Source organism: Methylobacterium adhaesivum, from assembly GCF_022179065.1.
Classification (GTDB): Bacteria; Pseudomonadota; Alphaproteobacteria; order Rhizobiales; family Beijerinckiaceae; genus Methylobacterium; species Methylobacterium adhaesivum.
The window spans coordinates 1-55,091 of the sequence record NZ_BPQD01000002.1 but is presented as its reverse complement, the minus strand read 5'-3'; the positions used below and the strand labels follow the sequence as shown (position 1 = coordinate 55,091).

General features: G+C 68.6%; 53 protein-coding genes (1 of these 53 running past the window's edge). 27 read left to right on the top strand and 26 right to left on the bottom strand.

Translation table 11 applies throughout. The features are described from left to right. The 3 genes from ubiG to MFF01_RS02770 form a co-directional block, all read left to right on the top strand. Window positions 1-299, top strand: partial view of a bifunctional 2-polyprenyl-6-hydroxyphenol methylase/3-demethylubiquinol 3-O-methyltransferase UbiG gene (gene ubiG / locus MFF01_RS02780; RefSeq protein WP_238221784.1) — the 3' portion only. It extends 445 nt beyond the left edge of the window; only the last 299 of its 744 coding nucleotides appear in the window; its start codon lies beyond the left edge, outside the window; the stop codon is at window positions 297-299. 47 nt (window positions 300-346) lie between these two features. Continuing rightward, window positions 347-919 carry a YbhB/YbcL family Raf kinase inhibitor-like protein gene (locus MFF01_RS02775; RefSeq protein WP_238221781.1) on the top strand — a complete coding sequence of 191 codons (573 nt, stop codon included), beginning with the start codon at window positions 347-349 and terminating at the stop codon, window positions 917-919. A 98-nt stretch (window positions 920-1,017) separates the two neighbouring features. Next, entirely contained in the window at window positions 1,018-1,992 is a 975-nt protein-coding gene (locus tag MFF01_RS02770; protein ID WP_238221779.1) for an NADPH:quinone oxidoreductase family protein, read from the top strand. A gap of 146 nt (window positions 1,993-2,138) precedes the next feature. Here the strand turns inward: MFF01_RS02770 and MFF01_RS02765 are convergent, their stop codons facing one another. The 4 genes from MFF01_RS02765 to msrQ form a co-directional block, all read right to left on the bottom strand. Next, window positions 2,139-3,152: an adenosine kinase gene (locus MFF01_RS02765; protein WP_238221777.1), complete on the bottom strand. Its 1,014-nt coding sequence runs from the start codon at window positions 3,150-3,152 to the stop codon at window positions 2,139-2,141. 303 nt (window positions 3,153-3,455) lie between these two features. After that, entirely contained in the window at window positions 3,456-4,226 is a 771-nt protein-coding gene (locus MFF01_RS02760; RefSeq protein ID WP_238221775.1) for a hypothetical protein, read from the bottom strand. A gap of 231 nt (window positions 4,227-4,457) precedes the next feature. Then, window positions 4,458-4,775: a hypothetical protein gene (locus MFF01_RS02755; protein WP_238221772.1), complete on the bottom strand. Its 318-nt coding sequence runs from the start codon at window positions 4,773-4,775 to the stop codon at window positions 4,458-4,460. Between the two features lie 64 nt (window positions 4,776-4,839). Next, window positions 4,840-5,730 carry a protein-methionine-sulfoxide reductase heme-binding subunit MsrQ gene (gene msrQ, locus MFF01_RS02750; RefSeq protein WP_238221770.1) on the bottom strand — a complete coding sequence of 297 codons (891 nt, stop codon included), beginning with the start codon at window positions 5,728-5,730 and terminating at the stop codon, window positions 4,840-4,842. 192 nt (window positions 5,731-5,922) lie between these two features. Between msrQ and ligA the strand changes: the two genes are divergently transcribed. Beyond that, entirely contained in the window at window positions 5,923-8,379 is a 2,457-nt protein-coding gene (gene ligA / locus MFF01_RS02745) for an NAD-dependent DNA ligase LigA (protein ID WP_238221768.1), read from the top strand. A gap of 36 nt (window positions 8,380-8,415) precedes the next feature. Continuing rightward, window positions 8,416-9,279: a 3'-5' exonuclease gene (locus MFF01_RS02740; RefSeq protein WP_238221766.1), complete on the top strand. Its 864-nt coding sequence runs from the start codon at window positions 8,416-8,418 to the stop codon at window positions 9,277-9,279. Window positions 9,280-9,365: 86 nt separating this feature from the next. On the opposite strand, the gene MFF01_RS02735 is transcribed toward MFF01_RS02740, so the two are convergent. Continuing rightward, window positions 9,366-9,887, bottom strand: coding sequence for a glycosyltransferase family protein (locus MFF01_RS02735; RefSeq protein ID WP_238221763.1), 522 nt, complete (start codon window positions 9,885-9,887; stop codon window positions 9,366-9,368). 165 nt (window positions 9,888-10,052) lie between these two features. Here MFF01_RS02735 and MFF01_RS02730 point away from each other — a divergent pair, with 165 nt between their 5' ends. From MFF01_RS02730 to MFF01_RS02720, 3 genes are all read left to right on the top strand, one after another. After that, window positions 10,053-11,183, top strand: a complete 1,131-nt coding sequence (locus tag MFF01_RS02730) for a PA0069 family radical SAM protein (RefSeq protein WP_238221761.1) — start codon at window positions 10,053-10,055, stop codon at window positions 11,181-11,183. A gap of 362 nt (window positions 11,184-11,545) precedes the next feature. Further along, window positions 11,546-12,298 carry a bacteriorhodopsin gene (locus tag MFF01_RS02725; RefSeq protein WP_238221759.1) on the top strand — a complete coding sequence of 251 codons (753 nt, stop codon included), beginning with the start codon at window positions 11,546-11,548 and terminating at the stop codon, window positions 12,296-12,298. A 4-nt stretch (window positions 12,299-12,302) separates the two neighbouring features. Next, on the top strand, window positions 12,303-13,232 hold the full coding sequence (locus MFF01_RS02720; RefSeq protein ID WP_238221755.1) for a Brp/Blh family beta-carotene 15,15'-dioxygenase: 930 nt from the start codon (window positions 12,303-12,305) through the stop codon (window positions 13,230-13,232). Between the two features lie 275 nt (window positions 13,233-13,507). On the opposite strand, the gene rnhB is transcribed toward MFF01_RS02720, so the two are convergent. From rnhB to MFF01_RS02705, 3 genes are read right to left on the bottom strand one after another with little or no spacing between them, the layout of a single operon-like run. Then, window positions 13,508-14,143: a ribonuclease HII gene (gene rnhB, locus MFF01_RS02715; RefSeq protein WP_238221748.1), complete on the bottom strand. Its 636-nt coding sequence runs from the start codon at window positions 14,141-14,143 to the stop codon at window positions 13,508-13,510. Between the two features lie 54 nt (window positions 14,144-14,197). Continuing rightward, window positions 14,198-15,295: a glycosyltransferase family 4 protein gene (locus MFF01_RS02710; RefSeq protein WP_238221745.1), complete on the bottom strand. Its 1,098-nt coding sequence runs from the start codon at window positions 15,293-15,295 to the stop codon at window positions 14,198-14,200. A 10-nt stretch (window positions 15,296-15,305) separates the two neighbouring features. Further along, window positions 15,306-16,130 carry a UDP-2,3-diacylglucosamine diphosphatase gene (locus tag MFF01_RS02705; protein ID WP_238221736.1) on the bottom strand — a complete coding sequence of 275 codons (825 nt, stop codon included), beginning with the start codon at window positions 16,128-16,130 and terminating at the stop codon, window positions 15,306-15,308. A 713-nt stretch (window positions 16,131-16,843) separates the two neighbouring features. Between MFF01_RS02705 and MFF01_RS02700 the strand changes: the two genes are divergently transcribed. The 9 genes from MFF01_RS02700 (at window position 16,844) to MFF01_RS02660 (ending at window position 27,799) form a co-directional block, all read left to right on the top strand. Next, entirely contained in the window at window positions 16,844-18,052 is a 1,209-nt protein-coding gene (locus MFF01_RS02700; protein WP_238221729.1) for an aminotransferase class V-fold PLP-dependent enzyme, read from the top strand. Between the two features lie 90 nt (window positions 18,053-18,142). Next, on the top strand, window positions 18,143-19,081 hold the full coding sequence (locus tag MFF01_RS02695; RefSeq protein WP_238221727.1) for a D-2-hydroxyacid dehydrogenase: 939 nt from the start codon (window positions 18,143-18,145) through the stop codon (window positions 19,079-19,081). A gap of 96 nt (window positions 19,082-19,177) precedes the next feature. Beyond that, a complete protein-coding gene (locus tag MFF01_RS02690) occupies window positions 19,178-20,038 on the top strand; it encodes an NADP-dependent methylenetetrahydromethanopterin/methylenetetrahydrofolate dehydrogenase (RefSeq protein ID WP_238221725.1) in 861 nt (286 codons plus the stop codon). 3 nt (window positions 20,039-20,041) lie between these two features. Further along, on the top strand, window positions 20,042-20,668 hold the full coding sequence (gene fchA / locus MFF01_RS02685; RefSeq protein WP_238221724.1) for a methenyltetrahydrofolate cyclohydrolase: 627 nt from the start codon (window positions 20,042-20,044) through the stop codon (window positions 20,666-20,668). Window positions 20,669-20,914: 246 nt separating this feature from the next. Next, window positions 20,915-22,108, top strand: a complete 1,194-nt coding sequence (locus MFF01_RS02680) for a malate--CoA ligase subunit beta (protein WP_238221722.1) — start codon at window positions 20,915-20,917, stop codon at window positions 22,106-22,108. A gap of 18 nt (window positions 22,109-22,126) precedes the next feature. Next, the gene (gene sucD / locus MFF01_RS02675) at window positions 22,127-23,020 is read left to right on the top strand and encodes a succinate--CoA ligase subunit alpha (protein WP_238221720.1); all 894 of its coding nucleotides are present in this window, start codon (window positions 22,127-22,129) and stop codon (window positions 23,018-23,020) included. A gap of 306 nt (window positions 23,021-23,326) precedes the next feature. Beyond that, on the top strand, window positions 23,327-26,086 hold the full coding sequence (locus MFF01_RS02670; protein ID WP_238221718.1) for a phosphoenolpyruvate carboxylase: 2,760 nt from the start codon (window positions 23,327-23,329) through the stop codon (window positions 26,084-26,086). A 134-nt stretch (window positions 26,087-26,220) separates the two neighbouring features. Then, window positions 26,221-27,195, top strand: coding sequence for an HpcH/HpaI aldolase/citrate lyase family protein (locus tag MFF01_RS02665; RefSeq protein ID WP_238221716.1), 975 nt, complete (start codon window positions 26,221-26,223; stop codon window positions 27,193-27,195). A gap of 169 nt (window positions 27,196-27,364) precedes the next feature. Next, complete coding sequence (locus MFF01_RS02660) at window positions 27,365-27,799, top strand: GlcG/HbpS family heme-binding protein (RefSeq protein WP_238221714.1); 435 nt, start codon at window positions 27,365-27,367, stop codon at window positions 27,797-27,799. Window positions 27,800-27,906: 107 nt separating this feature from the next. On the opposite strand, the gene MFF01_RS02655 is transcribed toward MFF01_RS02660, so the two are convergent. Continuing rightward, entirely contained in the window at window positions 27,907-28,791 is an 885-nt protein-coding gene (locus tag MFF01_RS02655) for an outer membrane protein (protein ID WP_238221712.1), read from the bottom strand. Window positions 28,792-28,983: 192 nt separating this feature from the next. Here MFF01_RS02655 and MFF01_RS02650 point away from each other — a divergent pair, with 192 nt between their 5' ends. Next, entirely contained in the window at window positions 28,984-29,163 is a 180-nt protein-coding gene (locus MFF01_RS02650; RefSeq protein ID WP_238221711.1) for a hypothetical protein, read from the top strand. A gap of 6 nt (window positions 29,164-29,169) precedes the next feature. Here MFF01_RS02650 and MFF01_RS02645 read toward each other — a convergent pair whose 3' ends face one another. The 5 genes from MFF01_RS02645 to MFF01_RS02625 form a co-directional block, all read right to left on the bottom strand. Beyond that, complete coding sequence (locus MFF01_RS02645) at window positions 29,170-29,910, bottom strand: competence/damage-inducible protein A (protein ID WP_238221709.1); 741 nt, start codon at window positions 29,908-29,910, stop codon at window positions 29,170-29,172. A gap of 228 nt (window positions 29,911-30,138) precedes the next feature. Further along, the gene (locus MFF01_RS02640; RefSeq protein ID WP_238221707.1) at window positions 30,139-30,315 is read right to left on the bottom strand and encodes a DUF3606 domain-containing protein; all 177 of its coding nucleotides are present in this window, start codon (window positions 30,313-30,315) and stop codon (window positions 30,139-30,141) included. A gap of 133 nt (window positions 30,316-30,448) precedes the next feature. Beyond that, window positions 30,449-31,879: an MATE family efflux transporter gene (locus MFF01_RS02635; RefSeq protein ID WP_238221705.1), complete on the bottom strand. Its 1,431-nt coding sequence runs from the start codon at window positions 31,877-31,879 to the stop codon at window positions 30,449-30,451. After that, on the bottom strand, window positions 31,872-33,761 hold the full coding sequence (locus MFF01_RS02630) for a monovalent cation:proton antiporter-2 (CPA2) family protein (protein ID WP_238221703.1): 1,890 nt from the start codon (window positions 33,759-33,761) through the stop codon (window positions 31,872-31,874). Before MFF01_RS02630 ends, MFF01_RS02635 begins: the two co-directional genes overlap by 8 nt. Window positions 33,762-34,034: 273 nt before the next feature. Beyond that, on the bottom strand, window positions 34,035-34,331 hold the full coding sequence (locus MFF01_RS02625; protein ID WP_238221700.1) for a DUF1127 domain-containing protein: 297 nt from the start codon (window positions 34,329-34,331) through the stop codon (window positions 34,035-34,037). A 123-nt stretch (window positions 34,332-34,454) separates the two neighbouring features. On the opposite strand from MFF01_RS02625, the gene MFF01_RS02620 reads away from it, so the two are divergent. The 3 genes from MFF01_RS02620 to thrB all read left to right on the top strand — a co-directional run bounded on the left by MFF01_RS02620 (window position 34,455) and on the right by thrB (window position 38,011). After that, a complete protein-coding gene (locus MFF01_RS02620) occupies window positions 34,455-35,858 on the top strand; it encodes an aminotransferase-like domain-containing protein (RefSeq protein ID WP_238221698.1) in 1,404 nt (467 codons plus the stop codon). A gap of 101 nt (window positions 35,859-35,959) precedes the next feature. Next, complete coding sequence (gene ispH / locus MFF01_RS02615) at window positions 35,960-36,961, top strand: 4-hydroxy-3-methylbut-2-enyl diphosphate reductase (RefSeq protein ID WP_238221696.1); 1,002 nt, start codon at window positions 35,960-35,962, stop codon at window positions 36,959-36,961. 84 nt (window positions 36,962-37,045) lie between these two features. Continuing rightward, window positions 37,046-38,011, top strand: a complete 966-nt coding sequence (thrB, locus tag MFF01_RS02610; protein WP_238221694.1) for a homoserine kinase — start codon at window positions 37,046-37,048, stop codon at window positions 38,009-38,011. 58 nt (window positions 38,012-38,069) lie between these two features. Here the strand turns inward: thrB and MFF01_RS02605 are convergent, their stop codons facing one another. Next, window positions 38,070-38,507: a DUF4440 domain-containing protein gene (locus MFF01_RS02605; protein WP_238221692.1), complete on the bottom strand. Its 438-nt coding sequence runs from the start codon at window positions 38,505-38,507 to the stop codon at window positions 38,070-38,072. A 151-nt stretch (window positions 38,508-38,658) separates the two neighbouring features. Then, window positions 38,659-39,141, bottom strand: a complete 483-nt coding sequence (locus MFF01_RS02600) for a peroxiredoxin (RefSeq protein WP_238221690.1) — start codon at window positions 39,139-39,141, stop codon at window positions 38,659-38,661. Between the two features lie 156 nt (window positions 39,142-39,297). On the opposite strand from MFF01_RS02600, the gene MFF01_RS02595 reads away from it, so the two are divergent. Continuing rightward, window positions 39,298-39,906 carry a YqgE/AlgH family protein gene (locus MFF01_RS02595; protein WP_238221688.1) on the top strand — a complete coding sequence of 203 codons (609 nt, stop codon included), beginning with the start codon at window positions 39,298-39,300 and terminating at the stop codon, window positions 39,904-39,906. Between the two features lie 61 nt (window positions 39,907-39,967). Here the strand turns inward: MFF01_RS02595 and MFF01_RS02590 are convergent, their stop codons facing one another. Continuing rightward, complete coding sequence (locus tag MFF01_RS02590; RefSeq protein WP_238221686.1) at window positions 39,968-40,942, bottom strand: hypothetical protein; 975 nt, start codon at window positions 40,940-40,942, stop codon at window positions 39,968-39,970. 402 nt (window positions 40,943-41,344) lie between these two features. Here MFF01_RS02590 and dnaK point away from each other — a divergent pair, with 402 nt between their 5' ends. From dnaK to MFF01_RS02575, 3 genes are all read left to right on the top strand, one after another. Continuing rightward, window positions 41,345-43,258, top strand: a complete 1,914-nt coding sequence (gene dnaK / locus MFF01_RS02585) for a molecular chaperone DnaK (RefSeq protein WP_238221683.1) — start codon at window positions 41,345-41,347, stop codon at window positions 43,256-43,258. A 100-nt stretch (window positions 43,259-43,358) separates the two neighbouring features. Further along, on the top strand, window positions 43,359-44,525 hold the full coding sequence (gene dnaJ, locus MFF01_RS02580; RefSeq protein ID WP_238221675.1) for a molecular chaperone DnaJ: 1,167 nt from the start codon (window positions 43,359-43,361) through the stop codon (window positions 44,523-44,525). A gap of 170 nt (window positions 44,526-44,695) precedes the next feature. Further along, complete coding sequence (locus tag MFF01_RS02575) at window positions 44,696-45,352, top strand: class I SAM-dependent methyltransferase (protein WP_373319606.1); 657 nt, start codon at window positions 44,696-44,698, stop codon at window positions 45,350-45,352. Between the two features lie 115 nt (window positions 45,353-45,467). Here the strand turns inward: MFF01_RS02575 and deoA are convergent, their stop codons facing one another. The 4 genes from deoA to MFF01_RS02555 are packed head-to-tail and all read right to left on the bottom strand — an operon-like array spanning window position 45,468 to window position 48,815. Then, on the bottom strand, window positions 45,468-46,778 hold the full coding sequence (gene deoA, locus MFF01_RS02570; RefSeq protein ID WP_238221672.1) for a thymidine phosphorylase: 1,311 nt from the start codon (window positions 46,776-46,778) through the stop codon (window positions 45,468-45,470). Further along, a complete protein-coding gene (gene deoC, locus MFF01_RS02565; protein WP_238221670.1) occupies window positions 46,775-47,503 on the bottom strand; it encodes a deoxyribose-phosphate aldolase in 729 nt (242 codons plus the stop codon). Before deoC ends, deoA begins: the two co-directional genes overlap by 4 nt. Next, on the bottom strand, window positions 47,500-48,354 hold the full coding sequence (locus tag MFF01_RS02560) for a purine-nucleoside phosphorylase (RefSeq protein WP_238221668.1): 855 nt from the start codon (window positions 48,352-48,354) through the stop codon (window positions 47,500-47,502). Before MFF01_RS02560 ends, deoC begins: the two co-directional genes overlap by 4 nt. A 50-nt stretch (window positions 48,355-48,404) precedes the next feature. Beyond that, window positions 48,405-48,815 (bottom strand): cytidine deaminase, encoded by a 411-nt coding sequence (locus MFF01_RS02555; RefSeq protein WP_238221666.1) that lies wholly within the window; start codon window positions 48,813-48,815, stop codon window positions 48,405-48,407. Between the two features lie 107 nt (window positions 48,816-48,922). Between MFF01_RS02555 and MFF01_RS02550 the strand changes: the two genes are divergently transcribed. Continuing rightward, on the top strand, window positions 48,923-49,144 hold the full coding sequence (locus MFF01_RS02550) for a DUF2093 domain-containing protein (protein ID WP_238221665.1): 222 nt from the start codon (window positions 48,923-48,925) through the stop codon (window positions 49,142-49,144). Window positions 49,145-49,231: 87 nt separating this feature from the next. On the opposite strand, the gene moaD is transcribed toward MFF01_RS02550, so the two are convergent. The 4 genes from moaD to MFF01_RS02530 all read right to left on the bottom strand — a co-directional run bounded on the left by moaD (window position 49,232) and on the right by MFF01_RS02530 (window position 53,037). Continuing rightward, window positions 49,232-49,483, bottom strand: coding sequence for a molybdopterin converting factor subunit 1 (gene moaD, locus MFF01_RS02545; protein ID WP_238221663.1), 252 nt, complete (start codon window positions 49,481-49,483; stop codon window positions 49,232-49,234). A 44-nt stretch (window positions 49,484-49,527) separates the two neighbouring features. Next, window positions 49,528-50,127: a CDP-diacylglycerol--glycerol-3-phosphate 3-phosphatidyltransferase gene (gene pgsA / locus MFF01_RS02540; protein ID WP_238222122.1), complete on the bottom strand. Its 600-nt coding sequence runs from the start codon at window positions 50,125-50,127 to the stop codon at window positions 49,528-49,530. 69 nt (window positions 50,128-50,196) lie between these two features. Continuing rightward, a complete protein-coding gene (uvrC, locus tag MFF01_RS02535) occupies window positions 50,197-52,260 on the bottom strand; it encodes an excinuclease ABC subunit UvrC (protein ID WP_238221660.1) in 2,064 nt (687 codons plus the stop codon). Between the two features lie 42 nt (window positions 52,261-52,302). Continuing rightward, window positions 52,303-53,037, bottom strand: a complete 735-nt coding sequence (locus MFF01_RS02530; protein WP_238221658.1) for a protein phosphatase CheZ — start codon at window positions 53,035-53,037, stop codon at window positions 52,303-52,305. A 241-nt stretch (window positions 53,038-53,278) separates the two neighbouring features. Between MFF01_RS02530 and MFF01_RS02525 the strand changes: the two genes are divergently transcribed. Continuing rightward, window positions 53,279-54,091: a L,D-transpeptidase family protein gene (locus MFF01_RS02525; protein WP_238221656.1), complete on the top strand. Its 813-nt coding sequence runs from the start codon at window positions 53,279-53,281 to the stop codon at window positions 54,089-54,091. A gap of 79 nt (window positions 54,092-54,170) precedes the next feature. Here the strand turns inward: MFF01_RS02525 and MFF01_RS02520 are convergent, their stop codons facing one another. After that, entirely contained in the window at window positions 54,171-54,920 is a 750-nt protein-coding gene (locus tag MFF01_RS02520) for a DUF2076 domain-containing protein (RefSeq protein WP_238221654.1), read from the bottom strand. Window positions 54,921-55,091 lie beyond the last annotated feature (171 nt).

Below are 55,091 nucleotides of genomic sequence, written 5' to 3'. Positions count from 1 at the left end.
TCGCCACGGCCTGCATGGCGGTGAAGCCGGGCGGTCTCCTGTTCGCCGCGACCCTCAACCGGACGCTGCGCTCCTATGCCCTCGCCATCGTGGGGGCCGAGTACGTCCTCGGCTGGCTGCCCAAGGGGACTCACGACTGGGAGAAGTTCGTCAAACCCCGCGAACTCATCGGCGACGTCGAGGCCGGCGGCCTGTCCGTCACCGATACCACCGGCGTGGTGTTCAATCCCCTCGACGGATCGTGGCGCGCCAGCCGCGACACGGCGGTGAACTACATGATCGCGGCGCGGAAGGGCTGAACCGCCGGCGCCCCACGCCGTTGACCGGGCAACCCCGGAGACACCCGATGCTCGAGAAGATCCCCCATGCCGTCGGCGAGGCCCTGTCGGGCCTGAAGGCCGGCCTGCCCGCCACGGCCTATCACGCCGCGTTCGCCGACGTGCCCGCGACCGTGCGATTGACGAGCACGGCCTTCGCGGACGGCGCCCCGATTCCCGCCCGCTTCACCGAGGATGGCGAGCGCACCTCGCCGCCGCTGGCCTGGGACGCTCTGCCCGCCGGCACCGCGCGGGTCGTGCTGCTCGTCGAGGATGCGGGCAGCCCGACGCCGCGCCCCCTCGTCCACCTCATCGCCTGGAATCTGATGCCGGAGGCGAAAGGCCTCTCCGAGGGGGCGCTGCCGAGCCCCGGCGGCGCGCACCAATCGCAGGATCTCGGCAAGAACAGCTTCCTGCAGGACAAGTGGCTCCCGCCCGATCCGCCCACGGGGCATGGGCCGCACGAGTACCTCTTCCAGATCTACGCCCTCGACGCGCCCCTCGACCTCGATGCCTCTCCGGGACGGAGTGCTGTGATCGAGGCCATGCGCGGTCACGTGCTGGCCAAGGGCAGCCTCATGGGGACCTACGCCCGGACGTAATGTCCGCCTGGACCTGATGTCCGCTGTTGCACCCGGGAGCCTGTCCGGTGCATGGGCGCGGGCGGGATGGATGCGACAGATCGGGAGAAGGCGTTTCGATGAAGGCCCTGCTGTGCACCCGCCTCGGCGGACCCGAGGACCTGTCGGTGGAGGAGATCGCCGAGCCCGTCGCGGGGCCGGGTGAGGCCTTGGTGCGCGTCACCCTGGCGGCGCTCAACTTCTTCGACACCCTCATCATCGCCGGTCGCTACCAGGTGAAGCCGGAGCTGCCGTTCTCGCCCGGCGGCGAGGCCAGCGGCGTCATCGAGGCGCTCGGTCCGGGTGTCGACGGCTTCGCGGTCGGCGACCGGGTCATCGTCCACCAGAAGTTCGGCACGGCCCGCGCACGGATCGCCGTGGAGACACATCACCTCACCCGGATTCCCGATGGGGTGTCGGATGAGCAGGCCGCCGGTCTCACCATCACGTACGGCACCTCGCTCCATGCCCTGCGCGACCGCGCGAAGCTGCAGCCCGGCGAGACCCTGGCGGTGCTCGGCGCCTCCGGCGGCGTTGGCCTCGCGGCGGTGGAGCTCGGGGCGATCCTCGGCGCGCGGGTCATCGCCTGCGCCTCGTCGCCGGACAAGCTCGCCGTGGCCCAGGCTCACGGGGCGACGCACGGGGTGGATTACGCCGCCGACAACCTGCGCGAGGCTCTGCGCATGCTAACGGAGGGGCAGGGGGTCGACGTGATCTACGATCCCATCGGCGGCGACTATGCCGAGCCGGCCCTCAGGTCGCTCGGCTGGAAGGGCCGCTACCTCGTGATCGGCTTCGCCGCCGGCGACATTCCGCGCATCCCCCTCAACCTCGCGCTGCTCAAGGGCATCGACATCCAGGGCGTCCACTGGGGCGTGTTCGTGGACCGCGAGCCGGAGGCCCACGCGGAGAACCAGCGCCAACTCCTCGCCTGGGTGGCGGAAGGGCGCCTCACCGCCAAGGTCCACGGGGTCTATCCGCTCACCGACTACGCCGAGGCACTCGGCCTCCTCAAACGCCGCGAGGCCGTGGGGAAAGTGCTCCTGCGGCTCTGATCCGGCATCTCCGCCGAGGGAATACCGAAGGGATCATCCCTTCGGCGGGTGTCGGGCGGAGCCCGAAGGTGTTCCAGGGCGCTGCCCTGAACCCGCGAAGGGCTCGGCCCTTCGGATCCCCAATTCTTCGGGGGAGCCCTCTCCGATCAGAGCAGCCCCTGCGCCTTGGCCAGAGTCACGAGGTCGTGCTGGGGCCGGGCGCCGATGTGCTGGATCACTTCCGCAGCCGCCAGGGCCCCGAGGCGGGCGCTCGTGGCGTGGTCGAGGCCACGGGCGTGGCCCGCGAGGAAGCCCGCGGCGAACAGGTCGCCCGCGCCGGTGGTGTCCACCACCTCGTGCACGGGAGACGCTTCCACAGCGCGGATCTCGCCGCCCTTCACCACCATGGCGCCGTCCGCCGAGCGGGTGACGAGGCCGAGGAGATGCTTGCCGCGGGCGTCGCGCTCGTCGCGCAGGGCCTTGAGGGCGACTTCCGCGTCGTCGGTCTGATAGAGGCTCTGCAACTCGCCGATGTTGGCGAACAGGATGTCGACGCTGCCGTCGCGGATCAGCCCCAGGAACTCGTCGCGGTACCGGCCGACGCAGAAGGCGTCGGACAGGGTGAGCGCCACGGCATTGCCGGCGGCGTGGGCGATCTGCACGGCCTTGCGGAATGCGTCCTTGGCGGCCGGCGGGTCCCACAGGTAGCCTTCGAGGTAGGTGACACGGGCGCTGCGCACGGTGGCCTCGTCGACATCGGCCGGGGACAGGCTCTGGCAGGCGCCGAGATAGGTGTTCATCGTACGCTCGCCGTCCGGCGTCACGAGGATGAAGCAGCGCGCCGTGGCCGGGCCGTCCGTCGCGGCCGGCACGGGGAAGCGCACGCCCGTGGCCTTGAGGTCGTGGGCGTAGAGGCCGCCGAGCTCGTCGTCCCGCACCTTGCCGATGAAGGCGGTCTTCGCGCCGAGCAAGGCGGCGCCCACCGCCGTGTTGGCGCCCGAGCCGCCCGACACCACGGTGGCCGGACCCATGGCGTCGTAGAGGGTCTCCGCCCGGGCCTCGTCGATGAGCTGCATCGCGCCCTTCGGCACGCCTTGCGCCGCGAGGAAATCCTCGTCCGCGCGGGCGATGAGATCCACGATGGCGTTGCCGAGGACGAGGAGGTCGAGGGAATCGGGCATCTAACCGTCCGGTCTGCGGGGGAGGGGATGGCCGGGCTGTGGCATCGCCCCCGCGCGGGGTCAAGCGACGCCCGCGCCGCCGCTTGGGCATCGCGAACAGGTCTGCGATGGAGAGGGTGAGGCCGGGCGGCGATAGGTCGAGGAAGCCGCCGGAGGCGAGGCGCGTCTCGATCAGGGCTTCGGCGCGCCCGTCTTCGGTCCTTTGCCGGTGAAATTTGTAGATTTAAATCTATAAATATCTTAGCTAAAATCCTGATAAAATGGGATCTGAGGGGCGAACATTACCTCAGATCCGTGTCGTTATCATGCAAGAGATGAAACGGTGGCTCCCTGATTTGATAGATAAGCTTGCCTTTCGGAGCGAATCTGTTCCATTCGAGCATAAAGGTTCTGAATTTCTTGGCGTGTCCGATCTGTCTCTGCGGTATCGCGAATTGGCAATGATCGTTGAACGCTGGGAGGCGGAAGTGCATTAAATGAAGCCTGCGAAAGCGCGGTGGAAGATTTCACGATGCTCCCGCCCAAGGTCTGGGCAATTCTCTCTGCACTGGTTTGAGCTAGGTTGGGGCCGTACGTTCCATTAATGCTCCCTAGCGAATTGCCTAAAATCCTCGCGTAACGATCATCAACGAATGTAGGAACGCCTTGGTTGTCAAACTCTGCGACGACCCTTCCGCCTACGACAACTGTCGCATAAGATTTAGTTGCGGGAGTATCAAGGACAGGCGACGGAGAATATGCGTATTGCGCTTCGAGGTAGAGCTTCCTTGATGAAATAATCTGATCAAAATTTTCCATAAAAATCTTATAATCATTCTCAGAAAGCTCAGAAATATTGATTTTTTTTAAGTCCTTGGCTGTCCCGATGACTGAAGAATTTAGAACTGATTTGCCGGTCGGGGTGTTTAAGGTGACAGTCGAATTTTTATTTTCTGTTTCCGGCAGCGATGCACTAGCATTTTCAGCATCTATTATCTCAGATTCAAAGGAGGGTTTGTTTGTTTCATTATGAGTACTATCTGGTCTAATGTAATAGCTCGAAAAAATTTGCGTACTAGTTTCAATGGATGTCATTTTTTAGTCCTTAATGAATTGCGCGTTATATGTTCAATGAACTAGCGTTGCTATGATGTGCAGGTATGATAAAAAATTTCTTAATTGCCACAACCTTCGGTTGCAGTAAGTTGCTGAGGAATTCATAAGCGAAGGAGTGATTTGATCGATTGACCAAATGCCGAACCCAACGCAGCGGCGGTCAACTACCGGGTGTGGGCCCAGTGCCCCGCACGCGTCCCGAGGCCCGCGCTACTGCAGCGCTTTCACCTCGCACTGCGCATAATCCGACGCCGCCTTCACGTAGGCGTTCAGGGCCTTCACGTAGGCTTCCGCCAGGGGGCGATAGACGGCGATCTGGGCGTTGTAGGCCTTGATGGCGTCGTTGTAGCTGTAGGCTTCCCAACCGGGGCAGCCGCCCTTCGCGTCGAGGCAGGGGGGCTTGGCCGGGAAGGCGGGCTTGTCCGGGCGGGCTTTCGCCGGCGGCGGCTCGGCGCGAGGGCATTCGGCCTGGGCCGTTCCAAGGGCAAGGAGACAGGCGAGGCCCGCCACCGGAATCGTCTTCGTCATCGTGTGCTCCCAGGCCATTGCGGCGCCTTCTGTGCGGGAGCACGGACGCCGTCGCAAGCGGGCGTCAGCGGGCCACCGCCGCGGCGCCGGGCGAGCTTCGCACCGGCTTGCCCCCGCCGAAACGGTCCCAGGCGAGGCGGGCGGCGTTCAGGGCCGGCAGGGTCAGGCCGAGGGCGAGCACCCACCAGGCCGGGCGGATCAGGCTCGGAAAGGCGAGGTTGGCCTGCAGCACCCGCTCGGCCGGGATACCGGAGGCGAGGCCGTACCACGCCGCCTCGAGCCCGGCCGTCGCGAGGGCGACGCCCACGGCCAGCGCCGTCAGGGTCAGCGGGTTGCTCGGCCAGCGCCGGGCCTGGAGGAAGCGCCAGCCCATCAGCAGCAGGAAGGCGCCGGTCCAGAACACCGGGTCGGACACGTCGATCTTGGCCTGGAGGAAGTAGTGGACGAGGCCGAGCACCGTGATGGTGTAGACCGCCTTGTGCAGGCGCGGCCACGCCTTGCCGAGCCGCCGGATCATCCCGTCCGTCGAGGTCGCGCCCAGGACCGCGAGGCCGATCAGCGCCGCGAAGCCGATGGTGAGGTAGATCCGGGTCGCGATCTCGGTGACCACCTTCGTCAGCACGAAGTTCTGATCGACGACGTAGAGGCCGAGGTGGATCAGCGCGTAGGCGAGCACCGTCAGGCCGAGCATCCGCCGAACCAAGATGAGCTTCGGAAAATTCGCGATGCGCCGCAGGGGCGTGACGGCGAGCGACAGCAGGAGGAAGCGCACGGCCCATTCGCCGGTGCCGTGGAGCAGGGCCGTGATCGGCTTGGCGCCGAGGGCATCCGCCGCGTAGGCGCCAGCGAGCCACAGGCCGGGCGCGAGGGCGAACAGGAAGGTCGCGAGCTTGAGGCCGGAGAGGCGGCCGGCACGGTCGCGCCAGGGCGCGGAGAAGGCGGGGAGGGCGGGCATGGCATGTCCAGACGCGGCGAGCGGGTGCCGCCATTCTCCCTATCTACGTGGCGCGTGAAGGCGAAGTTACAGTGGGCGACGTGCCGTCGCACACGCCCGGCGCATCGGTCCGGTTCGCCCGACGACGATGCGGCGGCCGGCTGCGTGCTGTATGCCGGGCGCGAAGCCGGTCCCCGTCACGAAGCACCCCACATGCCCGCATCGAAGCCGTCCCCCGCCTCCGTCGACACCCTGACGGCCGACGGGGCTCGAGACGAACACGCCGCCCTGTCCGAACGGATCGCCGAGGCGGATCGGCTCTATCACCAGGAGGACGCGCCCGAGATCTCGGATGCCGAGTACGACGCCCTGCGTCGCCGCCTGGAAGATATCGAGGCCCGGTTCCCCGATCTCGCCGGGACCGGCGCGGCGAGCGCGTCGGTGGGGGCGAAACCGTCGGAAAAATTCGCCAAGGTCCGGCACGCCGTGCCGATGCTGTCCCTCGGCAACGCCTTTGCCGATGAAGAGGTGGAGGAGTTCGTCGCCCGCGTGCGCCGCTTCCTCAACTGGCCGGACGAGGAGGCGCTGGCCTTCACCGCCGAGCCGAAGATCGACGGCCTGTCCCTGTCCCTGCGCTACGAGGGGGGCCGCCTCGTCACCGCCGCGACGCGCGGCGACGGCGAGACCGGCGAGGATGTCACCCGCAACGCCCGCGCGGTCGGTGACATTCCCGAAACCCTCACCGGCGACGACGTGCCGGAAATCTGCGAGGTGCGCGGCGAGGTCTATCTCTCGCACGCGGATTTCGCGGCCATCAACGCGCGCCAGGAGGCCGCCGGCAAGGCGTTGTTCGCCAATCCGCGCAACGCGGCGGCGGGCTCCCTGCGCCAGCTCGATCCGGCGATCACCCGGTCGCGGCCGCTCAAGTTCTTCGCCTACGCCTGGGGCGAGCTGTCCGCCGCGCCGGACTCCACCCAGCACGGGATGATGGACGCGTTCCGGCGCTGGGGCCTGCCGGTCAATCCCCTCACGGTCCGCTGCGCTTCGGCGACGGAGATGATCGCGCATTACCGGCGCATCGAGGCCGACCGGGCCAATCTCGGCTACGACATCGACGGCGTGGTCTACAAGGTCGACGACCTCGCCCTTCAGCGCCGCCTCGGCTTCGTCTCGCGCTCGCCGCGCTGGGCGCTCGCCCACAAGTTCGCGGCCCAGAAGGCCCTCACGGTGGTCGAGGACATCGCCATCAATGTCGGCCGCACGGGTTCCCTCAACCCCCTGGCCAAGCTCCGGCCGGTGACGGTGGGCGGCGTCGTGGTCTCGAACGCGACGCTGCACAACGAGGGCTACGTCCAGGGGGTCGGCGGCGACGGCGAGCCGATCCGGGACGGGCGCGACATCCGCATCGGCGACACCGTGGTGGTGCAGCGCGCCGGCGACGTGATCCCGAAGGTGATGGACGTGGTGCTCGACAAGCGCCCGGCCGACGCGAAGCCCTTCGTGTTTCCGGACCGTTGCCCCGCCTGCGGCAGCCGGGCGATCCGGGAGATCAACCCGCGCACGGGCAAGCCCGACGCCGTGCGCCGCTGTACCGGCGGCCTCATCTGCCCGGCGCAGGGGGTGGAGCGCCTGAAGCACTTCGTCTCCCGCAACGGCTTCGACCTCGAGGGGTTCGGGCAAACCTACATCGAGGTGCTGTTCGAGGCGGGCGTGATCAAGCAGCCGGCCGATCTGTTTCGCCTCGATTTCGCGGAATTGAAGGCCGCCATCGTCGCCCGCCGCGAAGCCCTGTCGGCCGAGCGGCGGGCGGAGGGCGCGCCTGCGCCGAAGAAGCCGACGAAGAAGAAGGGCGAGGAGGAGGACAAGGCGATCCACAACCTCCTCGCCGCCGTCGAGGACCGCCGCCGCCTGCCGCTCAACCGCGTCCTGTTCGCTCTGGGCATCCCCGACATCGGCGAATCGACCGCCAAGGCCCTGGCGAAACGGTTTCCCGACATGGACGCCCTGATGGCGGGGGTCGCAGCGGCGGCCGACGCCCAAGCCGGGCCGGACTGGATCGAACTCTCCACCGTGTCCCGCATCGGCCCGACCACCCGAGACCGCCTCCTCGAAGTCGGTTATCCGCGCGACGCATCGGACCCGGAGGAGGGCGAGGCCGAGGCATCCCAGCCCCCCGGCCGCATCCGCCTCACGGCGCCTCAGCGCGCGAGTCTCCTTGCCCATTACGGCGACGAGGCGCGGATCGTCGCCGGGATCGAACGGGCGGCGTCGCAACGCCCCGGCGACGCCTACCGCCACTTTGCCGACGATGGCGAGATCGGCCCCGTGGCCACGGATTCACTCATCGCCTTCTTCGCGGAGCCGCACAACGATGCCGCCGTGCGCGCCCTCCTGGCGGCGGTGACGACGGAGCCGATGGCGACCCCCACCGCCGCGACGGCGTTCGCCGGCAAGACCGTGGTGTTCACAGGATCCCTGGAGCGGATGACCCGCAGCGAGGCGAAGGCCACGGCCGAGCGCCTCGGCGCCAAGGTCTCGGGCTCCGTCTCGGCCAAGACGGACCTCGTGGTGGCGGGGCCCGGCGCCGGCTCGAAGCTCAAGGACGCCGAGAAGCACGGCGTCGAGGTGGTGAGCGAGGAGGCCTGGCTGGCCCTCGTCGCCAGTGCTTGAGGCCGCGGCCCGCCCGGATTAGATGTGACCGGCCCCATGCAAAAGATCGTCGCCCTCGACTTCGAGACGGCCAACGAGCGGCGCGACAGCGCCTGCGCCGTCGGCCTCGCCTGGATCGAGGGCGGGGCGGTGGTGCGGCGCGAATCGCGGCTGATCCGGCCGCCGGAGCTCAGGTTCTCGCCGGGCAACATCCGCGTCCACGGCATCCTCCCGGCGGATGTGCGGACGCAGCCGCTGTTTCCCGAGGTGATGGCCGCGTTCCTGCCCGATCTCGCGGACGGCCTCGTCCTCGCCCACAATGCCGGGTTCGACATGGGGGTGCTGCGCGCATCGCTGCAGGCCCACGGCCTGCGTCCGCCGGCCTTCTCGTACCTCTGCACCCTGCAGATCGCCCGCCGGGTGTTTCCGGCGGAGGAGGGCTGCGGCCTCGGCAAGGTCGCGGCCCGCCTCGGCATCCGCTTCGCGCACCACGATGCCGGGGAGGACGCCTATGCCTGCGCCGAGATCGCCCTCGCGGCCATGCGCCAGACCGGCGCGCCCGATCTGTTCGGTTTGTCCCGCGCCCTTCGTTTGCCGATCACGACGGTGCCCGAGGGGCCGGACCGCGCGCCACCGCCGCGCGCCTCGTCCGGATCGCCGCCAGACCGGGTCCGCACCGCCCGGCTCCTGACCTTCGCGGTCAAAGGCCGACGCGGCGACCGATACAGCGTCACCCTCGAAGACCGGGCGACGGGCCCGCACCTGCGCTGCACCTGCATGGCCGGGCGCTACGGCACCCGGTGCCGCCACGTTGCGGCGCTTCTGGACGGCGACATCACCGACCTCCTATCGGGCAACCACGACGACGTCGAGCGCCTGCGCCTGCGGATGGTCGCGGCGGAACCCGGCGCGGGCGCCTGACGCGGACTTCCGACAGGTCTTCCTGGGCTCTGCCCTGGACCCGCGAAGGGCTGACCCTTCGAACCCCGGAGATGGGCTTGCGATCCTCAGGATCGTTCGAGGCGGGCCGTCAGCGTGCGGGCTTTCACCCGGTGGACGAAACGCGGACCAGCAAGCAGGCGCTCGCGGCGCACGAGGTCGCCGGCGCGCGGCGCCCCGACGCCGATGACACCCTCACCCCGCGCCACGAGGCGGGCGGGCAGGCCCGCATGGGGCCGGCGCAGGCGCGCGAGCGTCATGTCCGGCCGCGCCGTGCCGATGAAGCGGTCGAGGATGCGGATCCAGCCTTCGGCCGGCACGTCCCCGGCTTCGAGGCACAGCACCCAGTCGCGCCGCGCCGCCTTCGCGCCCGCCGACCACGCCGACCCCCCGTGCTGACGCAGGACGAGCTTGGCCCCCGTCGCTTCGGCGACGGTATCGATGGCGGCGGTATGGCTCGACGCGACGATGACCGCATCGCCCACGAGTCCGGCGGCGACACCTGCCACGAGGGCGCCCAGCGTATCGGCGAGCTGGTCGATGGAATCGGGATCGGCCGGCCGCGCCACATGGATGAGAGCGGAAATCATGCCCGCGCATAGCGTATTTTCGCCACAACTGAAGCCGTCGCGCAGGTCGTAATCCCACCTCTGTCGCGCCGTCGAAGATCGAAACGCCCCGATGCCCGGATTATGTGCAGGGACGTGGTCATATGTTCGTGATATGTTCTCGTAGATGCGGGAGCGGAGAACGAGATGTCGCGCGGCGTATCCGGGGCCGGACGGGCGGAGTCGGAGGACGAAGGTGCGTCGCGCCGTCTCCCGTCCACCACCCGGCCGGCCGAAACTCGCCGCGGCCGGGGCGCCACCGCCAATCCAGACGGACGGTTCGAGGCGACGCGGCGGGAGCTCTTCGACGACGGTTGGGCGGCGGATGCCCCGGCTCACTTGCGCACGGTGGTGACGGCGGAGCGCGCCCGCACCCTCATCACCCGCAACACCTCGCCCGACATCTCGTTCGACCGCTCGATCAACCCCTATCGCGGCTGCGAGCATGGCTGCGTCTACTGCTTCGCCCGACCGAACCACGCCTATGTCGGTCTCTCGCCCGGCCTCGATTTCGAGACGAAGCTGTTCCACAAGCCGGATGCGGTCCGCCTCCTGACGGCCGAACTGTCGGCGCCCGCTTACCGGCCGGCGACCATCGCCCTCGGGACCGCCACGGACCCGTACCAGCCCATCGAGCGTGAGCACCGCCTGACGCGGGGCATCTTGGAAGTGCTGGCGCGGTTCCGGCACCCCGTGGGGATCGTCACCAAGTCGAACCTCGTGGTGCGCGACCTCGACCTCCTCGCGGATCTGGCCCGTGACGACCTCGTGAAGGTCGCCGTGTCGGTCACCACCCTCGACCCCGACCTTGCCCGCCGCCTGGAGCCGCGCGCGCCGCATCCGAAAAAGCGCCTGGAGGCCATCGAACGCCTGAGCGCGGCGGGTATCCCCGTCATGGTCATCGCCGCCCCGGTAATCCCGTCGCTCAACGACCACGAGATCGAGGCGATCTTGGGCGAAGCGCGGGAACGGGGCGCCCGGGAGGCAAGCCATGTGCTCCTTCGCCTGCCCCACGAACTCGATGCCCTCGTGGACGACTGGTTCGCAGAGCATTATCCGGGGCGGCGCGCCCACGTGATGTCCCTGGTGCGTCAGGCCCGGGGCGGCCGGGCTTACGACGCGGAGTACGGCCACCGCATGGTCGGCACTGGCGCTTACGCCGGGCTCATCGTGCAGCGCATGCGCCTCGCCCGCCGCCGCCTCGGCTATCCGGAAGACCGCTTACGGCTTCGGACGGACCTTTTCGCTCGACCGACGGACCAGCTTTGCTTGTTCTAGGGCTTAAGTCGGATAAACTTGAGCCTGCAAATGGCCGTTGAGGCTGGAAACCGGACCCTGGCCCTTTGGCCACGGGCAGGCGTTTCGATTTCAATCCGACTTCACCATCGAAGCAAACCTTAGCGTCCGTGCTGGAGTGTTATTCGGAACACTTCCGCAAGCTCATAAAGCATGCGTTGACCATAGTGCTCGATGAAGCCTCGAACCAAACCGGCTCGAAGCGTCGGCGCAATACCGCCGCATGGCGTTGAACCTCACGTGACTGTGAGCGGTGTGCCAGGCAACAATCCGCATTGAAACCGCTTGGGCAGGGGCAGCACGTACGTGCCGCCAATTTCATCCCTGCTCCAACGAGAATTCTGATGACGCCTCAGTTCTGGCTATGGCTCGGCTTCGCCGGCATGGCGGCAGGTGCCGCCGCGATCCTGTTTCTCGCGAAGGGGCGGACGCGCGCCGAGGAAGCCGATGGCATCATCCACGGGATCGTGCCGATCATCGCAGCCTGCTCCTACTTCGCCATGGCGACCGGGCAGGGCAGCATCATCCTCCCGGCCGGTCCGGACGCCGCCGATGTCGCGCGTCAGTTCTACTTCGCCCGCTACATCGATTGGATCTTCACCACGCCCCTGCTTCTCCTCGGCCTCGCCCGCACCGCGATGCATTCGGGAATGCGCCGACCGGCCATCGTCTGGGGCCTGATCGGGTCCGACCTCATCATGATCGTGACGGCGTTGGCCTTCGGACTGTCGACGGTCGCCTGGATCAAGTGGACCTGGTTCGCCATCTCCTGCGGCGCCTTCCTGGCCGTGTTCTACGGAATCTTCGTCCAGCTGCGTGAGGAGAACGCCGCGGAGCGCGCCGACGTCCAGTCCGCTTTCCGGCGTAACGCCGTGTTCCTGACCGTCGTCTGGTGCATCTATCCTGCAGTGCTCCTCGTTGGTCAGGACGGCCTCGGCCTTCTGTCGCCGACCGTGGCCCTGGCCGTCGTCGCGCTCTCGGACCTGACTGCAAAGGTTGTGTACGGTGTGATGGCCACCATTGAGACGACACGGGCCGTCGACCGGGACTTGGTTGAGAGCGGGACCACGGCCAAACCGCTGCGCCGCGCGGCCTGATCCCATGGTCGCTCGCGCCGTCCTCCCTGCTCTTGTGAGCCCTGCGCGAGCGAGCTGCCGCAGTCGCGCTCCGGAGGGGCTCCGCCTCCTCACGGGCGCCGCCCTGACGATCGCCCTCGCGGCCTCCGCGGCCCTGCCGCGCGAGGCCTCTTGGCTCGTAGCCCTCGCCCTGGTGATCGGGCTTGGTGTCCCGCACGGCGCCCTCGACGGGGCCGTCGCCGCCGCCCTGCTGCGCCCGCGCTATGGACGGGTCTGGTTCGGTGTCTTCGCGCTGCCGTATCTTGGCCTTGCGGCCCTGGTGCTGCTCGCCTGGCAGCTTGCCCCGATGGCGGCCTTGGCGGGCTTCCTCGCCCTGTCGGTCCTGCATTTCGGCGAAGAGGATGCCGGCCCGGGCCGGCCGTTCGAGGCCCTGGTGCGCGGCGGGCTGCCGATCGCCCTGCCGGCGCTGCTGCGACCGGACGAGACCGCTGGCCTGTTCGCGGCCGTCACGCGTGTGCCGATGCCACACCTCGTTGGCTGGTGGGTGGCCGCCGCTTGGCTTTGGCTCATTCTCGCCGTCGTCTGGCTTCTGGTTCATCGCCGCCGAGGTGCCGTGCCGGTCGAGATGGCCGCCTTGGCCGTCGCGTTCGCGCTCCTGCCACCGCTGACGGCCTTCACCCTGTACTTCATCGGCCTGCACGCTCCGCGGCACATGCGCGCCTTGGTGCGTGACCCGATTCGGGCTCCCGGCGTCGACACGATGGACAAGGCCGTCCGCGCTGCGCTGCCGGTGTTCGGACTGACGCTCCTGCTCGGCGCAGCTCTCTGGCCACTCTACGCCGCTGGCGCGAACACCTCCGCCGCCACACTGCTATGCCTCACCCTGCAGATGCTGTCGGCCTTGACCGTGCCGCACGTGCTACTCGACCGGATTGTGAGTAGATTTCAAAAATAGTTCTGGGTATTTTTCTTTGTACATTTTTCCGATTATAAGCTTTGCTTTACTCCTGAAAACGTCCTGTATATATTTATGGTCCGCTTCTCTGCATTTCTCTCGAAGCAGTCTTCGACCCTTGCTGTATCTACTGTCTGCAAGCGGACTTCCCTGACATCTGCCGAAGGGTCGCACGCGATGTCTTACCTCGCCGGTCTGGTCGCGGTGGAGCTCTCGGCGCGTTCCCTGATCCTTGGATCAAAGGAAGCATCCCATCGCCCGTGATGTGACGCTCGCTACTTCGGCGAACCGGTATCCATATCGGCAAAACCAGCGCTTGGTTCGTAGGCGCGGGTGAAGCTCATGCGATGATGCGCCGAGCGGCCGCGTACACTCAGTCCCGCCAGATGCACCTTGGTGCCGTAGCCGACGTTGCTGTCCCAGCCATAGGCCGGGTGGCGCCGGGCGAGGGACCGCATCGCACGGTCCCGCACGGTCTTGGCGACGATGGAGGCGGCGGCGATCTGCGGCACCAGACGGTCGCCGCCGACCACCGCCGTGGACTGCGGAAGGCCCGGAATCGCGTCGCGGCCGTCGACGAGCACGGGGGCATCGAGGCCGAGGCGGTGGACGGCGCGGGCCATGGCGTCGAGGGTGGCGGCGCGCACGTTGATCCGGTCGACCAGCGCCCGCGATCCGGCAGCGAGCGTCACCCGCGCATGGAGGCGGATGAGGGGCGTCAAGCGCTCGCGCTCGGCCCGCTTGAGCTTCTTCGAATCGTCGAGGGCGGCCAGGATTTCGCGGGGAAACACCAGTGGATCGAACCACACCGCCGCCACCACGACGGGACCGCACAGGGCACCGCGCCCGACCTCGTCGCAGCCGATGACGGCCGGATAGGTGTTCGCGAAATCGGGATCGAACGGGGGCATGGCGGGACGCGGTGTCGGAACGGGGCCGGACCCTGCCAGCCCGCCTCGCCGGAGTCACCCACCGTTGCTACGGAATCCGGGGTTCGAAGGGCGAGCCCGTCGCGGGTCCAGGGCGGAGCCCAGGGACACCGTTCGGCTTGGCCGGTCATGGGCGAGCGCGATGTTGCCGAAGAACTGCCGCGCGCTCTCAGCCCAGGTGTAGCGCAGGGCTTCCCGTCGGCACCGCTCGCGCGGGATCGCCAGGGCCGCGAGGGCTGCCCGGCGCAGGTCGGTGTCGAGCACCCCCGCATCGGTGCCGCCGATGACGTCGAGGGGGCCGGTGACCGGATAGGCCGCCACCGGCACGCCGCAGGCAAGGGCCTCCAGCAGCACGATGCCGAACGTGTCCGTGAGGCTCGGGAACACGAACACGTCGGAGGCGGCATAGACCGCCGCCAGGGCCGCGCCCGTGCGGGTGCCGAGAAAATGCGCGTCCGGGGCGAGGGCGGCGAGGCGCGCCCGGTCCGGTCCATCGCCCACCATTACCTTCGAGCCGGGCAGGTCGAGCTTCAGGAAGGCCGCGATGTTCTTCTCAACGGCGAGGCGCCCGACGAACAGGAAGATCGGTCGCGGCAATCCGGCGAGGGGGTCCGCCCCGGCGGCGTCTGGCCGGAACAGATCCGTGTCCACCCCCCGCGTCCAGCGCATGAGGTTGGTGAAGCCGCGCCCCGTGAGGTCGCGTTCGAGGGACGGTGTGCTGACCATGGTGCCGTTCGCGGCCCCGTGGAACCGGCGGAGCCAGGCATAGCTCCAGGACTCCGGCACGGGCGCGCGGGCAGCGAGGTATTCGGGAAACCGGGTGTGATAGCTCGTGGTAAAGGGTCGGCCTTGCGCGAGGCAGTGGCGCCGCGTTGCGTAGCCGACGGTGCCCTCCGTGGCGATGTGGACGTGGGTCGGCCGCAGATCGCCCCAGCGCCGGGCGACGGCGCCGCGCGTCGCGCAGGACAGGCGGATCTCGGGGTAGCCCGGCAGGGGCACCGAGGCGAAATCCCGGTGGGTCAGGAACACCGTCTCGATGCCGAGCGCCGTGCCCGCCGCCGCCATGTGCTCGAGGGAGCGCACGACGCCATTGACCTGGGGAGCCCAGGCATCCGTGGCGATGAGGAGCCTCACGCCACGGCCCTCACGCAACTGCCCTGGCGCCGTCGGGCTGCTGCCCGGCCTGCGCGTCCTCGCGGGCGGCCCGTGCCCGCACGATGCTGGGATAGTGCAGCACCTCCATGGTGCCGTCGTAATGCTCGACGATGGCCGTGCAGGATTCCACCCAGTCGCCGGTGTTCAGATAGGTCAGGCCCCCGATGGTACGGTTGGCCGCGTGATGGATGTGGCCGCAGATCACCCCGTCGGCCCCGACGCGCTTGGCCTCGGCGCTGAGCAATTCCTCGAACTTGCCGATGAAGTTCACGGCGTTCTTCACCCGGAGCTTGGCCCAGGCCGAGAGAGACCAGTAGGCGAGGCCGAGGCGCCGGCGCAGGGTGTTCAAGTGGGTGTTGACGAAGAGCGCCGCCGTGTAGGCGCCGTCGCCGAGATAGGCGAGCCAGCGGGCGTGGCGCACCACCATGTCGAACTGGTCGCCGTGGATCACGAGGTAGCGCTTGCCGTCCGCCGCCACGTGCAGGCGCTGGTCGGCGACCTCGATGCCCCCGAAGGCGAGGCCGATGTAGTCCCGCAGGAACTCGTCGTGGTTGCCCGGCACGTAGACGAGGTTCGAGCCCTTGCGCACCTTGCGCAGGAGTTTCTGGACCACGTCGTTGTGGCTCTGGGGCCAGTACCAGCCGGATTTGAGCTGCCAGCCGTCGACGATGTCGCCCACGAGGTAGATCTCGTCGGCATCGTAGTCGCGCAGAAATTCGAGGAGCAGGGCGGCCTGGCACCCCTTGGTGCCGAGGTGCATGTCCGACAGGAACAGGGTGCGGACCCGGATGGTCGTCTCCGAATCGTCGCCCATGGTGGTCTCCGCGCCGCTCTGCATCGGGGCGACCCAAACCGGATTCCCGTATCACTTTGATGACGCAGGCCGGCTGCGCTCCGCCGCCGCCCATGATGCGGCACCGCATCGCAAGCGTTGAGGAACTATAAAATTATTTGACGTTTCGCGAAGTTTTTCGGGTTTTCCTTCCCCCGCGAAGGAAGGCATAGTCCCGTCCAAGGTGCCCCGCCGGAATGCGTGAGACGATCGCGCGTCCGGAGCCCTGCGAGGTGAACAAGGGCAGCGACATACGGCAGGATGACGCCTGCACGGCCCGGGGCAGCGCGGTTTCCCGAACGCGCCTCGGCAGGAGAGTGGCTTGAGACCTTCGGACCCGTTTCACGGCCGTCCGCGCGCCCCGATGCATCGCCGCATCGGGGTCTGGGGCTCGAACGCCTTGCGGTCCATCGACACCACGGCGCCTCGATCCCCATGGGACCGGGGTCTCCGTCGTGGGGCGTCGCCGCCGGATGACCGTGGGGCAAATCCCCTGAGGGCAAGTGGGTGGAGCCGGGTTTCCGGCCGGCCCGCGAGCGCGTAGGAGCCAGCCCACCCGAGAGAACGGCCCCGCCGGGCCGGGATCTCGTCACCGATCCAACCCGGAAGGACGGCCCAACGGGCCGCGCTTTCGTCACCGGTCCATCGCGTCGCACGAATCGCGCGCGCTTTCTTGTAGAATGGGAGACATCATCATGGCGGCAACGAGACGGCCGGGTCGTAACCACCTCTTCGTGCCTGGCCCGACGAACATCCCCGATCGCGTCATGCGCGCGATGGTGGTGCAGTCCGAGGACCATCGTTCGGTGGATTTCCCCGCTCTGACGAAGCCCCTGTTCGAGGACACCAAGGCGGTGTTCGGTTCGACCAAGGGCACGATCTTCCTGTTTCCGGCCTCCGGCACGGGCATCTGGGAATCGGCGCTGACCAACACCCTGTCGCGCGGCGACAAGGTGCTGACCGCCCGCTTCGGCCAGTTCAGCCTCCTGTGGGTCGACATGGCCGAGCGCCTCGGCCTCGACGTGATCGTGCAGGACGAGGAGTGGGGCACGGGTGCGGACCCGGAGAAGATCGGCGAGGCCCTGCGCGCCGACAAGAACCACGAGATCAAGGCCGTCATGGTCGTCCATAACGAGACCGCCACGGGCGTGACCTCGGATATCGGCGCCGTGCGCAAGGCCATCGACGCGGCCGGCCACCCGGCCCTGCTGTTCGTCGACGGCGTGTCGTCGGTGGGCTCGCTGCCCTACAAGATGGACGAGTGGGGCGTCGACTGCGCCATCGCCGGCTCCCAGAAGGGCCTGATGCTGCCCGCCGGCCTCGGCGTGATCTGCGTCAGCGACAAGGCCCTCAAGGCGGCGGAAGCCTCCGCCGGGAAGAACGACCGCCTCGCCCACGTCTACTTCGACTGGGCCGACCACCAGAAGCAGAACCCGGCCGGCTACTTCCCCTACACCCCGTCGGTGCCGCTGCTGTATGGCCTGCGCGAAGCGCTGGCCTGCTTGCATGAGGAAGGCCTCGAGAACGTCTTCCATCGCCATCACGTGCTCGGCGAGGCGACCCGCCAGGCCGTGGCGGCCTGGGGTCTCAAGACCTGCGCCAAGGAGCCCAAGTGGAACTCCGACACGGTCACCACCATCGTGGTGCCCGAGGGCATCGACGGCGCGGCGATCATCAAGCACGCCTACGTGCGCTACAACCTCGCCCTCGGCGCCGGCCTCAACAAGCTCGCCGGCAAGGTGTTCCGCATCGGTCACGTCGGCGACATGAACGAGCTGTCGCTGCTCGGCGCCATCGCGGGTGCCGAGATGGCGATGCTCGACAACGGCGTGAAGGTGACCCCCGGTTCGGGTGTGGCCGCAGCCTCGAGCTACCTGCGCGAGAACCCCCTCGCCAAGGCCTGATCCGATACGCGCCGGGGCGATCCTTCGCCCCGGCGACCCCTTCGACCACCGTGCTGCCGGCGGTTCGGCCGGATCGACCTGAGGGATTCCATGACGAAGACTATCGTGTTCCTCGACCGCGAGTCCCTCGACGCCAAGGTTCGGGAATTCAACTTCCCCCACAAGTACGTCGAATACGAGTCGACCTGGACGCCCGAGGAGATCGTCGAGCGCCTGAAGGGCGCCGAGATCGCCCTGATCAACAAGGTGCCGATGCGCGCCGATGTCCTGAAGCAGCTGCCCGATCTCAAGCTCATCGCCGTGGCGGCGACGGGCACCGACGTGGTCGACAAGGCGGCGGCCAAGGACCTCGGCATCACCGTCGTGAACATCCGCAACTACGCGTTCAACACCGTGCCCGAGCACGTGATCGGCCTCATCTTCGCCCTGCGCCGGGCCATCGTGCCGTATGCCAATTCCGTGCGCCGGGGCGATTGGGCGAAATCCACCCAGTTCTGCTACTTCGACTACCCGATCCACGACATCGCCGGCTCGACGCTGGGCATCGTCGGCTACGGGGCGCTCGGCAAGTCCATCGCCAAGCGGGCGGAGGCGCTGGGCATGAAGGTCATCGCCTACGACGTGTTCCCGCAGGAGGGACTGGTCGATTTCGAGACCATCCTCACCCAGTCCGACGTCATTACGCTCCACGCGCCCCTGACGCCCGAAACGCGGAACATGATCGGTCGCGAACAGCTCGCGAAGATGAAGAAGCACGCGCTTCTCATCAACACCGCGCGCGGCGGCCTCGTCGACGAGGAGGCCCTGGCCGAGGCGCTGCAGAACGGCACCATCGGGGGGGCCGGCTTCGACGTGGTGATGACCGAGCCGCCCAAGAACGGCAACATCCTGTGCGAGCTCGACCTGCCGAACCTCATCGTCACGCCGCACGTGGCTTGGGCGAGCAAGGAGGCCATGCAGATCCTGGCCGACCAGCTCGTCGACAATGTCGAGGCGTTCGTCGCCGGCAAGCCCCAGAACGTCGTCTGATGGCGGCCGCTCCCCCGTGAGGGGAGGGGCCAACGACGACGAACCGAGAACAAACGCCAGCCGCGCCCGGCGCGGAAACGATAGGGATCAAGAAAAATGAAGAAGCTGCTGTTCCAATTCGACACCGACACCGTGCCGAGCGTGTTCGACGTGGTCGTCGGCTACGACGGCGGCGCCGATCACATCACCGGCTACGGCAACGTGACGCCCGAGAATGTCGGGGCGCTGGTCGACGGCACGATCTACACCCGCGGCGGCTCGGAGAAGAAGTCCACGGCGATCTTCGTCGGCGGCGGCAGCATGGCGGCCGGCGAGGCGGTGTTCGAGGCGGTGAAGAAGCGCTTCTTCGGCCCGTTCCGCGTCTCGGTGATGCTCGACTCCAACGGCTCCAACACCACCGCCGCGGCGGGCGTCGCCCTGGTGCAGAAGGCCGCCGGTTCGCTGTCCGGCAAGAAGGCCGTGGTGCTCGCCGGCACCGGCCCCGTCGGCATGCGCTCGGCCGCCCTGCTGGCCCAGGAAGGCGCCACCGTGATCCTGTGCGGTCGTTCCCTCGACAAGGCCCAGGCCGCCGCCGACCAGATCAACAAACGCTTCAAGGTCGAGATCTCGGCCGCCGCCACGCCGGACGCGGCGTCGCGCGCCGCCATCGTCAAGGGCCAGAACCTCGTATTCTCGGCCGGCGCCATCGGCATCGAGCTCCTTTCGGAGGCCGATTGGAAGGACGAGGCCAGCATCGAGTTCGTGGCCGATTACAACGCCCAGCCCCCGCTCGGCTTCGGCGGCATCGACGCCATGGACAAGGGCAAGGAGCGCCACGGCAAGAAGGTGTTCGGGGCGCTCGGCATCGGCGGCCTGAAGCTCAAGCTCCACCGCGCCTGCGTCGGCCAGCTCTTCGACAGCACCGAGCAGGTGCTCGACGCCGAGGAGATCTACGCCCTCGCCAAGAAGATGGCCTGAGCCATGGCCGCGAACGAGACCATCCAGACCTTCCTCGACGGGCTCGCGAGTTCGGCCCCGACCCCCGGCGGCGGCGGTGCCGCCGCCATCTCGGGCGCCATGGGCGCGGCGCTTCTCAGCATGGTGTGCAACCTCACCATCGGCAAGAAGAAGTACGTCGAGGTCGAGGGTGAGCTGAAGGAGATTCTCGGGCAGTCCGAGGCGCTCCGGGCCGAGTTGACCGGCATGATCGCCGACGACGTCGCGGCCTTCGACGCGGTCATGGGCGCCTACGGGTTGCCGAAGACCACGGACGAGGAGAAGGCCGCGCGGGCGGAAAAGATCCAGGCGGCGCTCAAGGTCGCCACCGACGTGCCCCTCGAATGCTGCCGCGCCTGCCGCAAGGTCATCGATCTGGCGCAGACCGTCGCCGACAAGGGCAACCTCAACGTCATCTCGGATGCCGGTGTCGCCGTGCTCTCGGCCCATGCGGGTCTGCGCAGTGCGGCCCTCAACGTCTACGTCAACGCGAAGGGCCTCGACGATCGCGCCTTTGCCGAGTCGCGCCTCTCGGAACTCGAAGCGCTTCTCGGCACCGCCGGTCCGCTCAACGAGTCGATCTACGAGGTCGTGAAGGCCAAGGTGAACTGAAGTGATGCGATGCGGGACGTGATCGTTCCGCATCGCACAAAAGACCGTGGGGATTACTTCACGCAAAGCTTGACTCAGCGATCCTAACGCCAAGGTAAGCAGTTGAGTTATTGACAATCAGAAGCATTCCAACTGCCTTCAAGGCAGACTCAACGAGAATGTAAAAAAATATAAACGGCAAAGGCCTTTTCGCGAAGTGAAATTTACGAGAAGGTCCGCCCCGAGGAAACGTCGAGGAGATCGCACATGGACGTTCACGAGTACCAAGCCAAGGAGTTGCTCGCTGGCTTCGGCGTGGCGGTTCCCAAGGGCGCGGTGGCCTTCAGCCCCGATCAGGCGGTCTATGCCGCGACAGAGCTCGGCGGCTCGTTCTGGGCCGTGAAGGCACAGATCCACGCCGGTGCCCGCGGCAAGGCCGGTGGGATCAAGCTGTGCCGGACCTACAACGAGGTTCGCGACGCCGCCAAGGATCTCCTCGGCAAGCGCCTTGTGACGCTCCAGACCGGCCCCGAGGGCAAGCCCGTGCAGCGGGTCTACATCGAGACCGCCGATCCGTTCGAGCGTGAACTCTATCTCGGCTACGTGCTGGACCGGAAGGCCGAGCGCGTGCGCGTCATCGCCTCCCAGCGCGGCGGCATGGACATCGAGGAGATCGCCGCCAACGAGCCCGAGGCCTTGATCCAGGTGGTGGTCGAGCCGGCGGTGGGCCTGCAGCAGTTCCAGGCGCGCGAGATCGCGTTCCAGCTCGGCCTCAACATCAAGCAGGTGTCCGCCGCCGTGAAGACGATCATGAACGCCTACCGGGCGTTCCGCGATTGCGACGGCACCATGCTGGAGATCAACCCCCTCGTCGTCACGAAGGACGACCGCGTCCTGGCGCTCGACGCCAAGATGTCGTTCGACGACAACGCCATGTTCCGCCGGCGCAACATCGCCGACATGCACGACCCGTCGCAGGGCGACCCGCGCGAGGCCCAGGCCGCCGAGCACAACCTCTCGTATATCGGCCTCGAGGGCGAGATCGGCTGCATCGTCAACGGCGCCGGTCTGGCCATGGCCACCATGGACATGATCAAGCACGCGGGCGGCGAGCCGGCCAACTTCCTCGACGTCGGGGGCGGCGCCTCGCCGGACCGGGTCGCGACGGCGTTCCGCCTCGTTCTGTCGGACCGCAACGTCAAGGCGATCCTCGTCAACATCTTCGCCGGCATCAATCGCTGCGACTGGGTCGCCCAGGGCGTGATCCAGGCGGCGAAGGAGGTGAAGATCGACGTGCCGCTCATCGTGCGGTTGGCGGGCACGAACGTCGAGGCCGGCCAGAAGATCCTGGCCGAGAGCGGCCTCGATCTCATCACCGCCAACAGCCTCTCGGACGCCGCCGCCAAGGCCGTCCAGGCCTGCGCTGCCGCCAAGGGCGGCGCGACCAAGACCAACGCCTGAGACCGGGGAGGATACGCGATGAGCATTCTGATCGACGAGAAGACCCCGATCATCATTCAGGGCATCACCGGCGACAAGGGCACGTTCCACGCCAAGGAGATGATGGAGTACGGCTCCAACGTCGTCGGCGGCGTCACGCCCGGCAAGGGCGGGAAGACCCACCTCGGCGTGCCGGTGTTCAACACCGTCAAGGAAGCCGTGGAGGCGACGGGCGCCACCACCTCGATCACCTTCGTGGCCCCGCCCTTCGCCGCCGATGCCATTATGGAAGGGGCGGATGCCGGCCTCGCGCTGATCTGCTCGATCACCGACGGCATCCCGGCCCAGGACATGATGCGGGTGAAGCGCTACCTGCGGCGCTACCCGAAGGACAAGCGCACCATGGTGGTGGGCCCCAACTGCGCCGGCATCATCTCGCCGGGCAAATCGATGCTCGGCATCATGCCCGGCCACATCTACCTTAAGGGCAACGTCGGCGTGATCTCACGCTCGGGTACCCTCGGGTACGAGGCCGCCGCCCAGATGAAGGAAGAGGGCATCGGCATCACCACCTCGGTGGGCATCGGCGGCGATCCCATCAACGGATCGTCCTTCCTCGACCACCTCGCGCTGTTCGAGCAGGACCCCGAGACCAAGGCCGTGCTCATGATCGGCGAGATCGGTGGGCCGCAGGAAGCCGAGGCCTCGGCCTGGATCAAGGAGAACATGACGAAGCCCGTCATCGGCTTCGTCGCCGGCCTCACCGCACCGAAGGGCCGCCGCATGGGGCATGCCGGCGCCATCATCTCGGCCACGGGCGATTCCGCCGCCGAGAAGGCCGAGATCATGCGATCCTACGGCCTCACCGTGGCTCCGAGCCCAGGCGAGTTCGGTGCGACGGTGGCGGACGTCATGCGCAAACTCGCGGCGTAAGCGCATGAACCCTCCCCCCCCGTGGGGGAGGGTGGTCGTGGAGCGGCCGGGCCGGGACGAAGTTCCGCGACGGAGTCCCGCAAGAGGGGAGCGACCTTTTCGGACAGGGCGACCCCTCATCCGACCCGCTTCGCGGGCCACCTTCTTCCGCAGAGGGGAGAAGGACCCCGAGCCATCGGTCATGCCCAAGAAACCCGACGCTTGATCGTCCCGGCCGCCCGTCCCATGCTACCGGGGCGGTTGCCCTCCCGTCGCCCGCCTCCGTCGCGGTCGAACGGCAAAGATTCCTTCGAGGTGGCCTTGCCCATGACGGATACCCTGCACGCCCCGGTCGGTGCCATCGACCACACCTTCGCGCCCCCCGTCATCACGGGCACGTCGTCGAAGGAAGCCCTCGACATTCTGTTCCACGCCCTTCTCGAAGTGGCGCGCCGGCACGAGCCCGAGCTCGAGGACGTGCTGCACGGGCGCGCCAACATCTCCGAATTTTCGCCCGAGCTCCTCGCGCGTGCGCTCCAGGTGCAGGGCATCTGGTTCCAGCTCCTCTCCATCGCCGAGCAGAACGCCGCCATGCGCCGGCGTCGGCAGGTCGAGCGCACCAAGGGGCGCGAGGCCCTCAGCGGGAGCTTCAGCGCCGTCCTGGCCGAGGCGGCGCAGAGCGGTATCAAGGCGCCGGAGATCCACGCGCTCCTGAAGGATCTGCGCATCCGCCCGACCATCACGGCGCACCCCACCGAGGGCAAGCGCGTCACCGTGCTGGAGAAGTTCCGCCGGATCTACCTCGTGCTGCGCGAACTGGAGCTGCCGCGCTGGACCGAGCGCGAGCGCAACGGCCTCATGAACGAGCTGCGCGACCAGATCGAACTCGTCTGGATGACGGGCGAGCTGCACCTGGAGAAGGCCACCGTCGAGCGCGAGGTCGCCTGGGGGCTGCACTTCTTCGACGAGACCCTGTTCGAGATGCTGCCGGAGGTGCTCTACTCCCTGGAGGAGAGCCTGGCGCAGTATTATCCGGACGAGAAGTTCGAGGTGCCGGCCTTCTTCCAGTTCGGGTCGTGGATCGGTGGCGACCGCGACGGCAACCCCTACGTCACCTCGTCGGTCACCCGCGCCACGCTCCAGCGTAACGCTCTGGCCTCCCTCCGGCGCTACCGCGACGGCGTCACGGCGCTCGGCCGCACCCTGTCGCTCACCGAGCGCTCCTTGCCGGTGCCGGCCTCGTTCAAGGCCGAGCTCGCCCAGATGCTCGCCGAGAGCGGGGACGGTCGCGCCATCGCGAGCCGCAACCCAGGCGAGGCCTACCGCCAGTTCCTCACCTGCATCCTGCGCAAGCTCGACGCCACGATCCAGCGCAACCAGGGCCAGCGCTCCACCGGCCCGGATTATCCGAGCGCCGACACCCTCATCAACGACCTACGAACCCTGGAACAGGGGCTGATCGACGCGAAGTGTCCCTCGCTCGCCACCGACCTCGTGCGCCCCGTGCGGCGCATGGTCGAGATCTTCCGCTTCTCCACCGTCCGCCTCGATCTGCGCGAGAACACCACGCGCACCACGAAGACGCTGCACGCCCTGTGGCACGAGGCCAACGGCCAGAGCCGGACGCCGCCGGACCTCGACTCGCCCGAGTGGAAGAAGTGGCTCCTCGACGAACTCGCCAAGCCGCGCAAGGGCGAGCGCTCGTTCGAGGGATTGCCCGACGACGCCCGCGAAACCCTGGAGACCTTCGCCCTGGTGGGCGAGATGCGCGAGCAGCTCGACCGCGAAGCCTTTGGGTCGTTCGTGCTCTCGATGACCCGTTCGGTGCAGGACATCCTCGGCGCCTATCTGCTCGCCAAGGAGGCCGGCAACTTCCTCGACGCCACGGGCACCGAGATCTGCTGCCTGCCCATCGTGCCGCTGTTCGAGACCATCGACGACCTGCGCGCGGCGCCAGCGATCATGAAGGAGCTGTTCGGGATCCCCGTGGTGCGCCGCTCGACCCGCTGGCAGGGCGGCATGCAGGAGGTGATGATCGGCTACTCGGACTCGAACAAGGATGGTGGTTTCGTCGCCTCGAACTGGGAGCTGTACAAGGCGCAGGACAAGCTGACCCAGCTCGGCAAGGCGGCCGGCGTGCCCATCGCCTTCTTCCACGGGCGCGGCGGCTCCGTGAGCCGGGGCGGCGCGCCGACGGCCCGCGCCATCGCGGCCCAGCCGCCGGGCTCCATCAACGGGCGCTTCCGGACCACGGAGCAGGGCGAGGTCGTCTCGTTCAAGTACGCCAACCGGGGCACCGCCGCCTACCAGATGGAGCTGCTCGCCTCCTCGGTGTTCCAGCACGCCCTGAAATCCGAGCGCGAGGCGGCCGGGCAGCCCCGCAACGAGTTCGACGACTGCCTCGAGGCCCTGTCGGGTGCCTCTCGGGCGGCCTACGTCAACCTCATCCAGCACCCCGACCTCGTGACCTATTTCGGCGCCGCGAGCCCGCTGGACGAGATCGCGCTGTTGAACATCGGCTCGCGCCCGGCCCGACGCTTCGGCGCCCGCTCCCTTTCGGATCTGCGGGCGATCCCGTGGGTGTTCGCGTGGTCTCAGAACCGCCACGTCATCACCGGCTGGTACGGCGTCGGCTCTGGTCTCAAGAGCTTCCTCGACGTGCGCGGGGCTCAGGGCGAGGCGCAGCTGAAGCGGCTGTTCGCCGAATCGAAGCCCTTCCGCCTCATCCTCGACGAGGTCGAGAAAACCCTGCTCATGGTCGATCTCGAGATCGCCCGCGATTACGCGAGCCTCGTGCCCGACGCGCAGGCGCGAGAAAACATTTTCCCGCTCATCGAGGCTGAGTACGCCCTCACCCGCGAGATGTGCCTGAAGGTCAGCGGCGGTTCGGAACTGGCCGAGCGCTTCCCCCTGTTCCGCGACCGCCTCAACGGCCGCCTGCCGACCATCAATCAGGTCAGCCGCGAGCAGGTCGAACTCCTGCGCCGGTTCCGCGCGGAGGAGGACGAGGACAAGCGCGAGGCGGTCAAATCCGCTCTGTTGCTGTCCATCAACTGCATCGCCGTCGGCTTCGGCGCGACGGGGTAGAGGTTCTGTCGGGATACCGGGCGGCGGCGACGCCGCCCGGACGGCGCGGAGGCGCCACACAACCCGTGTGATGCCTGGGCCTTCGGGCGCATCATCAACGGCCGCAACACCCTAACCCAGAAGAGGAAACACCCATGAGCTTCACCCTCGTCCAGCAGGCGACGCCCCGCCTCCACCGCTCCGAGCTCGCCGTTCCCGGCTCCAACCCGACGTTCATGGAGAAGTCGGCCTCTTCGAAGGCCGACGTGATCTTCCTCGACCTCGAGGATGCCGTCGCCCCCGACGACAAGGAACAGGCCCGCAAGAACATCATCCAGGCGCTCAACGAGATCGACTGGGGCACCAAGACCATGATGATCCGCATCAACGGTCTCGACACCCACTACATGTACCGCGATGTCGTCGACATCGTTGAGGCCTGCCCGCGCCTCGACATGATTCTGATCCCCAAGGTCGGCGTCGCGGCCGACGTCTACGCCATCGACGTGCTCACCACCCAGATCGAGCAGGCGAAGAAGCGCGAGAAGAAGATCGGCTTCGAGGTGCTCATCGAGACGGCCCTCGGAATGGCCAACGTCGAGGCCATCGCCCAGTCCTCGCCGCGTCTCGAGGCCATGTCGTTCGGTGTGGCCGATTACGCCGCCTCGACCCGCGCCCGCGCCCAGGTGATCGGCGGCGTCAACCCCGACTTCTCGGTGCTCACCGACAAGGACGAGGCCGGCAACCGTCAGACCCATTGGCAGGACCCGTGGCTCTTCGCCCAGAACCGCATGCTCGTCGCCTGCCGCGCCTACGGCCTGCGCCCCATCGACGGCCCGTTCGGCGACTTCTCCGATCCGGACGGCTACATCTCGGCGGCCAAGCGCTGCGCCGCGCTCGGCTTCGAAGGCAAGTGGGCGATCCACCCGTCGCAGATCGACCTCGCCAACGACGTGTTCACGCCGTCCGAGGCCGAGGTCACCAAGGCCCGCCGCATCCTCGTCGCCATGGAAGAGGCCGCCAAGGCCGGCCGCGGTGCCGTTTCCCTCGATGGCCGCCTCATCGACATCGCCTCGATCCGCATGGCCGAGGCGCTGATCGAGAAGGCCAACGCCATGGGCGCGAAGTAAGTCTTCCCATCGACTCGATCAGGATTGGACGGCCGCCCCGAACAGGGCGGCCGTTCTCGCGTTAAGTTTATCGCATCGTCGCCCGTCACGCTTCGACGTCGAGGCGGGGCGGCGCCTTTCCCGTTCCAGGGAGGGGCCGGGCGATTCGGCACCGAACGGAGAGAACCCCATGCACGTGACCATCGAAGACGCCCACAAGGCCATCGAGGCCGCCCGCGCCAAGGCCGTCGAGCTCAAGACGCAGATGTGCATCGCCGTGGTGGATTCCGGAGGAAACCTGAAGGCCTTCTATCGGATGGACGGCGCCTGGGTCGGCTCCATCGACATCGCGCAGAAGAAGGCCAAGACCTCGGTGTTCTTCGGCATGACCACGGGGCAGATCGGCCAGCTGTCGCAGCCCGGCGGGCCGCTCTACGGCATCGAGCACTCGAACGACGGGCTCATCACCTTTCCGGGCGGCATTCCCATCGTGGACAAGGATGGCGAGATGTCCGGCGCCATCGGCGTCAGCGGCTCGACGGTGGAGGACGACCACGCCGTGGCCCTCGCCGGAGCCAGCGTCATCGGCGCGACGGAGCTGCCGGCTCACCCCTGGCGGACCTGATTCGTTCCGCCATCCCTGAAACGAAGAAGGCCCCGCTCGCGAAAGCGGGGCCTTTTTGTATGGAGCGACCTTTCGGCGGCCCTTTCGGGGCCGCCGTGGCACCCGTCTTACAGGCTGCCGAACTTGTAGTTGAAGCCAGCCTTGATGATGCTGCCCTCGGTGTTGAAGCGCGAGGTGTAGGAACCCGTGGCGGCGGTGAGGCCGGTGGTGTTCACAAGCACGTTGCGGCTGCCGAGGTCGTAGCGCAGGTACTCGGCCTTGAGGGTCAGGCCGCTGGAGCCGAGAAGGCTGCCGATGAAGTTGAAGCGGTTGAGGAAGTTGTCGGTGGGGATCGCCCACTCGATGCCGCCGCCGTAGACGTAGCCCGTCTCGATGTCGTCGAACTTGCCGGCATAGGCCAGCGTACCGGCCGGATTGAGGAAGGCGGCGCGGTAGTTGACGTTTCCGTAGGCGAAACCGCCGGTGCCGTACACGAGGACGCGATCGAAGGCGTAGCCGAGGCGGCCCTGGACGGTGCCGAGGTAGTCGAGGCGCTGACGGAGGTTGCTCGGATCGGGCGCGGTGTTCACGCCGGGGATGACCGGGCCGAAATAAGCGTAGCTCTTGCTGATGGCGGTCCAGGTCAGGTCGGTGTTGATGCCGACGACGAAGCCCGAGCCCGGCGTGAACTGGTAGTTGTAGCCGAAGCCGCCGCCGACGTTGCCGATGCCGTCCTGCTCGGACCGGAAGGTGCCGGGACGACGACCCTGGGCGACGTTGAGCTGCGTGTTCGTGATGCCGCCCGTACCGTTGTTGTTGCCCGTGGTGCGGATCGTCTGACGGTCGCTGAAGGCGTAGGAGGTGTGGGTGCCGATGTAGAAGCCGGTCCAGGAAAAGACCGGCACGGCGGTGAAGACCGGCGGCGGCGCGGCGCGGCGCGGCAGATCGGCGGCGGAGGCGCTCGACACGGCAACGATTGCTGCGGCGCCGGCCAGGAGGAGCTTGGCGAACATGGGATCGGGTTCTCGGAGAGAAGGGCTGGACGTCTTCCTAGAACCTAACGTTCGGATGCCGCCTTCACCTATGCCCCCCGGGCAACACCTCCCGGGATTGTTGCGCCGCCACCGTAGCGGCGGATGACAACGGCCGGTTAAGCTCGCCGCGTTATGAGCCGGGTGAACCCCCGAGCCGTGACAGGAGCGACGATGACACGGGATAAACTCGCCGCCGAACTGAAGCGCATCGTGGCCGAGCAGGTCAGCGATATCGAGCGCGCGGTGAAGGACGGCCACAAGACCATCGCGCTGAACGAGATCGCCGCCCTGAACCGTCACCTCAAAGCCATGGCGGCGGCGGTGAAGGCCAAGCCCGCGCTTCGGGCCTGAGGAGCTTCAAGCACCGCGCAGACGCGTGACCAACGCCTCGATGTCGGCTCTGGCCGCGTCGAGGGCCTGCGGGTCCTTGCCCCGCACCACGATCCGGTTGGCGAAACCTGTCTGGGTCATCGACGGATAGGAGCCGATGGACACGCCCGGATGGGCTTTCGCCAAGTCTGCAAGATCTCCCGCATACGTGCCTTCGGGCAGATTGCCGGCCTCGACGGTATGAGAGAGGACGCGGGCGCCGGTTTCCAGGGTGGGACCGATGGAATCGAGCATCGCCTGCATGATCGCCGGCACCCCGGCCATGACGAAGACGTTGCCGAGGCGAAAGCCCGGCGCCTTCGAGATCGGGTTGGCGATGAGGTCGGCACCCGCCGGGATGCGTGCCATGCGCAGGCGGGCCTCGTTCAAGTCCTCGGGCTTGTGCCGCTCCAGCAGCATCGCCTTGGCGCGCGGATCCACGTCGATGGAGACGCCGAAGGCGGCCGCCACGCTGTCGGCGGTGATGTCGTCGTGGGTCGGCCCGATGCCGCCGGTGGTGAAGAGGTAGGTGTTCTCCGCCCTGAGGGCGTTCACGGCGGCGACGATCCGGTCCTGCTCGTCGGGGACGATCCGCACCTCGCGCAGGTCGATCCCCACCGCCGTGCAGTAATCGGCGATGGTTCCGATGTTCCTGTCCTTGGTCCGCCCCGACAGGATCTCGTCGCCGATGACGAGGATGGCGGCGGTGATGGGCGTGGTATCGGTCATGGCGGTCCGTATGCGGCAGGCGTTCCAGCCCGACCTGAGCAGGTTTCGCGGAAGCAGTCGCTGGTTTTGCGACAACAGCCCGCGAAAAGACAAGGATCCCGGCGGGTGAGGCCTCGGTCTGTCGCAGCCTGTCCGCTCGCAGCCGGGCAAGGTCGGCTGCCCTGCACAAAAAAAGGGATGCCGGCATCCGGCATCCCCTCGATCAGACGGCTGGCCCCACGCGGTCGCCTACTTGTGAAAATAGCTCGTCAGGGTCGAGATGCGCGAGCCGACGATGTGGACCGCCTTGCGCAGGCGATCCTCGGACACGCCAAGGCGGGCGGCGAAGCTCGTACGCGCGTGGGTGTCGTAGATGTCGAGGTGGGTCTTCTCGGCGGATTTCGGGGAGATCTGATCGGCGATCATGGTCGAACCCTCAGGGGATGAAATGCTGGCTCCGTACGGTGCCGGAGATTGCAATCTGAACGTCGGCCGAAGGGATTTGTTGCCGATCCCCCCTTCGCCTGCGTCGGTTTTCCACAAGGCCGGTCGAAAGATCTCAGACGAGGACGCCGGTCTGCGCCGGCCCGGCGGCGAGGGACGCGTCCGTCGTCGCTGCCACGGCGTCCGGTACCGCTTCGGAGCGGAGTTGGGCTCGGGCCTCCAGGGTGGCGACCGTGCGGAAAGCGAGGACGATGCCGGCGAGCCCGAAGATCACCGAGCCGACGCCGACGCCCGCGATGACGCCCTTCGGGCCGTAGAGATAGGCCCCCAGGAGGGCCGGCGGAACGGTGCCGAGGGTGGCCCGGCCCCAGTTCAGCAGCGTCGAGTAGAACGGGAAGCCGAGGTTGTTGAACGAGGCGTTCGAGAGGAACAGCAGCCCGGTGAAGAACCACACCCCGCCGCTGACGAGGCAGAAGAAGCCGAACAGCTCGGCGGCCACCCCCTGCAGTTCGAACAGCCGCGTCAGCGGTTCGCGGGCGAGGGTCAGGGCGATCCACACCACCACGACGTAGACCGCCGTCACCAGGGCGCCGTCGCGTAGGACGCCGCGCATGCGGTCGAACCGGCCCGCGCCCCAGTTCTGCCCGAGGATCGGGCCGATGGAGCCCGACATGGCGAACAGGCCGCCGAACGCCACGGGCGTCAGCCGGTCGATGACGACGTTGCCCGCGATAGCGACGGCGCCGAACTTCGCCAGCGCGTGCGCGATGAAGGCGCTGGCGACGGAGGGGGCGAGGTTCGTCAGCACCGCCGGCAGGGCGATGCGGAACACGATCGGCGCATCGGCGACGATGTCGGCCACACGTGGCCGGGCCAGCATCCGGAACCGGCGCACGCCCCACAGGCCGACGAGGGCGAAGGTGGCGCGGGCGACGCAGGTGGTGATGGCTGCCCCGTCCACCCCGAGGCCGGCCCCAAAGATGAGGAGCGGATCGAGGCCGGCGGTGACGAGGGCGCCCGCGAGGGTCACCAGCATGGCCTGCCGGGCCGCACCCACGGCGCGCAGCAGCCCGGAGAACATCATGCCGGGCCCCATGAGCAGGTTCGACGGCAGGGTGATCCAGAGGAAGCGCGTCGCCACCGGCAGGGTCTCGGCATCGGCGCCGATGGCCCCGAGGAATGCCGGCAGGAACGGCAGCATTGCGACGACGAGGACGGCCGAGACGATCAGACCGTGGATGGTGCCGGAGGTGGCGAGCCGCCGGGCTCCGGCCTCGTCGCCCGCCCCGATGGCCCGCGAGACCAGGGCTCCGGCGGCGATCATGAGGCCGATGTTGATGGCGATGGCGAAGAATTGCACGATGGTGGCGAAGCCCACCGCCGCCGTCAGGGTCGGGTCGCCGAGCTTCGACACGTAGAGGAGCGACAGCAGATCGACGACGAACAGCGCCATGAGGCCGATGGAGCCGGTGGCGCTCATCACCACGACATGGCGCAGGATCGACCCGCTGACGAAGCGGGCCGCCGCCGGAGTGAGGTCACGCATCGGCGGGAAGGTCCCGGGCTTCGAGGGTATGGGTGGCGGCCTCGCGGGCCCGGGTGCCGATGATGTCGCGGGTCTCGGCGTTCAGCGCGCGTGACGGGCGGCGTGGTTCGGTGAGGGGTTCGGGCTTGATCTGCGAGATCCCGCGCATCCAGTTCGCCGCGTCCGGCAGGGCGCCCGCCTGCTGCAGGACGAGGCGGGCGACGTCGCGTTTGCGCACGTCCTCCGCCACGGCCGCCGCCGCGTCCGGCGCGACGCCGAGGCCCTCCAGGGTGGCCCGGCCGAAGGCGAGGGCGGAATCCACGGTCTCGCGCAGCTGGAAATCGACGTCGCGGTTCATGAGTTCCACGGCGTGCATGCGGTCGTAGGCCCGCACGTAGGTCCGCACGGTGGCGAATTCCTCGTGCACGATGTCGACGATCTTGAGGGCCGCCTCCGGCTCGTCGACGCAAACGCAAAGCAGCTCGGCCCGGCCGATGCCGGCGGCGCGCAGCACGTCGAGACGGGTGCCGTCGCCGTAGAAGATGCGGAAACCGAAGCGCGAGGCGGAGCGGATCTGCTCCACGTCCTTGTCGATGACCGTGACGCCGATGCCCTCGGCGAGCAGCACCTGGGTGAGGATCTGGCCGAAGCGGCCGAACCCGATGACGAGGACGCGGGCCTCCGTGGTCTCCACCGGATCGAGGGCGAGGTCGGGCTCGGCGCGGCGGCGGGCCAGCGCACTGTCGAGGGCCTTGGCCGCCACGGGGCCGACCAGCATGGTCAGCGCCGCAAGCGCGATGGCGAACCGCCCGCTCGGCCCGTCGATGAGGCCGAGTTCGCCCCCCACGGGCAGGAGCACGAAGGCGAATTCACCGGCCGGCGCCAGGATGGCGCCGCCGCGCACGGCGTCGAGCCAGGGCGAGCCGAACAGGCGGAACAGGCCGGCGACGAGGGCGACCTTGATGAGGATCGCCCCGGCGGTGGCGCCGAGCAGCCATGGCCACTCGGCCTTCAGCAGGCCGCCGTCGATGGACATGCCGACACTCATGAAGAACAGGCCGAGCAGCATGCCGCGGAACGGCTCGATATCGGCTTCGAGCTGGTGGCGGAAGTTCGATTCGGCCAGCAGCACGCCGGCGAGGAACGCCCCCATGGCCATGGAGAGGCCGACATGCTCCATCAGCATGGCGGTGCCGAGCACTACGAGGAGGGCTGCGGCCGTCATCACCTCGCGGGCGCCGCTGGCGGCGAGCAGGCCGAAGAACGGATTGAGGCCGTAGCGCCCTACCAGCACCACGGCGAGGATGGCGGCTCCCACGGTGCCGGTCGATTGCAGGGCGGACAGGAGCCAACCATCGCCGCTGCCGACGCCCGTGGAGGCGAGGAGCGGCATCAGGGCGAGGATCGCCACCACGGAGATGTCCTGGAACAGCAGCACCGCAAAGGCGCGCCCACCATAGGGTGTGCCGAGATCGCCGCGCTCCTCGAGGAGCTGCAGGGCGACGGCGGTGGCCGAGAGGGCCAGCGCGATGCCGATGACGAAGGCGGCAGAGGGCTTCAGGCCGAGCAGGAATCCGATGCCGGCGAGCACCGCCGTGCAGACGAGGAGCTGCGCCGTCCCGAGCCCGAAGATGTCGCGCCGCATAGAGACGAGGCGGGAGACCTGCAGTTCGAGGCCGACGATGAACAGCAGCAGCACCACGCCGAGTTCGGCGACACTGGCCGCCGTTTCGGGTTCGGCGATGAGGGAGAAGCCGAACGGGCCGATGACCACGCCGGCCACGAGGTAGCCCAGCACCGCGCTCTGGCCGATCAACCGGAAGATCGGCACGCCGATCACCGCCGCCGACAGGAACGTCAGCACGGGCGGCAGGAAGCTGACGTGGGTCGCGGCGCTCGCCATGCGGGTCCTTGGCGGGAGAGGGACCGGTTCCGGTCGCAGGGATCGAAACGGTCGCGGGTGTCGGGCCCGGCATCGATCACCGTGCCGCACGGAACGTCCGCACACCACCGATCCCCGCCTTGGGTGGCGGAATGCGCCGGGTGTTTCGTGAACGACCCTTAAACCAGCTCCCCCCGGATCGCCATTCGGGCGTCGCAACCGATTGGCCATCGCGCGCCGCGCCGGTGCGAATCGGCACGTGCGACTGCGACGTTTCATCCCGGCGCCGGGCGGTTATCCGCGCCGGGCGGCCTTGCGCTCGGCCCGCCGGGCGAGGAGCAGGGTCGTGGCGTCACCGTCGTGGGGGAGGGCGGCGGCATCCCACACGTCCTGGCGCGCGAGGCCGATATCCTTCAGCTCGCGCTCGGACATGGCCCCGAGTTGGCGCAGGACGCGCACATTGAGGGCCTGGCGCGAGAGGCCGGCCGCGATCCCGGCCAGAAGCGCGGCGGCGCGGCCGCATGCCCGCCGAAAGAGGGATGGTCGGGTTGGCAGGGTCGCGCCCATCGTCGAAATCGTCGTGCCGGTCATGGCCATGCTCCTGTTGGGTGGCGCGACCATCGGGCCGATGGACTGGCCACGACAGGGACAGTGCCGTACACATTCGTCGAATTGTCCGGACGAAAGGGCCGTACAGATGTGGCAAGCCGACCGATGACGGCCCGTGCACCCGCCGCCCCGACGCTGGTGGAGACGGTGACGCAAGCCATCACCCAGCGCATCGCGAGCCGAAAGCTCGTGCCCGGCGCCCGGCTGCCCTCCGTGCGCAGCTTCGCCGAGGCCATGGGCGTTTCAAAATCGACGGTGGTGGAGGCGTATGACCGCCTCGGCGCCGAGGGCGCCATCGTGGCGCGCCGGGGATCGGGCTTCTACGTCGCCGGCAAGACCCGCCCGCTCTGCCTCAAGGCCGTCGGTCCGGAACTCGACCGGGCCGTCGACCCCCTGTGGATCACCCGTCAATCCATGCAGTCCGGTCCGGATCTGCTCAAACCCGGCTCGGGGTGGCTGCCCTCGTCGTGGATGCCGGACGACGCCATCCGTCGGGGCCTGCGCCACCTCTCCCGCGAGGGGACCCGCAGCCTCGTCTGCTATGACCAGCCCCTGGGGTTCGCGCCCCTGCGCGGCCAGATCGCCCGGCGCATGGAGGAGAAGGGTGTGGTGGCGCAGGCTGACCAGATCCTCCTCATCGATTCGGCGACGCAGGCCGTCGATCTCCTGTGCCGTTTCCTCCTGTCGCCCGGCGACACGGTGGTGCTCGACGACCCCTGCTACTTCAACTACCACGCGCTCCTGCGCGCCCACCGGGTGAACGTGGTCGGCGTGCCGTTCACGCCCACGGGGCCGGATCTGGCGGCCCTGGAGGCGGCCTTCGCGGCGCAACGCCCCCGGTTCTATCTCGCCAACTCGGCCCTCCACAATCCGACGGGGGCGACCCTCGCCCCGGCCACGGTCCACCGGGTGCTGCGCCTCGCCGAGGCGCACGACACTCTCATCATCGAGGACGACATCTTCGGCGATCTCGAATCGGAGCCGGCTCCGCGTCTGGCCGGCTTCGACGGGCTGCAACGGGTGATCCAGGTCGGCAGCTTCTCGAAGACCCTGTCGGCCTCCGTGCGCTGCGGCTTCCTCGCCGTGCGGCCGGACTGGATCGAGCCCCTGGTCGATCTCAAGCTCGCCATGAGTCTGGGCAACGGCCACTTCGCCGCCACCCTCATGCACCGCCTCATCACCGACGGGACCTACCGCCGGCACCTCGCGGAGATTCGCGAAAAGCTCGCCCGCGACCGGGGCCTCGCGGCCCGGCGCCTCGAAGCCTGCGGTCTGACGCTCTGGACCGAGCCGCGCGGCGGCCTGTTCCTGTGGGCGCGCCTGCCCGACGGTCTCGATTCGGCCGAGATCGCCCGCCGGGCCCTCGCCCAGGGCGTCGTGCTGGCGCCGGGCGCGGCCTTCAGCACTTCGGGCGCCGGCACGCCGTACCTCCGCTTTAACGTGGCCCATTGCGCCGATCCGCGCATCTTCTCGGTGCTGGAGCGCGCGATGCAGGGCGGTCCTGCATGACACGCCGTACGCGTTTTGATGCCGGGCCCCGTGTCTCTCGGACGGTTTTCGGCTATGAGCGGTTGACAGGGGCGGCCCAGCCTCGCCACATCCCGGTTATCATGAGCGACGCACTCTCGACGACCCAGACCGCCTCCGTGAACGCGGAGAAGCCCCCTCTGGAGATCCTTCTCTGCGCCCCGCGCGGCTTCTGTGCCGGCGTGGTGCGGGCCATCGACGTGGTCGAGCGGGCGCTGGCGATCTACGGGCCGCCGGTCTACGTCCGCCACGAGATCGTCCACAACAAATACGTGGTCGAGAGCCTGAAGCGGAAGGGCGCCGTCTTCGTGCGCGAACTCGACGAGGTGCCGGACGGCTCGGCCCCGGTGATCTTCTCCGCCCACGGCGTCGCCAAGACGGTGCCCAACAACGCCGATTCGCGTGGCCTCACCACCATCGACGCCACCTGCCCCCTGGTGACGAAGGTCCACCGCGAGGCCGAGATCCATCACAAGCGCGGCCGGCACGTGCTCCTCGTCGGCCATTCGGGCCATCCCGAGGTCGTCGGCACCATGGGCCAGCTGCCCAAGGGCTCCATCACCCTCGTTGAGGATCTCGAGCAGATCGCCGCCCTCGAGCCCGAGAGCCGTGACAACCTCGCCTGGGTGACGCAGACCACCCTGTCGGTGGACGACACCCACCACATCGTCGAGGCCCTGAAGAAGAAGTTCCCGACCATCACCGGGCCGCACAAGGACGATATCTGCTACGCCACCACCAACCGCCAGGAGGCGGTGAAGCAGGTGGCCCCCCTGGTCGATGCCGTGATCGTGGTCGGGTCCTCAAACTCCTCGAACTCGCAGCGCCTGCGCGAGGTCGCCGAGCGCGTCGGCTGCCCCATCACCCGCCTCGTGCTCCGGGCCGAGGAGATCGACTGGGACGCCTTCAAGGACGTGCGTCGCCTCGGCCTCACCGCCGGTGCCTCGGCCCCGGAAGTGCTCGTGGAGGAGATCATCGACGCGTTCGCGGCCCGCTACACCGTCACGGTGGACACGGTCTCGACGGTGGTCGAGGACATGTCCTTCCCGCTGCCGCGCGAGTTGCGCAGCGAAGCCGCCGAATAACCCCGGCCGAACCCGATTCGACCCCCAAGGGCGCCCATCGGCGCCCTTGTGCATTTTGACCCCGAACGTTCGAGCGAACCGCCCGTGGCCGTCTACACCGAGGTCTCCGACGAGGCGTTGACCGCCTTCCTGGCCGCCTACGACATCGGGGGGCTGCTCTCCTACAAGGGCATCGCCGAGGGCGTCGAGAACACGAACTTCTTTCTCCACACCACGGCGGGCTCCTACATCCTCACCCTGTACGAGAAGCGCGTGCGGGTGGACGACCTGCCGTTCTTCCTCAACCTCATGGAGCACCTCGCCACGCGCGGGCTCGCCTGCCCGCAGCCGATCCGCAACCGGGGCGGGGTGGCGCTGGGGGAACTCTGCGGCCGGCCGGCGGTGATCGTCAGCTTCCTCGAAGGCGTCTCGGTCCGTCGGCCGACGCCCGACCAGTGCCGGGCGCTCGGCCAGGCCCTTGCCGGGCTCCACGCCGCCGGCAGCGATTTCGGGATGCGGCGCGACAACAACCTGTCGGTGGCGGCGTGGGGACCGCTGTTCCGTGGCGCCGAGGCTCAGGCCGATGGGGTGTCGCCGGGCTTGGCCGATCGGGTGCGCGGAGACCTGGCCGTCCTCGAAGCCGGCTGGCCGCGCGGCCTGCCCACGGGCGTGATCCACGCGGATCTCTTCACCGACAACGTGTTCTTCATCGGCGACGACCTCTCGGGCCTCATCGACTTCTACTTCGCCTGCACGGACGCCTTCGCGTACGATCTGGCCATCTGCCTCAACGCCTGGTGCTTCGACGCGGACGGCACCTTCCACCACGACCGGGGTGCTGCCCTCATCGCCGGCTACGAAGCCGTGCGGCCACTGACGCCCGACGAGGTCGCGGCCCTGCCGATCCTGTGCCGGGGCGCGGCCCTGCGCTTCCTGCTCACCCGCCTCGTCGACTGGCTGAACGTGCCGCCCGGCGCCCTGGTGCAGCCGAAGGACCCCCTGGAATACGATCGGCGCCTGACGTTCCATCGCGGCGCGACGCGGGCGGAGGATTACGGCCGGGCGGCTTAGCACCGTCTGAGCGCGAACGAACTGATCGGAGACCAAACCGGTTCGACGAGAGGCGGGGTTAGTTCCAGGTGTGCAGCACCGTGCGCCACCCATCGCCCTGGCGCTCCAGGACATTGACCCAGTTCCCGCTGAAGGTCTTCCGGGCGCCGCCATCCCCCGGCCCGGTCGCCTCCCAGCGGCCGCTCGCGATGAGGAGATCACCCTTCGCCCGGGCCGACTGGACCATGATCTTGTGGTCGGCGAAGCCTTTGGCTCGGACGTCCGTGAAATACGCCCGGATGCGCGACGCATCCGCGAGCGGCGCCCCCTTCGCCACCACTTCCGCGTCGGTGCCGTACAGCGTCGTCAGCGTCTCCATGTCCCCGGTGTTGAAGCTCTGATCCCACCGGTCGGCGGCGGCCTGGGCCACGGCCTTCGGGTCGTCCGCACGGGCCGGCGCGGCGAGGGTGAGACTGGCGGCGAGGAGGGCGGCACGGGGATCGAAACGGAAAACCATGGCGGTCTCTCCTGTCGAGATCTCGGATGATTTCGAATCGACAGGATCCGCCCGGTTGTCGACGTTCGAAAGCTTGCTTTGGGATAAGCCGGACAACAAAAAGCCCGGGGTTTCCCCCGGGCACACAGTCTTTCGACGGAGTTGACTCGGCTCAGAGAACCTTGAGCAGCGCCTCGACGCCGGAGAGTTCGGTCTTGGCCGGCGAATCCTCGACGTTGAGGATCCGCACCACGCCGTCCTCCACCAGCATGGCGTAGCGCTGCGAGCGCGGCCCGAGGCCGAAGCCCGTGCCGTCCATCTCGAGGCCCAGCGCCTTGGCGAACTCCGCGTTGCCGTCGGCGAGGAACTCGAGGCCCTCGGCCCCGCTCGCTTGTCGCCACGCATCGAGGACGAACACGTCGTTGACGGAGGTGATCGCCACGGCGTCGATGCCGCGCGCCTTGATCTCGGCCTGCTTCTCCACGAAGCCCGGCAGGTGGTTGCGGTGGCAGCTCGGAGTGAAGGCGCCCGGAACGCCGACGAGCACGACGCGGCGCCCCTTGAAGATGTCGTCCGTGGTGCGGGCCTCGGGGCCGTCCTTGCCGCTGACGCGGAAGGTCACCTGGGGGAGATGGTCGCCAACCTGAATCGTCATGGGTGATCTCCTCGGGGCGTCGGGGCCCTACCTGAAAATCCGTCTATCCCGCGCGTCCGGGGCTGTCGAGGCGAGGGCCGCGCCCATGCACATGCGGCTCCGGTCCGTGACGGTTTGGTTCTTGGACCCGCCGCGGGAGGAGCGTAGCATGGGCGGATGCAGACCCCACCCACCCAGAAGGCCGAGCCCGCCTATCTCGACGGCCAGTTCCTCATCGCCATGCCGGGCCTGACGGATGCGCGGTTCGCGCGCTCCGTGATCTACCTCTGCGCTCACTCGGCGGACGGCGCCATGGGCATCATCCTGAACAAGGCGATCGGCAATCTCAGCATGCCCGATCTCCTGATTCAGCTCGATGTCGCCAAGGAAGCGGACGCCATCCGCCTGCGCGAGCGGGTCGGCCACATGCCGGTGCTCATGGGCGGGCCCGTCGACGCCAAGCGCGGCTTCGTGCTGCACACGGACGACTTCCACATCGACCAGTCGACCCTGATCATCGACGACGGCATCTGCCTCACCGCCACCGTGGACATCCTGCGCGCCATCGCCAACGGCGCCGGCCCGGCCAGCGCCGTCCTGGCGCTGGGCTATGCCGGATGGCAGCCGGGCCAACTCGAGAGCGAGATCCTGGCCAACGGCTGGCTCACCTGCCCGGCGGATCCGGACCTCATCTTCAACACGGCCCTCGAGGCGAAGTACGAGCGTACCCTGCGGGGAATCGGCGTCGACCCCGCCATGCTCTCGGTGAGCGCCGGCCACGCCTGAACCCGGGCAGACGTCGGACTCCGCCCGACACCCGCCGAAGGGATGATCCCTTCGGAATCCCTTACTCCGGAAAACCCGGCGCGCCGCCCGCATCGGGGTTCATGCCCTCGACGGCCGGTTGCGGCTTGCGGCGCGGACGCGGCGCGGCGGCCGCCGTCGGGGCGGCGCTGGCGGTGTTGATGCCCAGCCGCGTGGCGAGCGCCAGGGCACGCCCCTCGGTGAAGCGCAGGTTGCAGAAGCCGTGGGCACCTTCGCGCGCATAGGTCCGGCACAGCTGCTCGCGGTCGGACGAGAACGCCGCCTGCTCGGTGACGATGGGTCGGACATCCTGGCCGCGCGCCCGCTGGGTCATGAGGCGGTAGTTCTCCCGCACCGCCCGGTCGGCCACGCCCCGCGCCGTGTCGAATTCCGCCGCGCGCGGGATCAGGGTGGCGGCACCCGGCCCCCACAGGCCCGTCGGCGCGGCAGCGCAATCGGACGCCGCAACGGTGCAGACCGGTGAGCCGGACAGGGAGGTGACGAGGACACCGCCGTCCACCACCTCGAACCGCAGGGGACAGGCCGCGCCGGCGGCCTCGAAGCGAGCCAGGCCCTCGGGGCGGCCTTCGGCCGTGAGGGTCGCGGGCGCGCCGCCGTTCCACGGCACCGTGCAGCTCTCGCCCGGCGCGGAAACCTTCGTGCCCGGCAGGGTGAGGCGGGCCGTGACGGCGCCGCCGGCCTTTTCCAGCTTCAGGTTGCCGTCGAGCCCGTTGCGCAGCAGCTCCTGACCCATGACGTTGTCCTCGGCCGGGGCCTTGAGGACGACGGGCTGCTTCGGCGGCGCCGGGGCGCGGGGAGCCTCGGCGGCGGGGGCATCGACCGGCGGCGCTGCTGGCGCGTCCGACGGCACGCCCCCCGGCACGCCGCGTGGCGGCACGGGAGGCTTGGCGGCCCGTCCGATCCCGAACAGCTCCTCGAAGAAGTTCTGAGCGCTGGCCGGGGCCGGCATCGCGAACAGCAGCGGTGCGAGAAGAAGAGCGCGGTTGAACGGGGGCATCGAGACTTTCCGGCCGGGAGAGCTTGAGGCGACGATCGGCCTTCCGTCAGCCTACCATGCAGGCCATGGCTTGAACGTGGCGGCGATACAACAAGAGATCCGTGTTGCTCGCCCCAAAACCCGTCCGGGCGGCGCGGATCGGCCAATCGCGAGAAGGGGATAACGCGGGCACGACCGATCCGCTCCGGTTCGCCGCCCCGTTCGCCTTGCGGCCCCGCATCCCCCTTCTTATATCCGGCGGGACGCGGGATTGTGACCCGAGCCTGAGCGTTTCCGACGCCCGGTCCGGTCCCGAACCTGCTCGCCAATCTCAAGTTTCCACCGCCAAGTCTCCACCGCCATGGGCCGAGCTGCTTCGGGGCTCGGCGGTCTGCTTGACCAGCACAACAGAGGGATCCCACCATGGGTAAAGTTATCGGTATCGATCTCGGCACCACCAATTCCTGTGTGGCCGTTATGGAAGGCTCGCAGCCCAAGGTCATCGAGAATGCCGAGGGCGCGCGGACCACGCCGTCCATCGTCGCCTTCACGGACGAGGGCGAACGCCTCGTCGGCCAGCCGGCCAAGCGTCAGGCGGTCACGAACCCCGAGCGCACCTTCTTCGCCATCAAGCGCCTCGTCGGCCGGACCTACGACGATCCGATGACCCAGAAGGACAAGGGCCTCGTGCCCTATTCCATCGTGCGCGGCGACAACGGCGACGCCTGGGTCGAGGCCGACGGCAAGAAGTACTCGCCCTCGCAGATCTCGGCCTTCACCCTGCAGAAGATGAAGGAGACGGCCGAGGCCCATCTCGGCCAGCCCGTGACGCAGGCCGTGATCACCGTGCCGGCCTACTTCAACGACGCCCAGCGTCAGGCCACCAAGGACGCCGGCAAGATTGCCGGCCTCGAGGTGCTGCGCATCATCAACGAGCCGACGGCGGCTGCCCTCGCGTACGGCCTCGACAAGAAGAAGTCCGGCACCATCGCGGTCTACGATCTCGGCGGCGGCACCTTCGACGTCTCGATCCTCGAGATCGGCGACGGCGTGTTCGAGGTGAAGTCGACGAACGGCGACACCTTCCTCGGCGGCGAGGATTTCGACAACCGCGTGGTCGAGTACCTCGCGGCGGAGTTCAAGCGCGAGCAGGGCATCGACCTGACGAAGGACAAGCTCGCCCTCCAGCGCCTGAAGGAAGCCGCCGAGAAGGCCAAGATCGAGCTGTCTTCCGCGACGCAGACCGAGATCAACCTGCCCTACATCACGGCGGACGCGTCCGGCCCGAAGCACCTCGCGCTCAAGCTCAGCCGCGCGAAGTTCGAGAGCCTCGTGGACGATCTCGTCCAGCGCACCATCGAGCCCTGCCGCAAGGCCCTCAAGGATGCGGGCGTCTCGGCCTCCGAGATCGACGAGGTTGTTCTCGTCGGCGGCATGATCCGCATGCCGAAGATCCAGGAAGTGGTAAAGTCCTTCTTCGGCAAGGAGCCCCATAAGGGCGTCAACCCCGACGAGGTTGTGGCCATCGGCGCGGCGGTCCAGGCCGGCGTGCTCCAGGGCGACGTCAAGGACGTGCTGCTCCTCGACGTCACCCCGCTGTCGCTGGGCATCGAGACCCTCGGCGGCGTGTTCACCCGCCTCATCGACCGCAACACCACGATCCCGACGAAGAAGTCCCAGACCTTCTCGACGGCCGAGGACAACCAGAACGCCGTCACCATCCGGGTCTTCCAGGGTGAGCGCGAGATGGCGGCCGACAACAAGATGCTCGGCCAGTTCGACCTCATGGGCATCCCGCCGGCCCCGCGCGGCATGCCGCAGATCGAGGTGACCTTCGACATCGACGCCAACGGCATCGTCAACGTGACGGCCAAGGACAAGGCGACGAACAAGGAGCACCAGATCCGCATCCAGGCCTCGGGTGGTCTCTCGGACGCGGATATCGAGAAGATGGTCAAGGACGCCGAGGCCAATGCCGAGGCGGACAAGAAGCGTCGCGAACTCGTCGAGGTGAAGAACCAGGGCGAGAGCCTCGTGCACGCCACCGAGAAGTCGGTGAAGGAGTACGGTGACAAGGTCTCGGCCGACGACAAGGCGGCCATCGAGACGGCCATCACCTCGCTCCGCACCGCCCTCGATGGCGATGACGTGGAAGTCATCAAGGCCCGCACCACGGACGTGATGCAGGCTTCGATGAAGCTCGGCGAGGCCATGTATGCCGCCAATCAGGCCGGCGAGGCGGGCACCGAGGCCCCGGCCGGCGAGGCCAAGAAGGACGACGTCATCGATGCCGACTTCCAGGAAGTCGATGACAAGGACCAGAAGAAGCGGGCATAACGCACCGCGACGAAGCGCAGGGCCGGAGCGATCCGGCCCTGCACCATGTCTGGTGGGATGACGATGCGATCCGGCGCATCGGGCGACGTTAGGGACGAGTATGTCGAAGCGGGACTATTACGAGATTCTGAGCGTCTCCAAGACCGCGACCGACAGCGAACTGAAGGTCGCCTTCCGCAAGCTCGCCATGACCTATCACCCGGACCGCAATCCGGGGAACGCGGACGCGGAGATCAAGTTCAAGGAAATCAACGAGGCTTATCAGTGCCTCTCCGACGGCCAGAAGCGCGCGGCCTACGACCGCTTTGGCCATGCCGCCTTCCAGCAGGGTGGCGGGGGCGGACCCGGATTCGGCAACGAGTTCGGCGACTTCATGTCAGATATCTTCGACAATTTCTTCGGCGACGGCCGGGCGGCACCGGGCGGCCGGGCGGCCGGCGGCGCACGTGGCGGTTCGACCCGCGAGCGTGGGGCCGACCTTCGCTACAATCTCGAAATCTCCCTCGAGGAGGCCTTCGCCGGCAAGGCGGAGACCATCAAGATGGCGACCGCCGTCACCTGCGAGACCTGCTCGGGCACCGGCGCCAAGGCGGGCTCGAAGCCGCGTCCGTGCCAGACCTGCGGCGGCTACGGCCGGGTCCGGGCGGCGCAGGGCTTCTTCGCCATCGAGCGCACCTGCCCCAACTGCCACGGCCGCGGCGAGGTGATCGACGACCCGTGCGGCACCTGCTCGGGCGCCGGCCGCGTCACCCGCGAGCGGACCCTGTCCATCAACGTTCCCGCGGGCGTCGACGACGGCCTGCGCATCCGGCTGGCCGGCGAGGGCGAGACCGGCCTACGCGGCGGCCCGGCCGGCGACCTCTACGTGTTCCTCTCCATCAAGCCGCACGAGTTCTTCCAGCGCGACGGGGCCGACCTGTTCTGCCGGGTGCCGATCAACATGGTGACGGCGGCTCTCTCGGGCGAAATCACCGTGCCGGTCATCGACGGGTCGCAGACCCAGGTGCGGATCCCGGCCGGGACCCAGACGGCCAAGCAATTCCGCATCAAGGGCAAGGGCATGCCGGTCCTGCGCTCGCGCGACGTCGGCGACCTCTATATCCAGGTGTTCGTCGAGACACCCCAGAGCCTGACCAAGCGCCAGCGCGAGCTGTTGCAGGAATTCGGCCAGTCTGCTTCGGACGAGAACCATCCCGAGAGCGCCGGCTTCTTCTCAAAGGTGCGGGACTTCTTCGACGGGTTCGGCGGCGGCGCCGCGCGCCAGTGACCGCACACCGGGATCGAACGGCGCTGCGCCTGGTTATCGATGTGGCCGGGCCGCATCGCTCGGCCGAACGCGGGGGCCCGCCGCTTCACACGTCCGTTGTCAGCTTGACTGTCCGCGGCCATCGGCGTCTAGCCTTTCCCACCCAATCCGCGATCTGAGGGTCCAGGGTCTTGCCGCCGCTCCGCCGTCCGAGAACCAAACTCAAATCCACGTCCGCTGCCCTGGACGTCGCACCCGGCGCCGTGCGGCCCCGGCGCGATCCCCTCGAGGACGAAGCCCGCTTCCTGCGCTCGTGGTTCGAGCGGCCCCTGGTCACCGGCTCGGTGACGCCGTCGGGTAAGATGCTCGCCCGCACCATGGCCTCCTACGTCGATCCCCGGACGCCCGGTCCGGTGATCGAACTCGGCCCGGGCACCGGCCCGGTGACCGAGGCCCTCGTGCGTCGGGGCATCGAGCAGGAACGCCTGGTCCTCGTCGAGTACAATCCGGACTTCTGCCGCCTGTTGCGGACCCGGTTTCCCCGCGCCACCATCGTCCAGGGCGACGCCTACGACATCACCGCCACCCTCGGTGCCCTGGTGCGGGAAAAGGCGGCCGCCACGGTGTCGAGCCTGCCCCTGTTCACCAAGCCCCTGGAACAGCGCCTCGGCCTCCTCAACGCCGCCCACGCGATGATGCATGCGGGCGCGCCCTTCGTGCAGTTCACCTACGCGGTGGTGCCGCCGATTCCGGAGCGCTGCGACGCCGGCACCTACACGGCGAGCCGCTCCAACCGCGTCTGGCTCAACCTGCCGCCGGCCCGCGTATGGGCCTACCGCCGCCCCTGAGAGCTGGTTAGAAGGGCTCAGCCCTTCACGGGTCCAGGCAGAGCTGTGGAAAGACGGTCGGGCTCTGCCCGAGACCCGCCGAAGGGATGATCCCTTCGGTATCCCGGAATCGTCGTCAGGCGATCCGGTCGCGCAACGAAGCGTTCGCCCCGCCCGGGGCCGGGCCGATCGTGTAGGCCGCGCGCAGGGCCGCCTCGGCGGCATCGGCCGCCGCCGCATCGCGGGCGTGGATCACCCCCAGGGGCCGGTCGGGACCCACCGCGTCGCCCGCGCGGGCGAGGCCCGTGAACCCCACCGCCGGATCGATGCTGTCCTGCGGCCGCGTCCGGCCCCCGCCCAGACTGATGACCGCGAGGCCGATCGCCCGCGTCGACACGCGGCCGACGTAACCGGATTCCGAAACCGTCACCGATCTGACGATCTCGGCCCGCGCGAGGTGGCGTTCCGGGTGATCGGCCAGATCGGCGGGGCCGCCCAGCGCCGTCACCATCCGCGAAAAGACCTCCCGGGCGCGCCCCGAATCGAGGGCGGCGGTCAGGCGTTCGCGCGCGGCGGGCAGGTTCGCCGCGAGGCCGCCCAGCACCAGCATCTCGGCCCCGAGTTCGAGGGTGATGGCGTGGAACGCCGGCTCGCGGGCACGTCCGGCGAGGTAGTCCAGGGTGTAGGCCACCTCGAGGGCGTTGCCGGCGGCGGAAGCCAGGGGCGAATCCATGTCGGTGACGAGGGCCACGGTGTTCAGGCCCGCCCCGCCCGCGACGCCGACGATGGCCTCGCCGAGGCCGCGCGCCGCGTCGAGCGTCTCCATGAAGGCGCCTGACCCCACCTTCACGTCCATGACGAGGCCGCCGAGGCCGGCGGCGAGCTTCTTCGACAGGATCGACGCGGTGATGAGGTCGAGGGATTCCACCGTGCCGGTGACGTCGCGGATGGCGTAGAGGCGGGCATCGGCCGGGGCGAGGTCGGGGGTCTGGCCGATGACGCAGCAGCCGACCTCCGTGGTGACGCGCCGGAACCGGTCGAGATCCGGGCGGACGTCGTAGCCCGGAATGCTCGCGAGCTTGTCGAGGGTGCCGCCCGTGTGCCCGAGGCCGCGCCCGGTGATCATCGGCACGTAGCCGCCGCAGGCCGCGACCATCGGGGCGAGGGCGAGGCTCACGGCATCGCCGACCCCGCCGGTGGAGTGCTTGTCGAGGACCGGGCCGGGCAGGTCCCATTCGAGAACCGTCCCGGATCGCATCAGGGCCTCGGTCAGGGCGACGCGCTCGGGCAGCGACAGTTTTTGAAAGAACACCGCCATGGCGAAGGCCGCCGCCTGCCCCTCGGTGACGCGCCCGTCCATGAGGCCGGCGACGAAGGCCGCGATCTCGGTCGGATCGATTTCGCGCCCGTCGCGCTTGGCCCGGATCGTTTCCTGCGGCAGCGTCATGGTGCGGGCTCCAGGGCGGTGACGATGGCGGCGTGCAGGGCACTCGTGCCGATCCGGAAGGTGTCGGGGCTCGCCCAGTCGGGACCCATGATCCGGTCGGCGATGGCGAGGTAGAGGCCGGCATCGGCCACGGTCCTGATCCCGCCCGAAACCTTGAGGCCCCGGCGACCGTCCGCCGCCTTGAGGGCGTGCAGCATGATCTCGGCCGCCTCCGGGGTCGCCGACACGGCGGTCTTGCCCGTGGAGGTCTTGATCATGTCGGCGCCCGCCGCCAGGGCGAGGCGGCTCGCCGCGGCGATGAGATCCGGCGTCTCCAGCAGTCCGGTCTCGAGGATCACTTTGAGGCAGGCCCCGCCGCAGGCGGCGCGAACGGCCTCGACCATGGCGCGGGCCGCCTCGGGGCGGCCGTCGCGCAGGGCGTGGTAGGGCAGCACGAGGTCGATCTCCTCGGCCCCGTCCGCCAGGGCTTCGCGGGTGTCGGCCACGGCCCGCATCGTGTCCTCGCCGCCGCCGGGAAAGTTGATCACCGTGGCGACGCGGACGCTCGAGCCGGACAGCGCGCGGGCCGCCTGGGCGACGAAGCGCGGCCAGACGCAGACGGCGGCGACGCCGCTCGCCCGGGCCGCTCCGCACAGGGCGGCAATGGCCGCTTCCGTGCAGGCGTCGCTCAGGTCGGTGAGGTCGAGGAGCGGCAGGGCGCGCCGGGCGATGCGGGCGTCGGTCATCGGGAGGGCTCCGGCAGCAGGCTCACGAAGCCTTCGGCGAGGCGGGCGAGATCGGCGGCGCTCCGGGCGGCCATCGCCTTGGTCTCGGCGTGGTGGGGATCGCCGCCGCCGATGCCGGCTGCGAGGTTGGTGACGACGGAGACCGCCGCCACGGGCAGTCCGAGGAAGCGGGCGAGGATCGTCTCCGGCACCGTGGACATGCCGACGAGATCGGCGCCGAGAATCCCGGCCATGCGGACTTCCGCCGGCGTCTCGAAGCTCGGGCCGGAAAACCAGGCATAGACGCCCTCCGGAAGGGGCAGGGCGCAGGCGCGGGCCGCCGCGTGAAGCTTTTCCCGCAGGCCGGCGTCGTAGGCGCCGACCATGGGGACGAACCGGCCGTCGCTCGTCTCGCCGATGAGGGGGTTCAAGCCCGACAGGTTGATGTGGTCGCACAGCGCCACGAGGTGTCCCGGGCCGGTCTCCGGGCGTAGCGAACCCGCCGCGTTGGTGAGCAGCAGGGCGCGGGCACCGAGGGCCTTCGCCACGGCGAGGGGCACCCGCATGGCGGCGGGGTTCCCGGTCTCGTAGGCATGCGCCCGGCCCTCGAACAGGAGGACGCGGCGCCCGCCGAGATGGCCGGCGTGAAGACGGCCGCCATGCCCGCTCACCCCCGGCTCGGGGAAACCGGGAATGTCGGCGTAGGGCACGCTCGCGGCCTCGGTCAGGCGTTCGGTGAGGACGCCGAGGCCGGTTCCCGTGACGAGGGCGCAGGCGAACGGGCCGCCGAGCCCCCGTGCCGCGAGGAGATGCGTCGCCGCCGCAATCCGGGCATCGGTCTCAGAGTGCCTCACGAAACGCCCGATCACCATCGGCTCCTCGTCTTGGCACGGCAGCGTAGCGGGCGTTTTGTGAGAGACACTCAGGCATCGCCGCTCAGGTTTTCCGGTCCGAACGAATCGGGCAGCAGGGCGCCGAGGGTGAAGCACGCCCGCACCCCGTCCGGGTCGGCCACATGGATCGGAGCCTCGGACGCGGCGAATTCGCGGATGCGCTGCCGGCAGGCGCCGCACGGCGTCACGAGGCCGGGCCCGGGCCCCATCACCAGCACGGCGCTAATCCGGCGCCCGCCCCCCGCCATCATGGCGGCGATGGCCCCCGCCTCGGCGCAGGTGCCGACGGGATAGGCCGCGTTCTCGACGTTGCAGCCGGCATAGATCCGGCCGTCCGTATCGCGCAGGGCGGCTCCGACGGAAAAGCCGGAATAGGGCGCATAGGCGTGCGCGCGGGCGGCGCGCGCGGCCTCGAACAGGCTCTGGAGATCGGGGTCCATTCGCAATCCTTGGCACCGATCCGGCCGCCCTGTCGAGGGATCATCGACAGGGCCGCCCGTGCCTCCTAGAACGCTGGGAACGGTGCGATGCGAAGGGACTGACGACGATGCTGGGCCGGTTTGAACGCAATGCCTCGGGAGAGGCGACGGTGGAATATGGCGACGGCACCATGCGGGTGGTGAAGCCCGGCCGCTTCGTGCGCTGTGCCGTGACGGGCGTACCCATCGACCTCGATGCCCTGCGCTACTGGAGCGCCGTGCATCAGGAGGCCTATGCCAGCCCTGAGGCGGTGCTGCAGCGCCTGCGCGAGCGCGCCGTCGAGGCTTAAAGTCTCTCTCAAGAAACATCCCGCTGCGCCGCTGTGTCCGGAGCGAGGACCGGCCGTGATCGGGAGTTCTTTGAGGCACTCCGAGCCTCAGCCACCGGTCATCGGCGGAAAGAACGCGATCTCGGCGGCACCCGAGATCGGCGCATCGGGCTTGGCGTGGACCCGGTCGATGGCGACGCGAACCACCCCTTCGCCCTCGAACGCATGGGCGTATTCCTCGCCCCGGCCACGCAGCCACGCGAGCAGGTCGGACACGGTGGCGAGGCCCGCCGGCAGGTCCACCACCTCCTCGGCCTTGCCGACGCGTTCGCGCACCCAGGCGAAATAGACGAGCTTCATGGGTCGGTGCCCTTCTGCGTGGTCCCGCCGGTCCCGGACGGGCCTCAGCGCGGATCGTCGATGACGTGCTTGATGCCCGCCCGCATATAGTCCCACCCGGTGTAGAGCGTGAGGGCCGCGGCGATCCACAGCAGGTAGGTCCCGGTCTGGATGGTGCCGGGTAGGATCGTCTCGCCGGCCGGCCCCGCCACGAGGAAGCCGATGGCGATGAGCTGCAGGGTGGTCTTCCACTTGGCGACCCGGCTCACGGGCACGCCGACTTTCAGTTCGGCGAGGTACTCGCGCAGGCCCGACACCAGGATCTCGCGGCACAGGATGACGATGGCGGCCCACAGGGTCCAGCCATGGATCGTGGCGTCGGCCGCGAGCATGAGGAGGCAGGCGGCCACCAGCAGCTTGTCGGCGATGGGGTCGAGCATCCGTCCCAGCGCCGAGGACTGGTCGTAGGTCCGCGCCACGTAGCCGTCGAGATAGTCGGTGATGGCGGCGAGGATGTAGACGCCGAGGGCCGCGAACCGGGCGGTGTTCTCGAGGGGCCAGTACAGCAGGGCCACGACGACGGGCACCGCGACGAGCCGCCCGTAGGTCAGGCAGTTCGCGAGCGTCCAGGCCGGCGAACGGCGGCGGGTGGGGGTCGGCTCCATCGGCGCGGTGAAACCATGCGGCGGGGTGGGGGTCAACCGCTGTGCCTCGCTCATGCTGGGACGGCGCCCTCAGGCTTGTGCGTGAAAGAAATCGTAGACGGCCCGCGCCGTGGCGGCGTTGACGCCGGGCGTCTTCGCCAGATCCTCGAACGCGGCCCGCTGGATCGCCTTCACGGTGCCGAAATGGTGCAGGAGCGCGCGTTTGCGCGTCGGGCCGATGCCGGCGATCTCGTCGAGGGGGTTCTTCACCATCTCGCGCTTGCGCTTGGCCCGGTGGGTGCCGATGGCGAAGCGGTGGGCTTCGTCGCGCAGGCGCTGAACGAAGTACAGGGTCGGATCGCGCGGCGGCAGCTTGAACGGCGGGCGGCCCGGCACGAAGAAGGTTTCGCGTCCGGCATCGCGGTCGCGGCCCTTGGCGATACCGACCAGCGCCACGTCGGTGACGCCGATCTCTTCCAGGGCCGTGCGGGCGGCATCCAACTGGCCCTTGCCGCCGTCGATGAGCACGAGGTCGGGCCAGGCCGGCATGATTTCGGACTCCGCCTCCGGCGCGGCGGCTCCGGCCGGGGCGTCGGCGGCGTCCGTCGTGGACGGGTCGCGCGGGTTCTCTTTCACGAGGCGCTTGAACCGGCGCTGCAGCACCTCGCGCATCATCCCGTAATCGTCGCCCGGCGTCAGTTCCTCGGACTTGATGTTGAAGGTGCGGTAATGGGTCTTGGCGAAGCCCGTCGGCCCGGCGACGATCATGCCGCCGACGGCGTTCGTGCCCATGATGTGCGAGTTGTCGTAGACCTCGATGCGTCGGGGCGTCGCGGCCAGACCGAACGACTGGCCGAGCGCCACGAGGAGCTTGCCCTGCGAGGCGGTGTCGGCGAGGCGCCGCCCCAGGGCCTCCTTGGCGTTGCGCTGGGCGTAGTCCACGAGGTTCTTGCGCTCGCCGCGCTGGGGCTGGTGGATGTCGACCCGGTATTCCGTGCGGCTCGACAGGGCGGCGGCCAGCAATTCGGCATCCTCGATGGGGTGGGACACGAGGACGAGGCGCGGCGCCGGCTTGTCGTCGTAGAATTGGCCGATGAACGAGGCGAGAACCTCGTCGGCCGTCATGGAGCGGTCGGCCTTGGGGAAGTAGGCGCGGTTGCCCCAGTTCTGGAAGTTGCGGAAGAAGAACACCTCGATGCAGAACTGCCCGGCCTGCTCGTCGAGGGCGAACACGTCGGCCTCCTCGACCCCTTGCGTGTTCACGCCCTGCACGCCCTGGATCGCCGAGAGCGCGGCGATGCGATCGCGAAAGCGCGCCGCCCGCTCGAACTCCATCACCTCGGAGGCCGCCTGCATCTCCTCCCGCATACGGTCCTTCACGGCGTTGGACTTGCCGGCGAGGAACGCCTTGGCGTTCTCGGCGAGCGCCTGATACTCGGGCAGGGGGATCTCGGCGGTGCACGGGCCGGCGCAGCGCTTGATCTGGTAGAGCAGGCAGGGCCGGGTGCGGTTCTCGTAGTAGCTGTCCGTGCAGGTGCGCAGGAGGAACGCCCGCTGCAGGGCGTTCACCGTGCGGTTCACCGCCCAGACGTTGGCGAAGGGCCCGTAATACGAGCCCTTGCGCCGTCGCGCGCCGCGATGCTTGACGATCTGCGGCGCTTCCGAATCCGCCGTGACGAGGATGTAGGGGAACGACTTGTCGTCCCGCATCAGCACGTTGAAGCGGGGTTTGAGCTGCTTGATGAGGTTGGCTTCGAGGAGCAGCGCCTCGGTCTCGGTCTGGGTGGTGACGAACTCCATCGCCGCCGTCTGCGAGATCATCCGGGCGATGCGGTTCGAATGGGCCTGTCCACGGGCATAGGAGCCGACGCGGGCCTTCAGGTTCTTCGCCTTGCCGACGTAGAGCACGTCGCCCTTGGCATCGAACATCCGGTAGACCCCCGGCCCCGACGGCAGGGTGGTCCAGAAGCGCCGGATGATCTCCGTGCCGGCCTTGACCGCCCCTTCCTCGAAATCGAAATCGATTTCGGGGGCGTCGTCGGCCGGAGCGAGTTCGGAGGCGTCGTCCGCCTCCTCCATCTCGTCGAGGTCCTCGGGCGGAACGTCGTTCAGGCTTCGGCCGGATGCGGTCTCTCGGCTGCTCTCGCGGTTCATGGCGCTGATTTAAGCCGCGCCGATTCCCGAGGGAAGGGGCGATCAGTCGAACAGCGCGTCGATGTCGCCCTGATCCACGTGGCCCGCGTCGCCGTCGAGCTTCGGTCCGTTGAGGAGGGAGTTCTCGTCGTCGATATCGATTTTGCCGCCGCTGATGCCGAGGGCGTCGGAGAAGGTATCCAGGCCGCCCCAGGCTTCGATCATCCGGTCGAGGTGCTCCTCGATGAATTTCAGCACGCCGACGATCTTGTGGATGCGCTGGCCCGTGAGATCCTGGAAGTTGCACGCCTCGAAGGCAACGACCACGCGGTCCAGGATGGCGTCGATGTTCTCGCGGCCCGCCATGGTGGTGGTCATGGCGCGCAGCATGCTGGCGTTGGTCTCGATCTCCTCGATGGCGCCGAGGATCGTGCTCGTCGCCTGCTCGGTGGAATCGACCACGGCGTCGAGCTCGCCCGCCACCCGGCGCATGCCCTTGCCGGTGTTCTCGGACCGATACAGCGTGGCGATCTCGAGCTTGGTGCGGGTGATCGCCTCCTTCATCACGTCGAGCTCGGAGCGCATGGCCAGGGCTTCGCTCAGCTCCTTCCGGCAGGCTTCCATGGTCTCGACGGTACTCGTCTGGGTGGCCCGCCGCAGATCCTGAATCGCAGACAGGATCTCGTCGAGGCGGGGGTCGTTCACCGTCGCCGCGTCGGAGGACACGACCGCCACCGGCGCCGGTGCGCTCACGGCCAGGCCGAGACTGTCTTCGATGCGGTAGCGTTTCGTGGTCATCGGTCTGGTCGAGTCCGCAAGAGGTCGGCTGGTGTACCCTCGGTCAAACTGATTGCCATTTCTTGAATGCCGCAACGAATGCGCAACCTTTACCGCGCGTTCACGCTGAATCGTCGTCGCGGCCCCCGGCGGCCGGTTTCCTGAAGGATTCACCACGTTCCTTCACCGGACACGGGTCCTTCGGCCCCGATCCTCCCGGCATCCGGACCCGTCGCGGCCCCGGAACTCGGAGGGAAGGATCATGCGGATCGAAGCGTGCGTGGCCGGGCTGGTCCTGGTCGTGGGGGCCCTGGTGGCGGGGGGACCGGTCGAGGCCCAGACCGCCGGGCGCTACGGCGGCGGCTTCATCGAGTTCCTCATGAGCGGTGCGCCGGCCCCGGCCGAAGGCCCGGTCATGCGCCGCGAGAGGGCGGAGCCGCCGCGCCGCCTGTCGTCCGGCGACCGGGTCCCCATGACCGTGCTACAGGCCGATCCGAACCCAGTCGAGACGGCGCCGGCGCGTGTCCGCCTCGCCGCCCTTCCGCAGGCCGCCGTTCCGGAACCTGTGGCCGCGTATGCCCGGCCCGAGGCTCAAGCCCTGCCCGAGGGACCTGCCATTGGCCGTGCGTCCGATCCGCGCTTCGCCCGCCAGGTCGTGGCCTACGACGGCGGGCGGCCTCCCGGCACCATCGTGGTGGATACGCCGGCGAAGTTTCTCTACCTCGTCCAGCCGGGCGGACGGGCGATCCGCTACGGCATCGGCGTCGGGCGGCCGGGCTTTGCCTGGTCGGGCCTCAAGACCATAAGCCAGAAGCGGGAATGGCCGGACTGGACCCCGCCCGCCGAGATGATCCGGCGCCGTCCCGACCTGCCCCGGCATATGTCGGGCGGCCCGTCCAATCCCCTGGGGGCCCGCGCGCTCTACCTTGGATCGTCGCTCTACCGGATCCACGGCACCAACGAGCCGCATACCATCGGTCAGAACGTCTCGTCGGGCTGCATCCGGATGATGAACAAGGACGTCATTGACCTCTACGAGCGCACCCCCGTCGGCACGCGCGTCGAGGTGCTCTGATGCGAAATGGCCGGCCCCCGAGGGAGCCGGCCCTTTCTGTAAGACGTCTCGTCCGCCCGGAGGCGGGCGCTGCTGCCGATCACACCCAGTCGTCGTCGCCGCCGCCGCCGAGGTCGCCGCCGAAATCACCGCCCGCATCGTTGTCGAACGAGGCGTCCTGGAAGTCGTTGCCGCCGCCCAGGGCCGCGCCGAGATCCTGGTTGTTCGTGTCGGAACTGAAGAAGTTGTTCTCGGTGATATTGCCGCCGCCGCCAAGGCCCGCCGCGGCGGAGCTGCCGAGGGAGGAATGGCCGCCCGCGAAGGCGTTCGAAAGGGCACTGCCGAGCAGCATGCCGCCGGCGGCACCGGCCGCCATGGGAAGCGCGGTCGCCATGAAGCCGCCGCCGCGGGCGGGCGCTGCCTGCTGGCCGCCCCACGGTCCTCCCTGAGGACCACCCTGCGGCGGGCCACCGTAACCGGGCTGCTGCCCATAGCCGCCCTGCTGCCCGTAACCGGGCTGTGGTTGCCCCTGGTTGCCCCAGGGCTGTCCCGCCGGACGGGCGGGCTCCTGCCGCTGCGAGCTGCCGCCGCCGAAGATGCTCGACAGGAAACCGCCGCCGCCCTGAGGCTGCTGCTGGCTCGTCTGACGCGCCTGTTCGAGCTGCTGGTTCAGGCTCTTGATCGCCTCTTCCTGCACGTAGATGAGCTGCGCCATCGCGTAGGGGGCGTAGGGCTGGTTGCGCAGCTTCTCGGCGATGAAGCGCTCAGCCTCCAGATCGCGGGGCTGGTTCGCCGCCTGCTCGAGACGCTGGAAAATACCACCGATGACGTCGCGTTCTTCGCTGTTCATGGAGTCGTCCTCCTGGGCCAAGCCGGCGGCGTCTGCACCGCACGCGCGGTCCACAGATGGGGGCCGCCTTCGGCTATTGTCAGGGGGTCAACGCAAACTCTGCCGTTCGGGATGCATCACCCTCGTTCGGATCGGTGCTCAAACGGAAAGAGCCCGGCCTTTCGGCCGGGC

Bases quoted from the DNA above. Each gene is read 5' to 3' on its own strand.
- MFF01_RS02775 (WP_238221781.1), top strand. From the start codon at position 347: ATGCTCGAGAAGATCCCCCATGCCGTCGGCGAGGCCCTGTCGGGCCTG.
- MFF01_RS02770 (WP_238221779.1), top strand. From the start codon at position 1,018: ATGAAGGCCCTGCTGTGCACCCGCCTCGGCGGACCCGAGGACCTGTCG.
- MFF01_RS02765 (WP_238221777.1), bottom strand. From the start codon at position 3,152: ATGCCCGATTCCCTCGACCTCCTCGTCCTCGGCAACGCCATCGTGGAT.
- MFF01_RS02760 (WP_238221775.1), bottom strand. From the start codon at position 4,226: ATGACATCCATTGAAACTAGTACGCAAATTTTTTCGAGCTATTACATT.
- MFF01_RS02755 (WP_238221772.1), bottom strand. From the start codon at position 4,775: ATGACGAAGACGATTCCGGTGGCGGGCCTCGCCTGTCTCCTTGCCCTT.
- msrQ (WP_238221770.1), bottom strand. From the start codon at position 5,730: ATGCCCGCCCTCCCCGCCTTCTCCGCGCCCTGGCGCGACCGTGCCGGC.
- ligA (WP_238221768.1), top strand. From the start codon at position 5,923: ATGCCCGCATCGAAGCCGTCCCCCGCCTCCGTCGACACCCTGACGGCC.
- MFF01_RS02740 (WP_238221766.1), top strand. From the start codon at position 8,416: ATGCAAAAGATCGTCGCCCTCGACTTCGAGACGGCCAACGAGCGGCGC.
- MFF01_RS02735 (WP_238221763.1), bottom strand. From the start codon at position 9,887: ATGATTTCCGCTCTCATCCATGTGGCGCGGCCGGCCGATCCCGATTCC.
- MFF01_RS02730 (WP_238221761.1), top strand. From the start codon at position 10,053: ATGTCGCGCGGCGTATCCGGGGCCGGACGGGCGGAGTCGGAGGACGAA.
- MFF01_RS02725 (WP_238221759.1), top strand. From the start codon at position 11,546: ATGACGCCTCAGTTCTGGCTATGGCTCGGCTTCGCCGGCATGGCGGCA.
- MFF01_RS02720 (WP_238221755.1), top strand. From the start codon at position 12,303: ATGGTCGCTCGCGCCGTCCTCCCTGCTCTTGTGAGCCCTGCGCGAGCG.
- rnhB (WP_238221748.1), bottom strand. From the start codon at position 14,143: ATGCCCCCGTTCGATCCCGATTTCGCGAACACCTATCCGGCCGTCATC.
- MFF01_RS02705 (WP_238221736.1), bottom strand. From the start codon at position 16,130: ATGGGCGACGATTCGGAGACGACCATCCGGGTCCGCACCCTGTTCCTG.
- MFF01_RS02700 (WP_238221729.1), top strand. From the start codon at position 16,844: ATGGCGGCAACGAGACGGCCGGGTCGTAACCACCTCTTCGTGCCTGGC.
- MFF01_RS02695 (WP_238221727.1), top strand. From the start codon at position 18,143: ATGACGAAGACTATCGTGTTCCTCGACCGCGAGTCCCTCGACGCCAAG.
- MFF01_RS02690 (WP_238221725.1), top strand. From the start codon at position 19,178: ATGAAGAAGCTGCTGTTCCAATTCGACACCGACACCGTGCCGAGCGTG.
- fchA (WP_238221724.1), top strand. From the start codon at position 20,042: ATGGCCGCGAACGAGACCATCCAGACCTTCCTCGACGGGCTCGCGAGT.
- MFF01_RS02680 (WP_238221722.1), top strand. From the start codon at position 20,915: ATGGACGTTCACGAGTACCAAGCCAAGGAGTTGCTCGCTGGCTTCGGC.
- sucD (WP_238221720.1), top strand. From the start codon at position 22,127: ATGAGCATTCTGATCGACGAGAAGACCCCGATCATCATTCAGGGCATC.
- MFF01_RS02670 (WP_238221718.1), top strand. From the start codon at position 23,327: ATGACGGATACCCTGCACGCCCCGGTCGGTGCCATCGACCACACCTTC.
- MFF01_RS02665 (WP_238221716.1), top strand. From the start codon at position 26,221: ATGAGCTTCACCCTCGTCCAGCAGGCGACGCCCCGCCTCCACCGCTCC.
- MFF01_RS02660 (WP_238221714.1), top strand. From the start codon at position 27,365: ATGCACGTGACCATCGAAGACGCCCACAAGGCCATCGAGGCCGCCCGC.
- MFF01_RS02655 (WP_238221712.1), bottom strand. From the start codon at position 28,791: ATGTTCGCCAAGCTCCTCCTGGCCGGCGCCGCAGCAATCGTTGCCGTG.
- MFF01_RS02650 (WP_238221711.1), top strand. From the start codon at position 28,984: ATGACACGGGATAAACTCGCCGCCGAACTGAAGCGCATCGTGGCCGAG.
- MFF01_RS02645 (WP_238221709.1), bottom strand. From the start codon at position 29,910: ATGACCGATACCACGCCCATCACCGCCGCCATCCTCGTCATCGGCGAC.
- MFF01_RS02640 (WP_238221707.1), bottom strand. From the start codon at position 30,315: ATGATCGCCGATCAGATCTCCCCGAAATCCGCCGAGAAGACCCACCTC.
- MFF01_RS02635 (WP_238221705.1), bottom strand. From the start codon at position 31,879: ATGCGTGACCTCACTCCGGCGGCGGCCCGCTTCGTCAGCGGGTCGATC.
- MFF01_RS02630 (WP_238221703.1), bottom strand. From the start codon at position 33,761: ATGGCGAGCGCCGCGACCCACGTCAGCTTCCTGCCGCCCGTGCTGACG.
- MFF01_RS02625 (WP_238221700.1), bottom strand. From the start codon at position 34,331: ATGACCGGCACGACGATTTCGACGATGGGCGCGACCCTGCCAACCCGA.
- MFF01_RS02620 (WP_238221698.1), top strand. From the start codon at position 34,455: ATGACGGCCCGTGCACCCGCCGCCCCGACGCTGGTGGAGACGGTGACG.
- ispH (WP_238221696.1), top strand. From the start codon at position 35,960: ATGAGCGACGCACTCTCGACGACCCAGACCGCCTCCGTGAACGCGGAG.
- MFF01_RS02605 (WP_238221692.1), bottom strand. From the start codon at position 38,507: ATGGTTTTCCGTTTCGATCCCCGTGCCGCCCTCCTCGCCGCCAGTCTC.
- MFF01_RS02600 (WP_238221690.1), bottom strand. From the start codon at position 39,141: ATGACGATTCAGGTTGGCGACCATCTCCCCCAGGTGACCTTCCGCGTC.
- MFF01_RS02595 (WP_238221688.1), top strand. From the start codon at position 39,298: ATGCAGACCCCACCCACCCAGAAGGCCGAGCCCGCCTATCTCGACGGC.
- MFF01_RS02590 (WP_238221686.1), bottom strand. From the start codon at position 40,942: ATGCCCCCGTTCAACCGCGCTCTTCTTCTCGCACCGCTGCTGTTCGCG.
- dnaK (WP_238221683.1), top strand. From the start codon at position 41,345: ATGGGTAAAGTTATCGGTATCGATCTCGGCACCACCAATTCCTGTGTG.
- dnaJ (WP_238221675.1), top strand. From the start codon at position 43,359: ATGTCGAAGCGGGACTATTACGAGATTCTGAGCGTCTCCAAGACCGCG.
- deoA (WP_238221672.1), bottom strand. From the start codon at position 46,778: ATGACGCTGCCGCAGGAAACGATCCGGGCCAAGCGCGACGGGCGCGAA.
- deoC (WP_238221670.1), bottom strand. From the start codon at position 47,503: ATGACCGACGCCCGCATCGCCCGGCGCGCCCTGCCGCTCCTCGACCTC.
- MFF01_RS02560 (WP_238221668.1), bottom strand. From the start codon at position 48,354: ATGGTGATCGGGCGTTTCGTGAGGCACTCTGAGACCGATGCCCGGATT.
- MFF01_RS02555 (WP_238221666.1), bottom strand. From the start codon at position 48,815: ATGGACCCCGATCTCCAGAGCCTGTTCGAGGCCGCGCGCGCCGCCCGC.
- MFF01_RS02550 (WP_238221665.1), top strand. From the start codon at position 48,923: ATGCTGGGCCGGTTTGAACGCAATGCCTCGGGAGAGGCGACGGTGGAA.
- moaD (WP_238221663.1), bottom strand. From the start codon at position 49,483: ATGAAGCTCGTCTATTTCGCCTGGGTGCGCGAACGCGTCGGCAAGGCC.
- pgsA (WP_238222122.1), bottom strand. From the start codon at position 50,127: ATGGAGCCGACCCCCACCCGCCGCCGTTCGCCGGCCTGGACGCTCGCG.
- uvrC (WP_238221660.1), bottom strand. From the start codon at position 52,260: ATGAACCGCGAGAGCAGCCGAGAGACCGCATCCGGCCGAAGCCTGAAC.
- MFF01_RS02530 (WP_238221658.1), bottom strand. From the start codon at position 53,037: ATGACCACGAAACGCTACCGCATCGAAGACAGTCTCGGCCTGGCCGTG.
- MFF01_RS02525 (WP_238221656.1), top strand. From the start codon at position 53,279: ATGCGGATCGAAGCGTGCGTGGCCGGGCTGGTCCTGGTCGTGGGGGCC.
- MFF01_RS02520 (WP_238221654.1), bottom strand. From the start codon at position 54,920: ATGAACAGCGAAGAACGCGACGTCATCGGTGGTATTTTCCAGCGTCTC.